The organism is Olsenella profusa F0195, assembly GCF_000468755.1.
GTDB classification, from domain to species: domain Bacteria; phylum Actinomycetota; class Coriobacteriia; order Coriobacteriales; family Atopobiaceae; genus Olsenella_F; species Olsenella_F profusa.
Map to the genome: position 1 here is coordinate 57,672 of NZ_AWEZ01000061.1, position 57,671 is coordinate 115,342.

49 protein-coding genes and 2 pseudogenes (2 of these 51 cut by a window edge) are annotated in these 57,671 nt (G+C 66.0%); 16 read left to right on the forward strand and 35 right to left on the reverse strand.

What is annotated here, in order from left to right:
• The 4 genes from HMPREF1316_RS09005 to HMPREF1316_RS09020 all read left to right on the forward strand — a co-directional run.
• Positions 1-517: the 3' portion of a UTRA domain-containing protein gene (locus HMPREF1316_RS09005; protein WP_021726675.1), read on the forward strand. Its footprint begins 203 nt before the window's first position; only the last 517 of its 720 coding nucleotides appear in the window; its start codon lies beyond the left edge, outside the window; its stop codon occupies positions 515-517.
• 252 nt (positions 518-769) lie between these two features.
• A complete protein-coding gene (locus tag HMPREF1316_RS09010; protein ID WP_021726754.1) occupies positions 770-1,639 on the forward strand; it encodes an Mrp/NBP35 family ATP-binding protein in 870 nt (289 codons plus the stop codon).
• Positions 1,640-1,642: 3 nt separating this feature from the next.
• Positions 1,643-2,893, forward strand: a complete 1,251-nt coding sequence (locus HMPREF1316_RS09015; protein WP_021726685.1) for an aminoacetone oxidase family FAD-binding enzyme — start codon at positions 1,643-1,645, stop codon at positions 2,891-2,893.
• Complete coding sequence (locus tag HMPREF1316_RS09020) at positions 2,886-4,562, forward strand: NAD(P)/FAD-dependent oxidoreductase (protein WP_021726699.1); 1,677 nt, start codon at positions 2,886-2,888, stop codon at positions 4,560-4,562. The genes HMPREF1316_RS09015 and HMPREF1316_RS09020 overlap by 8 nt, the downstream gene beginning before the upstream one ends.
• 223 nt (positions 4,563-4,785) lie before the next feature.
• Here the strand turns inward: HMPREF1316_RS09020 and HMPREF1316_RS09025 are convergent, their stop codons facing one another.
• The 18 genes from HMPREF1316_RS09025 to HMPREF1316_RS09110 form a co-directional block, all read right to left on the reverse strand.
• Positions 4,786-5,622 (reverse strand): biotin--[acetyl-CoA-carboxylase] ligase, encoded by an 837-nt coding sequence (locus HMPREF1316_RS09025; protein WP_040652018.1) that lies wholly within the window; start codon positions 5,620-5,622, stop codon positions 4,786-4,788.
• Positions 5,612-6,454, reverse strand: a complete 843-nt coding sequence (locus HMPREF1316_RS09030; protein ID WP_021726735.1) for a DegV family protein — start codon at positions 6,452-6,454, stop codon at positions 5,612-5,614. The genes HMPREF1316_RS09025 and HMPREF1316_RS09030 overlap by 11 nt, the downstream gene beginning before the upstream one ends.
• Complete coding sequence (locus tag HMPREF1316_RS09035) at positions 6,448-8,259, reverse strand: acetyl-CoA carboxylase carboxyl transferase subunit (protein WP_021726669.1); 1,812 nt, start codon at positions 8,257-8,259, stop codon at positions 6,448-6,450. Before HMPREF1316_RS09035 ends, HMPREF1316_RS09030 begins: the two co-directional genes overlap by 7 nt.
• Positions 8,252-9,586, reverse strand: a complete 1,335-nt coding sequence (locus HMPREF1316_RS09040) for an acetyl-CoA carboxylase biotin carboxylase subunit (RefSeq protein WP_021726725.1) — start codon at positions 9,584-9,586, stop codon at positions 8,252-8,254. The genes HMPREF1316_RS09035 and HMPREF1316_RS09040 overlap by 8 nt, the downstream gene beginning before the upstream one ends.
• Entirely contained in the window at positions 9,586-10,032 is a 447-nt protein-coding gene (locus HMPREF1316_RS09045; protein ID WP_021726651.1) for a 3-hydroxyacyl-ACP dehydratase FabZ family protein, read from the reverse strand. Before HMPREF1316_RS09045 ends, HMPREF1316_RS09040 begins: the two co-directional genes overlap by 1 nt.
• Positions 10,033-10,041: 9 nt before the next feature.
• Positions 10,042-10,524: an acetyl-CoA carboxylase biotin carboxyl carrier protein gene (accB, locus tag HMPREF1316_RS09050; RefSeq protein WP_021726721.1), complete on the reverse strand. Its 483-nt coding sequence runs from the start codon at positions 10,522-10,524 to the stop codon at positions 10,042-10,044.
• Positions 10,525-10,533: 9 nt separating this feature from the next.
• Entirely contained in the window at positions 10,534-11,778 is a 1,245-nt protein-coding gene (gene fabF, locus HMPREF1316_RS09055) for a beta-ketoacyl-ACP synthase II (protein WP_021726690.1), read from the reverse strand.
• A gap of 31 nt (positions 11,779-11,809) precedes the next feature.
• Positions 11,810-12,577, reverse strand: coding sequence for a 3-oxoacyl-[acyl-carrier-protein] reductase (fabG, locus tag HMPREF1316_RS09060; RefSeq protein ID WP_021726766.1), 768 nt, complete (start codon positions 12,575-12,577; stop codon positions 11,810-11,812).
• A 5-nt stretch (positions 12,578-12,582) separates the two neighbouring features.
• Entirely contained in the window at positions 12,583-13,506 is a 924-nt protein-coding gene (locus HMPREF1316_RS09065) for an ACP S-malonyltransferase (RefSeq protein ID WP_021726639.1), read from the reverse strand.
• Entirely contained in the window at positions 13,494-14,438 is a 945-nt protein-coding gene (locus HMPREF1316_RS09070; protein ID WP_021726757.1) for a nitronate monooxygenase, read from the reverse strand. Before HMPREF1316_RS09070 ends, HMPREF1316_RS09065 begins: the two co-directional genes overlap by 13 nt.
• A gap of 8 nt (positions 14,439-14,446) precedes the next feature.
• Positions 14,447-14,683: an acyl carrier protein gene (locus HMPREF1316_RS09075; RefSeq protein WP_021726716.1), complete on the reverse strand. Its 237-nt coding sequence runs from the start codon at positions 14,681-14,683 to the stop codon at positions 14,447-14,449.
• Positions 14,684-14,807: 124 nt separating this feature from the next.
• Positions 14,808-15,782, reverse strand: a complete 975-nt coding sequence (locus tag HMPREF1316_RS09080) for a beta-ketoacyl-ACP synthase III (protein WP_021726767.1) — start codon at positions 15,780-15,782, stop codon at positions 14,808-14,810.
• Complete coding sequence (locus tag HMPREF1316_RS09085; protein WP_021726638.1) at positions 15,779-16,294, reverse strand: MarR family winged helix-turn-helix transcriptional regulator; 516 nt, start codon at positions 16,292-16,294, stop codon at positions 15,779-15,781. Before HMPREF1316_RS09085 ends, HMPREF1316_RS09080 begins: the two co-directional genes overlap by 4 nt.
• 210 nt (positions 16,295-16,504) lie before the next feature.
• Entirely contained in the window at positions 16,505-17,254 is a 750-nt protein-coding gene (locus HMPREF1316_RS09090; protein WP_021726701.1) for an amino acid ABC transporter ATP-binding protein, read from the reverse strand.
• The gene (locus tag HMPREF1316_RS09095; protein WP_021726655.1) at positions 17,251-17,964 is read right to left on the reverse strand and encodes an amino acid ABC transporter permease; all 714 of its coding nucleotides are present in this window, start codon (positions 17,962-17,964) and stop codon (positions 17,251-17,253) included. The genes HMPREF1316_RS09090 and HMPREF1316_RS09095 overlap by 4 nt, the downstream gene beginning before the upstream one ends.
• Before the next feature lie 87 nt (positions 17,965-18,051).
• On the reverse strand, positions 18,052-18,942 hold the full coding sequence (locus HMPREF1316_RS09100; protein WP_021726704.1) for a transporter substrate-binding domain-containing protein: 891 nt from the start codon (positions 18,940-18,942) through the stop codon (positions 18,052-18,054).
• 414 nt (positions 18,943-19,356) lie between these two features.
• Entirely contained in the window at positions 19,357-19,683 is a 327-nt protein-coding gene (locus HMPREF1316_RS09105) for a hypothetical protein (protein ID WP_021726665.1), read from the reverse strand.
• Positions 19,684-20,449: 766 nt separating this feature from the next.
• Positions 20,450-21,538 carry a LacI family DNA-binding transcriptional regulator gene (locus HMPREF1316_RS09110; RefSeq protein ID WP_021726662.1) on the reverse strand — a complete coding sequence of 363 codons (1,089 nt, stop codon included), beginning with the start codon at positions 21,536-21,538 and terminating at the stop codon, positions 20,450-20,452.
• A 414-nt stretch (positions 21,539-21,952) separates the two neighbouring features.
• Between HMPREF1316_RS09110 and HMPREF1316_RS09115 the strand changes: the two genes are divergently transcribed.
• From HMPREF1316_RS09115 to eda (HMPREF1316_RS09145), 7 genes are all read left to right on the forward strand, one after another.
• Positions 21,953-22,381 (forward strand): HIT family protein, encoded by a 429-nt coding sequence (locus HMPREF1316_RS09115; RefSeq protein WP_021726637.1) that lies wholly within the window; start codon positions 21,953-21,955, stop codon positions 22,379-22,381.
• Positions 22,382-22,457: 76 nt separating this feature from the next.
• Positions 22,458-23,876 carry a glucuronate isomerase gene (gene uxaC / locus HMPREF1316_RS09120; RefSeq protein WP_021726732.1) on the forward strand — a complete coding sequence of 473 codons (1,419 nt, stop codon included), beginning with the start codon at positions 22,458-22,460 and terminating at the stop codon, positions 23,874-23,876.
• Positions 23,877-23,919: 43 nt separating this feature from the next.
• Positions 23,920-25,383: a glycoside-pentoside-hexuronide (GPH):cation symporter gene (locus tag HMPREF1316_RS09125; protein ID WP_021726751.1), complete on the forward strand. Its 1,464-nt coding sequence runs from the start codon at positions 23,920-23,922 to the stop codon at positions 25,381-25,383.
• A 107-nt stretch (positions 25,384-25,490) separates the two neighbouring features.
• Positions 25,491-27,002: a tagaturonate reductase gene (locus HMPREF1316_RS09130; RefSeq protein WP_021726700.1), complete on the forward strand. Its 1,512-nt coding sequence runs from the start codon at positions 25,491-25,493 to the stop codon at positions 27,000-27,002.
• Positions 27,003-27,036: 34 nt separating this feature from the next.
• The gene (locus HMPREF1316_RS09135; protein ID WP_021726648.1) at positions 27,037-28,536 is read left to right on the forward strand and encodes a UxaA family hydrolase; all 1,500 of its coding nucleotides are present in this window, start codon (positions 27,037-27,039) and stop codon (positions 28,534-28,536) included.
• A gap of 48 nt (positions 28,537-28,584) precedes the next feature.
• Positions 28,585-29,616 carry a sugar kinase gene (locus tag HMPREF1316_RS09140; protein WP_021726760.1) on the forward strand — a complete coding sequence of 344 codons (1,032 nt, stop codon included), beginning with the start codon at positions 28,585-28,587 and terminating at the stop codon, positions 29,614-29,616.
• Between the two features lie 58 nt (positions 29,617-29,674).
• Positions 29,675-30,328, forward strand: a complete 654-nt coding sequence (eda, locus tag HMPREF1316_RS09145; protein ID WP_021726731.1) for a bifunctional 4-hydroxy-2-oxoglutarate aldolase/2-dehydro-3-deoxy-phosphogluconate aldolase — start codon at positions 29,675-29,677, stop codon at positions 30,326-30,328.
• A gap of 533 nt (positions 30,329-30,861) precedes the next feature.
• Here eda (HMPREF1316_RS09145) and map read toward each other — a convergent pair.
• Together map and HMPREF1316_RS09155 are read right to left on the reverse strand one after the other, a co-directional pair.
• Positions 30,862-31,761 (reverse strand): type I methionyl aminopeptidase, encoded by a 900-nt coding sequence (gene map, locus HMPREF1316_RS09150; RefSeq protein WP_232204507.1) that lies wholly within the window; start codon positions 31,759-31,761, stop codon positions 30,862-30,864.
• A gap of 374 nt (positions 31,762-32,135) precedes the next feature.
• A complete protein-coding gene (locus HMPREF1316_RS09155; RefSeq protein ID WP_084620936.1) occupies positions 32,136-34,865 on the reverse strand; it encodes a phosphoenolpyruvate carboxylase in 2,730 nt (909 codons plus the stop codon).
• 261 nt (positions 34,866-35,126) lie between these two features.
• On the opposite strand from HMPREF1316_RS09155, the gene HMPREF1316_RS09160 reads away from it, so the two are divergent.
• Positions 35,127-36,518, forward strand: coding sequence for a lipopolysaccharide biosynthesis protein (locus HMPREF1316_RS09160; RefSeq protein WP_040652025.1), 1,392 nt, complete (start codon positions 35,127-35,129; stop codon positions 36,516-36,518).
• Positions 36,519-36,602: 84 nt separating this feature from the next.
• Here HMPREF1316_RS09160 and HMPREF1316_RS09165 read toward each other — a convergent pair whose 3' ends face one another.
• The 6 genes from HMPREF1316_RS09165 to HMPREF1316_RS09190 all read right to left on the reverse strand — a co-directional run bounded on the left by HMPREF1316_RS09165 (position 36,603) and on the right by HMPREF1316_RS09190 (position 45,273).
• Positions 36,603-36,917, reverse strand: a complete 315-nt coding sequence (locus HMPREF1316_RS09165; protein ID WP_040652027.1) for a glutaredoxin family protein — start codon at positions 36,915-36,917, stop codon at positions 36,603-36,605.
• A gap of 250 nt (positions 36,918-37,167) precedes the next feature.
• Entirely contained in the window at positions 37,168-38,922 is a 1,755-nt protein-coding gene (aspS, locus tag HMPREF1316_RS09170; RefSeq protein ID WP_232204509.1) for an aspartate--tRNA ligase, read from the reverse strand.
• Positions 38,923-39,407: 485 nt separating this feature from the next.
• Positions 39,408-40,724 carry a histidine--tRNA ligase gene (gene hisS / locus HMPREF1316_RS09175; protein WP_021726671.1) on the reverse strand — a complete coding sequence of 439 codons (1,317 nt, stop codon included), beginning with the start codon at positions 40,722-40,724 and terminating at the stop codon, positions 39,408-39,410.
• Positions 40,725-41,032: 308 nt separating this feature from the next.
• A complete protein-coding gene (locus tag HMPREF1316_RS09180) occupies positions 41,033-41,710 on the reverse strand; it encodes a hypothetical protein (protein ID WP_040652028.1) in 678 nt (225 codons plus the stop codon).
• Positions 41,703-43,829, reverse strand: coding sequence for a hydantoinase/oxoprolinase family protein (locus tag HMPREF1316_RS09185; RefSeq protein ID WP_021726686.1), 2,127 nt, complete (start codon positions 43,827-43,829; stop codon positions 41,703-41,705). The genes HMPREF1316_RS09180 and HMPREF1316_RS09185 overlap by 8 nt, the downstream gene beginning before the upstream one ends.
• 82 nt (positions 43,830-43,911) lie before the next feature.
• Positions 43,912-45,273 carry a hypothetical protein gene (locus HMPREF1316_RS09190; protein ID WP_021726687.1) on the reverse strand — a complete coding sequence of 454 codons (1,362 nt, stop codon included), beginning with the start codon at positions 45,271-45,273 and terminating at the stop codon, positions 43,912-43,914.
• 413 nt (positions 45,274-45,686) lie between these two features.
• Here HMPREF1316_RS09190 and HMPREF1316_RS09195 point away from each other — a divergent pair, with 413 nt between their 5' ends.
• From HMPREF1316_RS09195 to eda (HMPREF1316_RS09205), 3 genes and pseudogenes are all read left to right on the forward strand, one after another.
• Positions 45,687-46,757: a LacI family DNA-binding transcriptional regulator gene (locus tag HMPREF1316_RS09195; protein WP_021726768.1), complete on the forward strand. Its 1,071-nt coding sequence runs from the start codon at positions 45,687-45,689 to the stop codon at positions 46,755-46,757.
• A 41-nt stretch (positions 46,758-46,798) separates the two neighbouring features.
• Positions 46,799-47,755: a sugar kinase gene (locus HMPREF1316_RS09200; RefSeq protein ID WP_021726645.1), complete on the forward strand. Its 957-nt coding sequence runs from the start codon at positions 46,799-46,801 to the stop codon at positions 47,753-47,755.
• Between the two features lie 175 nt (positions 47,756-47,930).
• A pseudogene (gene eda, locus HMPREF1316_RS09205) lies at positions 47,931-48,766 on the forward strand (bifunctional 4-hydroxy-2-oxoglutarate aldolase/2-dehydro-3-deoxy-phosphogluconate aldolase).
• Positions 48,767-48,826: 60 nt separating this feature from the next.
• On the opposite strand, the gene uxuA reads toward eda (HMPREF1316_RS09205), so the two are convergent.
• Both uxuA and yiaK read right to left on the reverse strand, forming a co-directional pair.
• A complete protein-coding gene (gene uxuA, locus HMPREF1316_RS09210; RefSeq protein ID WP_021726733.1) occupies positions 48,827-49,906 on the reverse strand; it encodes a mannonate dehydratase in 1,080 nt (359 codons plus the stop codon).
• A gap of 17 nt (positions 49,907-49,923) precedes the next feature.
• Positions 49,924-50,976: a 3-dehydro-L-gulonate 2-dehydrogenase gene (yiaK, locus tag HMPREF1316_RS09215; RefSeq protein WP_040652071.1), complete on the reverse strand. Its 1,053-nt coding sequence runs from the start codon at positions 50,974-50,976 to the stop codon at positions 49,924-49,926.
• A 421-nt stretch (positions 50,977-51,397) separates the two neighbouring features.
• Here yiaK and HMPREF1316_RS15105 point away from each other — a divergent pair.
• Positions 51,398-51,709 (forward strand): annotated as a pseudogene (locus HMPREF1316_RS15105) (DUF234 domain-containing protein); the annotation flags it as partial.
• Positions 51,710-52,035: 326 nt separating this feature from the next.
• On the opposite strand, the gene ilvD reads toward HMPREF1316_RS15105, so the two are convergent.
• The 7 genes in view from ilvD to HMPREF1316_RS09250 are tightly spaced (at most 56 nt apart) and all read right to left on the reverse strand, a layout consistent with a single transcriptional unit that may run on beyond the window.
• Positions 52,036-53,679: a dihydroxy-acid dehydratase gene (gene ilvD / locus HMPREF1316_RS09220; RefSeq protein ID WP_021726697.1), complete on the reverse strand. Its 1,644-nt coding sequence runs from the start codon at positions 53,677-53,679 to the stop codon at positions 52,036-52,038.
• Between the two features lie 42 nt (positions 53,680-53,721).
• Positions 53,722-54,798 (reverse strand): iron-containing alcohol dehydrogenase family protein, encoded by a 1,077-nt coding sequence (locus tag HMPREF1316_RS09225; protein WP_232204510.1) that lies wholly within the window; start codon positions 54,796-54,798, stop codon positions 53,722-53,724.
• 56 nt (positions 54,799-54,854) lie between these two features.
• Positions 54,855-55,514, reverse strand: coding sequence for a bifunctional 4-hydroxy-2-oxoglutarate aldolase/2-dehydro-3-deoxy-phosphogluconate aldolase (eda, locus tag HMPREF1316_RS09230; RefSeq protein ID WP_021726676.1), 660 nt, complete (start codon positions 55,512-55,514; stop codon positions 54,855-54,857).
• A gap of 26 nt (positions 55,515-55,540) precedes the next feature.
• Complete coding sequence (locus tag HMPREF1316_RS09235; protein ID WP_021726727.1) at positions 55,541-56,494, reverse strand: hypothetical protein; 954 nt, start codon at positions 56,492-56,494, stop codon at positions 55,541-55,543.
• A gap of 3 nt (positions 56,495-56,497) precedes the next feature.
• Complete coding sequence (locus HMPREF1316_RS09240; protein WP_021726684.1) at positions 56,498-57,160, reverse strand: HAD family hydrolase; 663 nt, start codon at positions 57,158-57,160, stop codon at positions 56,498-56,500.
• Between the two features lie 54 nt (positions 57,161-57,214).
• Complete coding sequence (locus tag HMPREF1316_RS09245; RefSeq protein WP_021726681.1) at positions 57,215-57,646, reverse strand: PTS sugar transporter subunit IIA; 432 nt, start codon at positions 57,644-57,646, stop codon at positions 57,215-57,217.
• Positions 57,646-57,671, reverse strand: the final stretch of a protein-coding gene (locus HMPREF1316_RS09250) for a PTS sugar transporter subunit IIB (RefSeq protein ID WP_021726765.1). The gene runs 481 nt beyond the window's last position; the window shows 26 of its 507 coding nt (coding positions 482-507); the start codon falls outside the window, past its right edge — the gene reads right to left on this strand; its stop codon occupies positions 57,646-57,648. Before HMPREF1316_RS09250 ends, HMPREF1316_RS09245 begins: the two co-directional genes overlap by 1 nt.

Sequence of the window (57,671 nt, forward strand, 5' to 3'; positions counted from 1 at the left end):
CTACCAGCCACGCGAGAGGACCCGCTTCGAGGCGGGCGGCATCGAAACGTTTGCGGAGGCTGCGCGGCGTAACCACCTCTCGTCCCAGACGGAGGTGACGACCTTCGAGCGGATCGCCTGCAACCGGCAGCTCGCCGCCCGCAGCGGCTTTGAGGCGGGCACCCTCCTGGTCCACATCGATCGGGTGCGCGTGCTGGACGGCACTCCCACCATCCTCGATCACAACTACTTTCGGGAGGACCTGGTGCCGGGGCTCACCCCTGCCGTCGCCGCGATGTCGATCTTCGACTACATCGAGCACACCCTGGGCATGCGCATCGCGACGAGCAAGCGCACCATCACGGCCGAGAGGGCCATGCGCGCCGACCGCGCCTGCCTCGACCTCGACGGCTTCGACTTCGTCACCGTCATGTGCAGCCAGACCTTCAACGGGGACGGCATCATGTTCGAGTACACGCAGTCGCGCCATAGACCCGACAGCTTCTCGTTCAGCGCGGTGGCGCTGCGCAAGACGTAGTGCGGCGGCTCACGCGTGTGGGCGTAACGCTCCCGCGTGTGGGTGTCAATCGCATCCTGTCGATTCAGCCGACCTGGGATTCTGTCGGCTGCAATGTGGCGATAGGCACCCACACGAAGGGATTGGCGCCCACACGGAAGCGTGTCGCACCCACATGACTCCCGTAACGGGACAGGCACCCAGACGCAGGGCAATCGCATCATCCCATCCGGGTAGAATCGAGGATGCCTGCATCCCGAGGAAAGGAATCCCATGGCACAGACGCCAGACATCGACACCGACGCCCTTCGCCGCGAGGTCGACGAGACGCTCGGACACGCCACACGTCAGCAGGACCAGGGGCCGCAGCGGTTCTCCCCCGCCGCAGGCAGCTCCATCAGGCACGTCATCGGCGTGGTCTCCGGCAAGGGCGGCGTCGGCAAGTCGCTCGTCACCGGCGCCATCGCCGTCAGCCTGCGCCACGAGGGCAAGAGGGTGGCCATCCTCGACGCGGACATCACCGGCCCCTCCATTCCCAGGATGTTCGGCATGAGCGGCAGGCACGCCACGGCACGCAACGAGCAGCTCGTCCCCGTGACGTCCAAAGGCGGCATCGAGGTCATGAGCACCAACCTTGTGCTGGAGCACGAGACCGATCCCGTGCTGTGGCGCGGCCCCATGCTCATGGGCGCGCTGCGCCAGTTCTTCGAGGAGACGGCCTGGGGCGACGTGGACTACCTGCTCGTGGACATGCCCCCCGGAACGGGTGACGTAGCCCTCACGGTGTTCCAGAGCCTCCCCATCGAGGGCGTCGTGATCGTGAGCTCGCCCCAGGACCTCGTGCAGATGGTCGTGGGCAAGGCGCTCAACATGGCCGCCATGATGGACGTGCCCGTGGTGGGCCTCGTTGAGAACATGAGCTGGATGTTATGCCCGCACTGCGGCGAGCGCGTGGAGCCCTTTGGCCCCAGCCGCCTGATCGAGACGGCCGCGCACGTTGGCATCGAGGCGCTGGACGAGCTGCCCATCGACCCCACGCTCGCAGCCGCCTGCGATGCGGGCACCTTCGAGGACGCGCTGCCCGAGGGCTTTGCGGCCAAGACGGTCGAGCAGATCCTGGCACACGAGACGTTGGCAGGGTAACCCATGACCCGGGGAAGGGCGGGCACCCGCAGCGCCCGACAGGCCGCCCTCATGCGGGCCGCCGCATCCGTGACGATGCCTCCCTCGATGGGCGTCTGCATCGTCGGTGGCGGGGCGGCAGGCCTCGCGGCCGCCATCTGCGCGGCGGAGGCGGGCGCCCACGTGGTGGTGCTGGAGTCCGCCCTCGAGTGCGGGCGCACCATCCTGGCAACGGGCAACGGCCGCTGCAACTTTGCCAACGAGCGGCTCGATCCCGCGCGCTACAACGACCCCGCCTTCGTGGGTGCCACCATGGGCGCATGCCCCCTCGATGACATCCTGTCCTTCCTCCGCGACAGCAGGTTGCGATGGTGTGTGGAGGAGGGCCGGCTCTATCCCCTCTCGCGACGGGCGGCAAGCGTGCGCAACGTGCTGCTCGCACGAGCGGTCCACGCTGGGGCGACGCTGGCGCCCGCGCGCACGGTGCGAGGGATGGGACGCACGGATACAGGTTTTGAGCTGGACATATGCCAGGGCTTTGCATCTGGCGAGGTCACGCGCCTCAATACGGGACGCGTCGTGCTCGCACTGGGGGGCGGCGCCGAGGCAACCGCCACGATCGCCGCGCGCCTGGGGCTTGCCCTCGTGCCGGGCCATCCCGTGCTCTGCCCCGTGGCCACAGGGCCCTCCCCACTCTTGGCCTGTGACGGAAGGCGCGTCTTGGCGCGCGTCTCGCTCGTGCCGCAGGGTGCCGATGCCCCCCTGTGGCACGAGCAGGGCGAGGTGCTGATCAGGGGCTATGGCCTCTCGGGCATCGTGGTATTCGACCTCTCGCGCCGGTGTCGGCCCGGTGACGTCGTGAGGCTCGACCTCGCACCCGAGGTCTCGCACCAGGAGCTCGCCAGGCTGGCGGACCCCACGGGCAGGGGCACGTTCGTGCCCGGGTGCCTGGACGGCGTGCTCGACCCCGACATCGCCACCGTGCTCGAGCGGGAGGCACGGGGCAGCTCCCGCAGCCTGGTCGGCCTCGTCAAGGGCCAGCGGCTCGTCGTGCGCGGGCGCGCGGACGAGTCGCATGCGCAGGTGATGGCAGGGGGGCTCGCCACCACGCAGTTCTCCCCCACCACGCTCGAGGCGCGGGAGGTCCCGGGACTCTTTGCCTGCGGCGAGGTGCTTGACGTGGACGGTGACTGCGGTGGCTTCAACCTCGCCTGGGCGTGGAGGAGCGGCATGGTGGCCGGTATGGCGGCAGCGAGGGGAATCTCCCATGCTTGACATCTCTGACCTGCGCATACCACTCGACGCCCTCGACGGAACCGAGCGCACCGAGGGGCGCGCCCTGCGCGCCGCCGTCCTGAGGCGCCTGCACCTCCCGCCCGATGACCTCGTCGCGCTGGAGCCCCGCAGGCGCTCCATCGACGCGCGCCGGAAGGACGATGTGCACTATACCTACAGCGTGCGCATCCAACTGCGCGGCGCGGCCAATGCGGAGCGCGCGCTCCTGCGGCGGCTGGCCAGGAGGCATCGGGCCAGGAACGTGCGCGTCGCCCAGGAGGAGGACCCCCAGCCGCCCATCCATGTGGGCACGCGTCCCGTTGGCCGACCGGTGGTCATCGGCGCCGGATGCGCCGGGCTCTTCTGCGCGCTCGCCCTGGCGGAGACGGGCCTGGAGCCCCTGCTCGTGGAGCGCGGGCGCGACGCAGCGCGCCGCACGGTGGACATCGAGCGCTTCAACGCCACGGGCGAGTTGAATCCCGAGGACAACATCCAGTTTGGCCTGGGTGGGGCTGGCACCTTCTCCGACGGCAAGCTGGGGACGGGCACCAGGGGCGCGGCCCATCGCCGCATCCTGGAGACCTTCGTGGAGGCGGGTGCCCCACGGCAGATCCTGTGGGATGCCAGGCCCCATGTGGGAAGTGACATCCTGCCCACCGTGGTGACCAACGTGCTGGCACGCATCCGCCAGGCTGGCGGCGAGGTGCGCCTGGACACCAGGCTCACGGGACTGGGCGTCGCAGGCGGGCGCATGACGAGCGTGACCCTCTCGCACGCGGATGGAAGCGGCGGGGCCGTCGAGGAGCGCATACCGGCCCGCGCCGTGGTCCTTGCCTGCGGGCATTCGGCGCGTGACGTGTTTGGGCTGCTGCACCGCGAGGGCATCGCCCTCGAGCGCAAGACGTTCGCCATGGGCGTGCGCATCGAGCACCTGCAGGCCATGATAGACCGCGCGCAGTACGGCCCCTTCGCGGGACATCCCGCCCTGGGAGCCGCCCCCTACAAGCTGGTGGCTCACCTCGACGAGGGTGCGGGCACCGCCTCGGGCCGCAGTGCGTTCTCGTTCTGCATGTGTCCCGGCGGCTCTGTGGTGGCGGCGGCGAGCGAGCCAGGTGGTGTGGTCACCAACGGTATGAGCCTCTCGGCGCGCGCGGGCACGAACGCCAACGCCGGACTGCTGGCCAACGTGTTTCCTTCGGACCTGCCAGGTGACGATCCGCTCGCGGGCGTGGCGCTGCAGCGCTCGTGCGAGCAGGCGGCGTTTGCGGCGGGTGGTGGGGCGTTCGTGGCACCCGCGCAGCTTGTGGGCGACTTCCTGCAGGGCACCCCCTCCACTGCGGGTGGCGCCATCGAGCCCACGTACCCGCGCGGCGTTACCTGGGGCAGCGTCGAGAGGTGCCTGCCGCCCTATGTGACGGAGACGCTCCGCGCCGCCATCCCGTTGATGGGACATCGGCTGCACGGCTTTGCCGCGGCGGACGCCGTGCTCACGGGCGTGGAGACCCGCTCCAGCTCTCCCGTGCGCATCACGCGCGACGAGGGACTGCAGTCCGTCTCCACACGTGGCCTATGGCCCTGCGGCGAGGGCGCCGGCTATGCGGGCGGCATCATGAGCGCGGCGACGGATGGGCTGCGCGTGGCCGCGGCGCTGGCGGAGAGCCTCGGGTAGTCCACCGCGGCGGGCACGACCTGACCGTGTGGGTGCCAATCGCATGCATGTGGGTGCCTATTGCTGCGTGTGGGTGTCAATCGCATCTTGCTGCTTCTACTGACCTGGGGTTTTATCGACCGCGGCAGGGAGAATCGCACCCACATGGACCATATGGCACCCACACGGGGATGGGCGAGGGGAACGAGGGGTCAGAACGCGGAGGGAGACGCACGGCACACGCCTATCGCGAGAGGACGCCCACGTCACCGGCCGTCACGACGACACGCGATCCATCGTCCAGCTTGACGACAAGGGCCATGTCACGCCGGATGTCCACCGCGCGCCCCACCACGCTCGTGCCGTCCGCGCGCCGCACCTCCACGCGATGCCCCAGCGTGCAGCTTGCCGCCTTCGTCCGCACGAGGAGGTCGTCACGCGCCGCGTCGCGCCGCGTCGCCAGCCGCCAGAGCATCTCGCCGATCCTCCCTGCGATGCCATCCACCAGCGCATCGCGCAGCACGGCATAGGTCGGCAGCCCCTCCACGTGCACCGCCAGCGACGTGGCCGCCTCCAGCGGCAGCCGCTCGGCAGGCGTCAGCAGGTTGATGCCGATGCCCACCACCACGCAGACGCACCCCTCATCCATGCCCGCCGTCTCGCAGAGGATGCCGCCCAGCTTCCTGCCGCCCCAGAGGAGGTCGTTGGGCCACTTGAGGGAAAGGCCCCCCAGCCGGTCGTCACAGGCGGCGCGCAGCGCATCCACGGCGGCGAGGCCGGCGCAGGCGGTGACCCAGCCCCCATCCCCCCGCTCGAGCACCACGCGCGGCAGCGGCACCACGAAGGACGCGCACAGTGCCTCGTCGACGCCGCTCTGCCAGATGCGCCCCAAGCGGCCGCGCCCCTGCGTCTGTTCGTCGGTCACGACGACGTCCACCGGCAGCGCGCCCTCGGTGGTCGCGGCATCGTGCAGCTCACGAAAGGCAGACCCACCCGAGCGGTAGGCCTGCCTGGCATAGCTATTGGTGGAGCCCACCTGGGCAAGGTGCACGATCGCGCGGGCGGACGGCCTACTCCCCATCGACCCACACCAGCGAGACGCTGCCAATGCCCACGTTCACGGTGAGCACGGGGCCGGCGTCCTTGACCACCAGCTCGGCTGCGGGCAGCTGACGCTTGATGGCGGACACCAGGCGGTAGAGCGCCTTGGTGGGCTCACCGTAGTGGGCGACGTACAGCCTGCCCACGTCCTCGGGCACGCCCGCAAGCATGGCCTTGGTCATGCCCGCCGTGCCGCGGGCGATGGTCTCCACCTCGATGGTGCCGTGGCGCAGGCCGAAGACCGGGAAGCGGTCGAGCGTGGAACTCACGGAGCGACGCGTGTTGGAGAGGCGCCCACTGCGGCGCAGCATGTGCATGTCGGCCACGGCAAAGCGCGAGTAGACGTGGCCACGAAGCTCCTTGACGGCCGCCACCACCTCGGCAAGGCCCCTGCCCTCGTCCGCCGCCTCGCGGGCGCGGCGTGCGAGGATCTCCAGGCCGGCGCCCGCCATGTGGGAGTCCACGACCTCGATGCGTCCCGCGTTCTCGGCGGTGCCCAGCAGCATGCTCCTGGCCACCTCGGCGCTGCGATGCCCCGCCGAGAGGCGCGAGGAGAGCGTGATGCAGAGCACGTCGTCGCCCTTGACGAGCGCCTCGGAGAAGGCATCGAGGTACGCATCGGGGAAGGCGGGCTCGGTGTGCAACATGGCATCGGAGCCGAGCTGGGGCTCATAGCCCGCGCACTCGTCTGCAAACCGCTCCTCGTTGGCGTGGCCATCCACGCTGTAGTACGTGGGGACGACGGTCACGCCCAGCTCCTTGGCTTCGCTGCGGGTCAGCCCAGAGGTCGAATCGATAACGATGGCTAGCATAGGGCACTCTCCCCCATCCGGCGGAATCGGTCATAGCGGTCCTGCTCCAGCTCGGCGGCGGAGGCGTCCTGGTAGCGTGCGAGCTCGGCCGAGAGCGCATCGGCAAGGCGCCGGGCGAACGCGTCCGTGCCCAGGTCGTGATCGTCGATGATGTCGTCGATGATGCCCAGCTCCTTGAGGTCGGTCGCACGGATCCTGAGCGCATCGGCCGCCTCGGGGGCGCGCTCGGCCGTCTTCCAGAGGATGGAGGCGCAGCCCTCGGGGCTCACGACGGAGTACACGGCACCGGAGAGCATGAGCACGCGGTTGGCAAGCGCCAGGCCCAGCGCACCGCCCGAGCCACCCTCGCCCATGATGACGGAGACGATGGGCACCCTGAGGCCACTCATCACGAGAAGGCTCCGGGCGATGGCCTCGCCCTGGCCGCGCTCCTCGGCACCCATGCCACAGAACGCGCCGGACGTGTCCACGAGGCACACGACGGGACGGCCGAACTTTTCGGCCTGCCTCATGAGGCGTTGTGCCTTGCGGTACCCCTCGGGACTGGCGGAGCCAAAGTTGCGCCGCACGCGCTCCTTGGTGTCACGACCACGCTCGGTACCGATGACGGTGACCGCCTGGCCCTTCAGGCGGGCGATGCCGCCCACCACGGCCCCGTCATCACCAAAGTAGCGATCGCCATGCAGCTCGACGAAGGGGTCGAACACCCGCTCCATGGCGGAGAGGACCCCCGGGCGCTCGCCCGAGCGCACCACGCCCAAGAGCTCATAGGCGCTGCGCCGGGCCTCCTCTGCCTCCGTGAGCGGAGCCTGCTGCTCGGGTGGCCTCTTGCCGGCACGCTGGACGGCGTCCACCGCGGCAGCGGCGAGGTTGCCCAGCAGCTTGGCCGCAGGATTCTCGTCCTTGGGCCTCACCAGGCCGATGATGGGCTCGAAGGGGCCGTCGCCCTCCACCCTGGGCACGCCATGCAGCCCCATCAGCCGCGCGAGCTCCTCGGGGAGGGCGGCACGCGGCGCGATACGGTCGACGAAGCCATGCTCCAGCTGGAACTCCGAGCGCTGGAAGCCGACGGGCAGACGCTTGTGCAGCGTCTGCTCGATGACGCGCGGCCCGGCAAAGGCCACGAGCGCGCCAGGCTCCGCCAGGCAGATGTCTGCCTCCATGGCAAAGCTCGCCGTGACGCCACCCGTGGTGGGATCGGTGAGCACGGCGATGTAGAGGAGCCCCGCATCGGAGTGCCTGCGCACGGCGCCGGAGGTCTTGGCCATCTGCATGAGGGACGTGGTGCCCTCCTGCATGCGGGCCCCGCCCGAGACGGTGAAGCCCACGACGGGCAGGCCCTCCTCGCAGGCGTACTCGAACAGGCGGGTGATCTTCTCCCCCACGACGGAGCCCATGGACCCCATCATGTACTGGCTGTTCATGACGAACAGGGCGCAGCGGTACCCGCCGACGGTGGCGGTGCCGCAGATGACGGCCTCGTTCTCCTGCGAGGCGGCGCGGGCCTTGGCGATCTTCTCCCTGTAGCCCGGAAAGCCCAGGAAGTCCTTGGCCACCAGGTCGGCATCCATCTCCTGGAAGCTCTCGGCATCCACGGTCATGGAGATGCGCTTGCGCGCGCCTATCCGGAAGTGGTGGCCACAGCGGGGGCAGACCTCGAGGTTACCCGCGATGTCCTCCTGCGCGGCCGCATGGCGGCAGCCCGGACAGCGCACGAGGATCTGGCGCTCGGGCTGCTCCACGTTGACCTCGGTGATGGGACCTTCGAGGGTGTTGGCGCTCTTGACCTTCTTGCTGCTACTCATAGAGGTGCTCCATCAGGTTGGTGTGGTACATGCCCGAGACGAACTCGTCGTTGGAGAGGATGTCCAGCTGGAGCTCGGAGTTGTCCGAGACGCCCTCGACCACGAACTCGCCCAGGGCTGAACGTGCCTTGCGCACGCATTCCTCGCGCGTGGGAGCGTAGACGATGAGCTTGCCCAGCATGGAGTCGTAGTACGGCGGAATGGTGACGCCCTGGTAGAGGGCCGTGTCAAAGCGCACCCACGGACCACCCGGAATGTGCAGGGTCTCCACGGTGCCGCACGATGGCAGGAAGTCCGGCGTTTCGGCGTTGAGCCGGCATTCGATGGCATGGCCCTGGACGTGGATGTCATCCTGCGCGAAGGCCAGCTCGTTGCCAGCGGCCACGCGCATCTGCCACTTCACGAGGTCGACGCCCGTGACGTACTCCGTGATGGGATGCTCCACCTGCAGGCGGGTGTTCATCTCCATGAAGGCGAACGTCTCGTTGGCGTCGGAGTAGAGGTACTCGATGGTGCCCAGCCCCACGTAGCCCACAGAGCGCGCGAGGTCGCGGGCGGCCTTGGCCATGTGGTCGCGCACGGCGGGCGTGATGGACGGGCTGGGACTCTCCTCCAGCAGCTTCTGGTTGCGGCGCTGGACGGAACACTCGCGCTCACCCAGCGAGACCACGTTGCCATGGGCGTCACCCAGCACCTGCACCTCCACGTGGTGGGCAGGCGAGATGAAGCGCTCCATGTAGCAGCCGCCATCGCCAAAGGCCGAGGCCGCCTCGCTGGAGGCCTCCTGAAAGGCGCCACGCACCTTGTCCCGGGCCTCCACCTTGCGGATGCCACGGCCACCGCCGCCGGCGCGCGCCTTGATGAGCAGGGGGAAGCCGATGCGCTTAGCCTCGCGCTCGGCCTCGTCGGCATCCCCGAGGAGGCCGGTGCCCTCCACGATGGGGACGCCTGCGGCCTTGGCCGTGCGGCGCGCCTCGTCCTTGTCGCCCATGCGGTCGATGACCTCGGGCGAGGGGCCGATGAACACGAGGCCGCACTCGCGGCACTTCCGCGCGAACTCGGATGACTCGGAGAGGAAGCCATAGCCCGGATGCACCGCGGTGGCACCGGACTCGACGGCCACCGTCACGATGGCGTCCATGTTGAGATAGCTGTCTGCGGGACGTGGGCCACCGATGCACCACGCCTCATCCGCGATCTGAACATGATAGGAGCCGGCATCGGCCGTGGAGTACACCACCACGGTCTGCACGCCCATCTCCTTGCACGCGCGGATGACGCGCACCGCGATCTCGCCGCGGTTGGCGATGAGGATCTTCTCGAACACTAGGCGTCGCCACCCTTGGCGGCATCGCTCGCGACGAGCGCGAACGACATGTTCGCCGTGCAGCACAGCCTGCCGTCGACGGAGGCCTCGCCCTCGGCGAAGTAGAACGGCGCATGGGAGCGCGTGAGGCGACAGACCAGATCGACGGTGTCACCCGGACGTATGCTGCTCTTGAAGCGCACCTTGTCGAGCCCGGTGTAGAGCGGGGTCTTGCCCTGGGTGTCAGTCATCTGGTCGGCGATGAGCACGCAGCAGTTCTGTGCGAGCATCTCGCACTGGATCACGCCGGGCACGATGGGGTTGTTCGGGAAGTGCCCCTGCAGGAAGAACTCGTCACCCCTGATGGCGATCCTGCCGTGGGCCTCGCCGCCCACCACCTCCGACTCGTCCAAGAGCAGCATGGGGGGACGGTGCGGCAGGATCCTCTCGAGCTCGTCTCTGTTCATGGTTGCCTCCTAGTGGATCTTCATGAGGGTGCCGCCGAATTCCACGAGGTCGCCGTCCTCGACGCAGATGTCGACGACCTCGCCATCGCACTCGGCCGTGACCTCGTTCATGAGCTTCATGGCCTCCATGACGCAGAGGGTGTCGCCCTTCTTGACCTTGGAGCCCACATGCACGAAGGGCTCCGCGCCAGGCGAGGGCGCAGCGTAGAACACGCCCACCATGGGAGCCTTCACGAGCGTGAGCTTGCTCATGTCGAAGGCCGCATCCGCGTCCTCCTCCGCCTGCGGAGCGGCGGGGGCCGGCGTGGCGGAGGGCTCCTGCTCCGGGGCCGGCGTGGCGGGCGTGGCGGCCACGGGTGCCACGCTCACGACCTGCTGCTGAGGGGGCTCGGCCTCCAGCTCCAGCACGGTGCCGTCCTCCTCCACGCGCAGACGCGTGAGCGAGCTGGCCTTAAGGATCTGCGCAAGCTCCCTGATCTTGTCGAAGTCCATGTCTGCCGCCTATCCCTCGTATCGCTTGAATGCCAGGGCGGCGTTGTGGCCGCCAAAGCCCAGGTTGGTGGAGAGCGCCCAGCGTCCGTCGAACGGAGCGGCCTCGTTGGGCGTGTAGTCGAGGTCGCACTCCGGGTCGGGGTCGTGGTAGTTGATGGTGGGTGCGACCACGCCATCGCGCAGCGTGAGAGCGCAGACCATGGCCTCCACGGCACCGGCGGCACCGAGCATGTGGCCCGTCATGGACTTTGTGGACGAGATCCTTGCCGCATGGGCCACCCCCTCGCCCAGCGCCCGCTTGAAGCCGAGCGTCTCGGCCTGGTCGTTGAGCTTGGTCGAGGTGCCATGGGCGTTGATGTAGAGTCCCTCGGCGGGATCGAGGCCCGCTTCGGCCACGGCCTCCCTGATGGCACGCGTGATGCCGCCCGCCTCGGGGTCGGGACTCGTGATGTGGTAGGCGTCAGCCGTGTTGCCGTAGCCCATCACCTCGGCATAGACCTGCGCACCGCGCGCCATGGCATGCTCCAGGTCCTCCAGGATGAGCATGGCCGCACCCTCGCCCATCACGAAGCCGTCGCGGTTGGCGTCAAAGGGGCGACAGGCCGTCTGGGGATCGGGGTTCTTGGTAAGCGCCTTCATGTTGTTGAAGCCCGCGAGCGCCAGGGGCACGATGCCCGCCTCGGTGCCGCCGGCGATGATGGCGTCGGCGTAGCCGTGCCTGATGGCACGAAAGCCCTCGCCGATGGTATTGCTCGAGGTGGCACAGGCCGTGACCACGGGAAGCGTGGGGCCAAGGGCCTTGCTGCGGATGGACACCTGGCCGGCTGCCATGTTGGCGATCATCGAGGGAATGAGGAAGGGCGAGACCTTGCGCGGGCCGCCACTGATGAGCTTGGCGGTGTTCTCGATGGTGGTGCCGATGCCGCCGATACCGGAGCCCACGTACACGCCCAGGCGGTCGCGGTCGACGCTGCCCTCAACGTCCAGTCCGGAGTCCGCGAGGGCCTCGTGGGCCGCCACGATGGCAAACTGCACGAAGAGGTCGTTGCGGCGCATCTCGGGCACGCTCAGGAGCCCCGACGGGTCGAAGTCCTTGACCTCGGCCGCCACGCTCACCTTGTAGTCCGTGTCGTCAAAGTGCGTGAGAGGGCCAATGCCGCACGTGCCCGCCTTGAGGGCGGCCCAGCTGTCGGGTGCGTTGTTGCCCACGGGCGTCACGGCACCCAGGCCGGTGATTGCTACTCTGCGCTCCATGCTTCTCCTTCCCAGCCCACAGGGCTGCTTGCTACATGCTCATGCCACCGTCGACGGGTAGGACGACGCCCGTGACGAGCGACGCCGCGTCACTGGCAAGATAGGAGACGGCCGCGGCGACGTCCTCGGGGTCGCAGAGGCGCCCCAGCGGAATCTGCCGCTCGTAGCCGGCACGCGTCTCGTCGGAGAGCACGGCCGTCATGTCGGTGTTCACGAACCCCGGCGCCACCGCGTTGCAGGTGACGTTGCGCGGCGCCAGCTCGCGCGCGACCGACTTGGTGAGGCCGATGAGCCCCGCCTTGGAGGCGGCATAGTTGGCCTGCCCGGCATTGCCCATGATGCCCACCACGGAGCTGAGGTTGACGATGCGCCCGCCCTTCTGGCGCATGAAGGAGCGCGAGAGCGCGCGGATGGTGTTGAAGGCACCCTTGAGGTTGACCCCCAGGACGCGGTCGAAGTCCTCGTCCCTCATGCGCATGAGGAGGCCATCGCGCGTGATGCCCGCATTGTTGACGAGCGCCCACACGCTCCCGAAGTCGGCGATGACCTCCTTGACGCAGGCATCGACCTCACCGGGCACGGCAACGTCGCAACGATAGGCCTTGGAGGTGGCACCAAGGTCCCCGAGCTCGGAGACGACCACCTCGGCGCGGTCTGCGCCCCCGGCATACACGATGGCCACGTCGTAGCCGTCCTCGGCCAGCCGATGGGCGATGGCGCGACCGATGCCGCGCGAGCCGCCCGTCACGAGGGCCACCTTGCGCGACTCGTCGCGCGTGAGGATGGGGTTCTGGGACATGTTGGCTATTCCTTTCCCACGATCTCGAGCACTGCGGAGAGCTGCCCGGGCGTCTCGCATGCGAGGGCACAGACGCCCTCGAGCGTGCGCTGTACGAGCTTGGTGAGCGTGGAGCCAGGCCCCACCTCGACGAAGGTGTCAAAGCCCTGCGCCCTGAGGCCCTGAAGCGTGCGCGTCCAGCGGACGGGGTGGGAGGCCTGCCCTGCCAGGAGGCCCGCCATCGCGGCGGGATCTGCGGGATATGGCTCACCCGTGGTGTTGGCCCACACGGGAGGAGCGCAGGGTTTGGGGGCACATGCCTTCAGCCAGCTGGCAAGGCCTGTGGAGGCGTCGGCCATGAGCGGGCTGTGGAAGGCGCCGGCGACGGCCATCTTGAGGGCGCGGCCCCTGGCCCCCTTGACGAGGGCCTCGAGCCGCTCGAGGGCATCGGGTGTGCCCGCCACCACGGTCTGCTGGGGACTGTTGTAGTTGACGGGCCAGGCACCGGCCTGCTCGGCGAGGGCCTCCACCGTAGGGGCATCGAGCTTGACCACGGCACGCATGCCGCTCGGGTGCGCGGCACAGCATGCGGCCATAAGGTCGCCACGATGGCGCACGAGGGCAAAGCCGTCCTCATCGCCGAAGGCGCCGGCAAACGTGAGGGCGGCCACCTCGCCCAGCGAGAAGCCCGCCACGGCATCGGGGGTGACGCCGTGGGCGACCAGTGCGCGGGCCGCGGCAAGGTCGACGGCAAACACGCTGGGCTGGGTGTTCTCGGTACGGGTGAGCTCCTCCTCGGTGCCCTCGAAGCAGAGGGCGGAAAGACCCGGCATGGCGGCCTCGAGCGTGTCGAACGTGGCCTTGGCCGCCGCCTCGGCACAGGCGAGCTCTTTGCCCATGCCGGGATGCTGCGCGCCCTGGCCCGCGAAGAGGAAGGCTACCTTACCCATCTGGCCGCTCCCACCAGTGCCCGCTCGGCACCGTCCACGAGGTCGTCCACGATCTCACGGGCCGTCTGGCGCTCGCGCACCATGCCGGCGATCTGGCCCGACATGAAGCTGCCCTCCTCGTAGTTGCCGTCAACGGCGGCCTTGCGCAGCGAGCCGGCACCCATGGCGTCGAGCTCGTCCTGCGTGGCGCCCTCGCGCTCCGCCTTGGCGAAGCGCTGCGAGAACGGCGACTTGAGGCAGCGCACCGCGCCACCGTACTTGCGGCCTGTCACGATGGTGGCGATGTCGTTGGCCTTGAGGATGCGCCTCTTGTACTCCTCGCTGACCGTGCACTCCTCGGCGACGAGGAAGCGTGTGCCCACCTGGACGCCTACGGCACCCAGCATGAAGGCTGCGGCCATGCCGCGCCCGTCGGCAATGCCACCGGCGGCGACCACGGGAATCCTGACGGCATCGACGACCTGGGGAACCAGTGCCATCGTCGTGGTCTCGCCCACGTGACCGCCCGACTCGCCACCCTCGGCGACGACGGCGGCGGCACCGGCGCGCTCCACGAGGCGCGCGAGGGCGACCTGCGCGACGACGGGGATGACCTTGATGTCCGCGGCGTTCCACCGCCTCATGTACTTGCGGGGATCACCGGCACCCGTCACGACGACGGGAACCCTCTCGTCCACCACAAGGTCGGCCACCTCGTCTGCGAAGGGGCTCTGCAGCATGATGTTCACGCCGAAGGGCCTGTCGGTCCTCTCGCGCAGCTCGTGGATCTGGCCGCGCAGCCACTCGGCGTTGGCGTTCATGGCGGAGATGATGCCCAGGCCGCCGGCCTCGGACACGGCCGAGGCGAGGCTTGCGTCGGCGATCCAGGCCATGCCGCCCTGGAAGACGGGCTTCTGGATACCCAGAAGCTCGCAAATGGGAGATTCGATCATGGAGGGTGCTACTCCTTCTCTGCGATCAGCTTGTCGACCATGTCGGCGAACTCGCCGATGGTCGCGGGGTTGGACTCGGTATCGATCTCGATGCCAAACTCGTCCTCGCAGGCCATGACGACCTCGACGGTCGCCAGGGAGTCGATGCCGGCCTCCTCGAAGGTGGTCTCACGGGTGAGGTCCTCGGTGACGCCGTCCTGCTCCTTGAGAATCTCGACGATCTTGTCAAAGGTGCTGCTAGCCATGGTTGGTTCCTCCTCCTGTGTCGCGTCTGCGACGCCTCGTGCCGCAAGCGCGGCATCCTCTATAGACAGCCGCGTGCGCGGCGATGTCCCCGTGCGATGCGGCCGCAGGGCCGCGGCCGTGGCGCTAGGCCACGGAACCCATGTCCCACCTGAACAGGCAGGAGTTGACGGCAAGGCCCGCGCCATACCCCACCAGTGCGATGAGGTCCCCCCGCCTGAGGTCCCCCCTGCGGTTGGCGAGGTCGAGGGCGAGGGGAATGCAGGCACTGGAGATGTTGCCCGTCTCCGCGATGTTGTGCGCCACCTTGGCGTCATCCAGGCCGAGGTGCTGCACTACCGAGGCGATGATGCGGTCGTTGGCCTGATGGAGAACGAAGTGGTCGACGTCATCGATGGCGACGCCCGCCGCCTCGCAGAGCCTCTGGATGTCCTCGGTCACGGACTTCACGGCAAAGCGGAAGACGGCGCGCCCGTCCATGACGAGACTGCTCACGCCAGCGTCGCGGTGCTCGTCGTAGGGGCTGCGCGAGGGGATGCCGGGCATGACGAGCGCCATGCTCGGCTGGTTGGTGGCCCGGAAGGGCAGATCCTCGCCCTCGACATGCTCCACCACCGCCGCGCCGGCGCCATCGCCAAAGAGCACGCAGGTGGAGCGATCCGTCCAGTCCACCAGGCGCGTGACCTTCTCGGCCGCCACGATGAGGGCGTGCCTGGCACGCCCGCGGGCAAAGTAGCCGTCGGCCACATCCAGTGCCGCGACAAAGCCCGAACAGCCCACATAGACATCGAAGCTCATGCAGTCTGCCCCAAGGGCGCCCTGTACGATGGACGCCATGGCGGGAACCATGTGGTCGGCCGAGGACGTCGAGCCCACGATGAGGTCGATGTCGCCCACCGTGAGGCCGCTCATCTCGAGGGCCCGCTCGGCCGCCAGGGATGCAAGGTCGTCGAGGGTCTCGGTCGTGCACACATGACGGCGCCTGATGCCCGTGCGCGTATGGATCCACTCGTCGGACGTGTCGAGAAACTCAGCGAGGTCATCGTTGGTGACGACCTTCCTGGGAAGGGCGCTGCCGGTGCCGATGATGCGATAGCTCATGCGTGTCCCACCTCAATGCCATGATAGTAGCCTGCCATGCGACGTACGCCCGTGAGCAACGCGGCACGCTCGACGGAGTTCATGTCTTGAACGATGCGCCTCACCATGTTCATACGGAAAGGCACATGAACACGATAAACCCTTTCGCCCCTGCGTGTGAGGTGGAGATTGACGCGCCGTGCGTCAAGGACATCCTGCTCGCGTACGAGCAGGCCCTTGTCAACGAGGCGACGTGCCATGCACGTAGCGGACGGTGCGCTCACCTCGCATGCCTCGGCAAGCTCGGAGATTCCCAGGGTACGATGCTCTCGGATGGTCGCCCCGCCCACGATGGCGATGGCGCGTGCGTCCCTCGTGGAGAGGGAGAGGTCGCTCCTCTCGCTGAGCAGGGAGCCCTCAAGCGACCCGACCGCATGGCAGAGCTCCATGAGCAGGTCGCCCAGCTCATGTGCCAGCATGGCGGTATCAGCACCGTTCTTGTGGCATGCCGTGCGCTTTGGGCCCTGTGCCATGTCTACTCTTCCACGGGACGTGACGCAAAGGCGTCGGGAACGTGTCACAACTACTTAGTTAGCCTAACTAAGCGAGTGGGCCATGGGAATCTCGTTGTTTTCACACCATTGAGTCTACAAGACTCTGCAACATCTTACACGCCTGACGGGCGCAGGGCCACAGGGAGGAGAGCGGACACCCCCAGGGCCTGGGCGGATGCGTGCCGCCCCCTATGTCAGGTGCGCCTGGCCAAGGAAGCGCCGCGCCTCCTTGGTCCTGGGATGGTTGAAGACCTGATCGGGCGTACCGTCCTCCAAGACCTTGCCCTCATCGAGATAGACCACGCGCGTGGCGATGGAGCGCACGAAGCGCATCTCGTGAGAGACCACCATCATCGTCATGCCATCCTCGGCGATGGAGTGCATCACCTGCAGCACCTCGCCCACCCACTCGGGGTCGAGCGCGCTCGTGGGCTCGTCGAACAGGATGACCGAGGGGCGCACGGCCAGTGCCCGCGCAATGCCCACGCGCTGCTGCTGGCCGCCGGAGAGCATCGCCGGATACTCCCCGGCCTTGTCCGCCAGCCCCACGCGATCCAGCAGCTCCCTGCCCCGACGCTCCGCCTCGGCCCTGTCGACATGCTGCACGTAGCGCAGCGCGGCCGTGACGTTGTCGAGCGCACTCTTGTTCCTGAAGAGGTTGTAATGTTGAAACACCATGGCGGTCTTCGACCTGAGCGCCGCTATGTCACGCTTCGAGGCGGATCGCGCGTCCGCCCGGACGCCGTCTATCTCGATCGTGCCCGCATCGGGCCTGTCAAGCCAGTTGAGCGTGCGCAGGAACGTGGTCTTGCCCGTACCGGAGGGGCCGATGATGGTCACCACCTCCCCCTGGCACACATCGAGGTCGATGTCACGCAGCACGTGGTTGTCCTTGAAGGACTTCTCGATGCCCCGCGCCGAGAGGATGGGCCCGCTCATGAGAAGCTCACCTCCCGCTCATGCCGCCGTGCCCGCCTCTCCGCGACCACGATGAGGCGCTCCAGCACGAAGCAGCAGACCCAGTAGATGGCCGAGACCACCACGTAGGTCTCGAAGAAGCGGAAGGCGCTCGCGCCCACGATCCGCGCCTGCGCCATCATCTCGACGACGGAGATGTTGAACACGAGGCTCGTGTCCTTGAGCATGCTGATGGCCGTGTTGCCGAGCGGGGCCAGCGCCGTCGAGAAGGCCTGGGGCAGCACCACATGCCACACGGCCTGCCACTTTGTCATGTTGACGCTGAGGCAGGCCTCGACCTGGCCCTCATCCACCGACAGCATGGCCGATCGGATGGTCTCGCTCATGAAGCCGGCACCGTTGAGCCCCAGGGCAATGATGGCGAAGGTGACGGGCGAGATGGAGGTGACCGTGAATCTGGCGTCGCCTGCCCTCAGCAGAAGCGGGACGCCATAGTAGACCAGCAGCAGCTGGCACATGGCAGGCGTCCCGCGCACGATGGAGACGAAGACCTGGCACACCTGTGAGAGCACGCGCACGTCAAAGTAGCGCGCCAGGGCGATGAGGAATCCCAGGGCGAGGCCAAGGACGATCGCCCAGAACGCAAGCCGCAGGGTCACGGGCAGGTAGGCCATGATCTTTGGCACCGACTCCAGCATGAACTCAAGGCTGAACGAGCTTCCACCGTTCATGGTATCCCCCATCACATCGACCGACCTGAGGCAGCCATAGGCCTAGCCACCCCTGCTGGACAGTCCCACATCGGCACCGCCAACGTCTCAGCCCTGCTGCTTCTCGGCAAGCGCCACGATGGAGTCCTCGGTGGTGTAGTCGGCCCCGAGGTACTGCTCGGAGATGCGCGCCAGCGTCCCATCGGCGATGAGCTCCTCTATGATGGGGTCGATGGCGGATTTGAGCGCCTGGCCCAGGTCGTCCTTGCGGAAGGGGAAGTAGATGGGGACGTTGCCGGCATCGGTGAAGATGACCATGTCGAGGGCGAGTCCCTGCTCCTCTATGATGCTCTTGCCAGTGATGTAGCTGTCGATGGCGGCGTCGGCGCGATCGTCGAGGACGTCCTGGAACATCTTGTTCACGTCACCGTCGGTGTGGTTGACCGTGATGGGGTTGCCGTTCTCCTCGTTGTACTCGTCGAGCCAGACGGTGTAGGAGGCGGCGATGCCGCTGTCGACGGTCTTGCCCCAGAGATCCCTGATGCCTCGGATGTCGGTGCGCCCCTTCTTGAAGACGAGGGCGTTGGCAGACCAGCTGTAGGGTGTCTCCGTGAAGAGGTACTTCTCCGCCCGCTCGTCGGTCTCGGTGACCTCGTTTGCGATGGTGTCGATCTGACCGGCGTCGAGCGCCGCGAAGATGCCGTCCCACTGGGTCTGGACGAAGTCGAACGTATAGCCGTCGAGCCTCTCGTCCACGGCCTTGGCGACGGCGACGTCGAAGCCATCGAGCTCCCCATCGTCGTTCTGATAGCTGTAGGGCGGGAAGATGCCCTCGGTGCCCACGTTGATGGCGGTCGTGGGGGCCGCCGACCCACCGGTGCCGCCGGAGGAGCCACACCCCGCGAGGGCGGCCAGTGCGGCCACGGAGAGGGTGCCTGCGACAAAGGAGCGACGACTGACGCCCCCATGACGTTCCTCATGATGTGTTGTGGTGGCCATGTCAAATCCTTTCTCCCCGTGTCCCGACGGCGTGTCCCAGCGCCGCGGTGCCCTCAGGCGCCGGCGCGCTGGCCCTGGACGACGCCCGGGTGCTCCCGGCTGGCCTCGGCAGGCCCGGCTCCCGGGCAGGCGGGGTCATCGAAAACGAAAGGCCCGGGAGCGCTCCAGCCCCCGAAGGCCAAGGAGCGACCGGGCGACCTGTCGGCACGAGCGTGCTCGAACACCGTTTTCTCCCTTTACGTACCCCCTCTCCCGTCCTCGTTTCCGCTAAATATGTCCAAAGGTATCGATTTCGCTGCCAAACGTCCCGCGCCCGGCCCCCGGGGCGGGCCTAGGTCCCGGGAAGGGCACGTCCTCTGGCCCACCCGTGAGCCTGCGCTCCGGCGCACCCGCGCCCTCGGACGTGGCCTTGGGTCACGGCACGTGGTTGACGATGATGATGCCGAGCGAGACGAGCGCGAGCGCAGACAGCGCCCTGGGTGGATCGATGACGGAGCCCTCGGAGAGAAGGGCCACCGAGAGGATGAAGCCGAAGACCGGGTTCATGAACCCGAAGACCGAGACCCTGGAGACTGGGTTGCAGGAGAGCACGAACGGCCAGAGCGAGTAGGTCGCGGCCGATATGAGGCCCATGTAGACGAGCAGGACGACGGCACCCGGGCCGACGGGCCGGAGCGTGCCGCCGACGACGAGGCCCATGTAGAAGGGGCAGTACCGCAGGATGGTCTGGAAGAGCGACAACCCGAGGACCGCGCCCCAGCCGCGCCTGGCAGACCCAGGCAGTGGACCGTCCGGACACGCGAGAGGGCCGGTGGAGGCCCGGACGAAGGCTTTGAAAGCGCTTGGCACGCTGGCGGAGGGCCCGGCGTGCCCCCCAGACGACACGGAAGTCGGAGAGGTCCGGGCCGGTCTTCCGGCCCAGGGGAGGCGACCCGGCCCCTAACGTGGGCGCGGGCCCCGAGGCCATCTCCACCAACATCGCCTGCCCGCCATGCGGGGACGGGGCCTCACCTACCCTTCCGGCATCATCGGCCGCGAGGCCGACGCTCCCCTCGCCCGCGAACGCTCGACCCCCATGGAGGGGAAGCTCGCGCCCGACACCTACGGCCGGCCCGAGGGGCCAGCCCCCCTGAGGACATCCGGGCATGCTCGGACCGGGGCGTCCGCCACACGGCACGGGCCTACGGGGACAAGCTCAGGGAGCTCGGGGTCCAGCTCTGCCTGCACATCCATCGGCGGCCTCCCCGTCCGTGGTCGTCTGCTGGGGAAATCCTACCGTTCGGAGACGAGGTGCTCAGCGCGGAATCGGCGCGCTATCCGCATGCTACCCACTAGAAGCATTGAAGAGCCGATTTTGTCCCCGTCTTGCCATCACAGACTGCGTGAGCGCTGAGGGCCACCCTCGCCCCGACCCCAGGCGACGACACCTCGCCTTGGTCCCAGGCGAGGTTCCCCACCTCGGTCCGTAGGTCTCGATCCGCAGACCCCGGCCCCTTGCCCTGCGGCCTCAGCCCCCCTCGGCAAGGGACGCGCGCTCGCCTCGGTCCTTCAACATCGTCGACGCGCGAACCACCAGGTGCGTGGGGATGGTGCGAGTCTCCTTCCTGCGCGCGGGCTCCGCGATCCTCCTCACCATGAGGTCGGCGGCGGCAAAGCCCATCGCGTACGGGTCGGTCGCGAAGGTCGTGACGCCCCCACCCAGGTCGGACGTCCAATCCCAGCCCATGCGGTGCGCCCAGCCCCAGTCATCCGGCCCACATAGGCCCGCCTGGCCCGGGATCGAGACGCCAAGCCCATGGAGGGCGTTGTATGCCGCGATGAGCACGACGGTATTGGTCGCGAAGAACGCCGGCACCCCTCCGTCGCCGACTCGACCTAGGATCGCGGCGACCGTGTCCCTCATGCCCCCCGCCTCCCACGGGTCGATGACGTAGACGTCATCCTCCGCCCTCTTCCTGCCGAAGTAGGTGCGAGAGCCCTCAAGGAAGGCGTCGCGCCTTATGCTGCGCGCCGAGTTGTTCTCGAACGACTCGGTCAGCAGCACGGGGAAGGCGAACCCCTCGTCGTGAAGGTGTCCCATGAGCTCGAGCGTCGGCTCGCGGTACGAGGAGAGCGCGATGTCGAACGCATGGTCGTCCACGAAACGGTCCACCAGCACGACCGGGGTCCCTGAGGTGGAGAGGGATATGAGGCCGGGGTTGTTCGACGTGGTCGTGTTGACGATGAGGCCATCGATCTGGTGCGCGATGAGGGACTCCACCAGGTCGTCCTCCCAGTCCGGCGAGTCACACGCGTCGGTGAAGATGGGGATGTAGCCAGACTCCTGCAGGCGGGTGCTGATGCCGTTCAGGAGGGAGGTGGCGAACGGCGTGGTGATGTTGGCGACCACGACCCCCACCAGGAATGACTGCTGGGTCTTCAGGCTGCGCGCGATGGCGCTGGGGCGATAGTGGGCGATCTGGATGGCCTTCTCTATGCGCCGCCGTGCGTCCTCGCTGAGCATGTCGCCCTTGCCGTTGATGTAACGCGACACGGTGGTCTTTGACATCCCCGCCGCGGTCGCGATGTCCGTGATGGTCGTCCTGTGTGTCGACACCGGCGTCCCCCCCAATCAATGGACTCGGTTTCATATTATCATAACCTGCAGATGGCGCATTTGAATGGTGGGCACGAGATGGTAAGCGATACTGCCAGGAAAATGCGATTAAATGGATGCCTTTTTGTTTTATGGTAGAATACCGTTGAAATCGATTTCAACTACCATTCGCCAAAAGAGAGATGAACCGGAATCTGCATTTCATGATTCTCTTATCAAGAGTTTACCTGATAATATAATAAAATATGTCACAGTATCTCACAGAATCATCTTCTATTTTCACGCGGCAGATAGCAGTATGACGCAAACGGTTTCAAAAAGGGAACCGAATGACGAACCGGGCAGCAGGGCGGTCGGCAGATGTGACGCACACGAGCCTCATCCGAGACCCGTCCCATCCGAAGGAGACGCGCGATGGACACGAACTGTTCGTACTGCATGATCGGGACTGACAACTCGCTGGTGGACGCGTTCGGCATCCCCCTTCGCGAGCTGCCCGCGAGCAACCTCATCCTCTTTAGGGAGCAGAGCCACCGAGGCCGCTGCATCGTCGCCTCCAAGAGGCACGTCGATGACATCTCGGACCTCTCGGAGGATGATGCGGCCATGTTCATGTTGGACGTCCGCCATGTCGCGACCGCGGTGCACGAGGCGTTTTCCCCCACGAAGGTCAACTTTGGCGCCTATGGGGACACGATGCACCACCTCCACGTCCACATCGTCCCCAAATACGAGGACGACCCGTTCGAGTTCGGCGACGTATTCGCGATGAACCCGGGGCGCATCCTTCTTGATGAGGAGGGCTACGGGAAGGTGGCGGACGAGCTGCTCGCACGGCTCTAGGCACAACGGAGCGGGGGGCCGGGCCTCCCTGAACCGCACATAGGAAGGCACGCTTGGGAGAAGGGGATCGATCACGATGAAGCGCTTCATGGACGACAAGGACTTCCTCATCAGCACCAAGACGGGCGAGGAGCTCTTCCACACCTACGCGGAAGGGCTGCCCATCGTCGACTACCACTGCCACATCAGCCCCCAGGAGATCCTCGAGGACAGGCACTACGAGACCATCACCGACGTCTGGCTGGGTGGGGACCATTACAAGTGGCGCCTCATGCGCGCGAACGGCGTGGAGGAGCGCTACGTGACGGGTGACGCCGACCCTCGCGAGAAGTTCCAGAGGTGGGCCGAGACCCTCGAGAGGTGCATCGGCAACCCCGTTTACCAGTGGAGCCATCTCGAGCTCAAGCGCTTCTTCGGCTACGACGGCGTGCTGAGCGGCTCGACGGCGCAGGAGGTCTGGGACCTCGCGAACAGCAGGCTCGCGGAGGACGGCATGAGCTGCCGCGGTCTCATCGAGCGGTCCAACGTGCGCCTCATCTGCACGACCGACGACCCCGCCGACACCCTCGAGTGGCACAGGAGGATCGCCGCCGACCCCTCGTTCAACGTGAAGGTCGTCCCGGCCATGCGTCCGGACAAGGCCCTTGGCATCGAGAAGCCCGGCTTCGGCGAGTACGTCGAGAGGCTGTCCGAGGTCTCCGGCGTGCAGGTCGACTCCTTCGACGACTTCAAGTGCGCCCTCTCGAGGCGCCTCGACTTCTTCGCCGAGATGGGGTGCAAGGCCTCCGACCACGCCCTCGACTACGTCATGGACGTCCCCGCCACCGAGGGGGAGGTCGAGAGGATCTTCGAGGCACGCCGCGGCGGCGCGGAGGTGCCCGAGGAGGACGTCCTCAAGTACAAGACGGCCTTCATGAGGTTCGTCGCAAGCGAGTACGTCCGCCTCGGCTGGGCGATGCAGCTCCACTACGGCTGCAAGCGCGACAACAACACCGCCATGTTCGAGCGGCTCGGCCCCGACACCGGCTACGACTGCATCAACAACCACACGCCCGCCGACCAGCTCGCCGACTTCCTCGATGACCTGAAGGAGTCGTCGGGGCTCCCCAAGACGATTCTCTACAGTCTCAACCCCAACGACAACATCATCATCGACAGCATAGCAGGGTGCTTCCAGGAGGGACCGGCCGTCGGGAAGATTCAGCATGGCTCCGCGTGGTGGTTCAATGACTCCAACGACGGCATGCGCGCGCAGCTGTCCACCCTCGCCAACGAGGGTGTCCTGGGCAACTTCGTGGGGATGCTCACCGACTCCCGCAGCTTCCTGTCATACCCGCGTCACGAGTACTTCCGCCGCGTCCTGTGCGGACTGATGGGTGAGTGGGTCGAGACCGGCATGTACCCGGATGACCGCATGACCCTGGGCACGATGATCCGCGATATCAGCTACAACAACGCGGTCCGCTACTTCGGCTTCCCACTCGAGGAGGTCTAGGGGAGGCTTGGGAGAGGCAGGACAGAGGGCAGGAGGAGAAGAGATGGCCGAAGAGGGGAAAGGCGCCAACTCGGCTGCCGGGGTCGCAACCTCGGAACCGGATGAGGGCAGGAACATGAGGCTCAGCTGGCGCGAGAAGGTCTCCTACGGGTTCGGTGACTGTGGCAACGGCTTCATGTTCGACCTTGGTCAGGCGTACCTCACCAAGTTCTTCACCGATGTCGCGATGATCGCACCCGGCATGGTGGGCGTCATCTTCGCGGTGACGAAGGTCTTCGACGCGTTCATGGACCCGCTCGCCGGCGCCTTCATCGACAGCAGGAGGGGCGACGGGAGGCAGGGGAAGTTCCGCCCCGTCATGATGGTCTCGGCCTGCATCCTGGCCGTCCTCACCGTGGTGACCTTCACGTCGCCGGGCCTCTCGACCGAGGGCAAGGTCGCCTACGCCTTCATCACCTACATGGCCTGGGGTGTCGTGTACAGCTTCACCAACGTCCCCTACGGGTCGCTGGCCTCGGTGATGTCGCGTGACGTCAACGAGCGCGCCCAGCTGGCGACGACCAGGCAGGCGGGGTCGCTGTCGGCACAGCTCATCACCGGCGTCGCGTTCATCCCGCTCGTGCTGCTCTTCTCGGGGTCCATGGGCGTCGCGAACGCCCATGGCTACACCATGGCGGCGGCCGTCATGGGCGCCTGCGGCGTACTGGGCTTCCTCGTGTGCTTCCTGGGGACCCGCGAGCACATCAAGGTCAACCGCTCCACGGGCGGCAAGAGGGAGGGCATCGGGACCTATCTCAGGGTCGTGTTCACCAACAAGCCCCTCGGCGCGATCATCCTGCTGACCCTGTTCACCATCTCCGCGATGAACACCAACAACACCATGATGGTGTACTTTTGCCAGTACAATTTGGGTGACATCAACCTGCAGCCCATCGTGAACGGCGTGATGATGGGCTCCTCCGTGGTGGCAATCCTGCTGATCCCTATCTTCGTCAAGCACTTCGGCAAGAAGAGGACCTGCGTGGTGTGCTTCATCGTCGGCGCCGTCGCGAACTGCCTCAACTTCATCATCCCAACCAATGTCACGACCTTCATCGTCCTCGTCTCCGTCGGCTACGTCGCCCTCTCCATCCCCAACGGCATCACGTGGGCGTTCGTCTCCGACGTTATCGACTACGGCGAGTGGCACAGCGGCACCCGCAAGGAGGGCATCACCTACGCGGCGTTCAACTTCTCGCGCAAACTCGCACAGTCCCTCGCCGCGATCATCTCGTCGGGGATTCTTGCCGCGACCGGCTACGTCGCGAACCAGGCGCAGGGCGAGGGGACGCTCCTCGGCATCAAGGGTGCCATGACCCTCTACCCGGCCATAGCGCTCGTCATGGCGGCACTGATCCTGTTCTTCCTGTACGGGATCTCGGATGACAGGTACCGGACGATCGCGGACGACCTCTCCAACGGCAGGTGGGAAGGGGGGACCATCGGGCAGGGGCCCGACGAAAGGTAGCGTCGGCCCGGCCCCGACGACGGGGCCCGACCGGCATCTGGAAGCCATAGGGAAGCGGCCCTCGCTCACGGTGCTCGGGCGAGGGCCGCCCGAGCCGGGAGGTGCTCATGGAGACGCTCAGCTACAAGACGTTGAAGGACATTGGCTACGACGGGTTCCTGCTTAAGGAGGCCCCGGAGAGGGTGCTCCAGTTCGGGGACGGCAACTTCCTCCGCGCGTTCGCGGAGCGCTTCATCGACCTGGCCAACGAGCGGGCCGGCTACGACGGGAAGGTCGTGCTCGTCCAGCCGCACGCCACCTCGTTCGAGAGGGCCGACGCCCTCAACGCCCAGGATGGCCTGTACTCGCTCTACATGAGGGGCAGGGACGGCGGGTCCAAGGTGGACTCGATGCGGGTCATCTCGTGCGTGAGCAGGGTCCTCAATCCCAACCGCGCGGCCGATTACGACGACATGATGGGGGTGGCACGCTCCAGGGACCTCGAGCTGGTCATCTCCAACACCACGGAGGCGGGGATCGCCTACGACCCCGCCTGCCGGCCTGACGACCGGCCGCCCGCGAGCTTCCCCGCGAAGCTAGCCCAGGTGCTCCACGAGCGGTTCGTCGCGGGCCTGCCGGGCGTGATGATCCTGTCGTGCGAGCTCATCGACCACAATGGGGACGAGCTGCGCCGCTGCGTGGACGCCCACGTCAAGCAGTGGGGCTGGGAGCCTGCGTTCACGGCCTGGCTCGATGAGGAGTGCACCTTCTGCACGACCCTCGTTGACTCCATCGTGCCGGGCGGCATCCGCGACAGGGCTGAAGCCTGGGCGCTTGACGAGCGCGCGGGCTTCCATGACGCATTCGCGGACGTGCGCGAGGTCTTCGACATGTGGGGCATCGAGGGCGCCCCCGGGCTCGCCGACCGGCTGCCCTTCAAGGCCGCCGGCCTCGACACGGTCTTCGTCACCCCGGACGTCACCCCCTACAAGAGGCGCAAGGTCCGCATCCTGAACGGCGCGCACACAGGCTTTGTCCCGGGAGCGTTCCTCGCGGGCTTCGACATCGTCCGCGACTGCATGCACGACGACGTCATACGCACCTTCATGAACGAGATGCTCGACGAGGAGGTCATCCCCACGCTTGTCCCCGAGCTGGAAGAGCAGGGGTGCCGCGACTTCGCCGCCCGCGTGCAGGAACGCTTCGACAACCCCTTCATTGACCACCAGCTCCTGAGCATCTGCCTGAACTCCGTGTCCAAGTGGCGCACCCGCGACCTGCCGACCCTCCTCGACTTCCACAGGGCCTCGGGGAGACTCCCGAGACGCCTGTCGATGAGCCTCGCGATGCTCCTCGCCTTCTACACCTCGGGCAACCCCAGCCTAGAGGAGGACGGCCTTCACCTGACGAGAGAGAACGGCGACGGCTACGTGGCGCATGACGAGGAGCGGGTCCTCGACTTCTTCACCGCCCACGCCAGCGACGGGGACGCGCTGCTGGTCCATCACACGCTCACCGACAGCGACATGTGGGGCGAGGACCTCACCGCCATCCCCGGCCTCGAGGGACTGGTGGCGCAAGACCTCTCGCTCATCCGTGCCGACGGCGCCCTTGAGGCGTTCCGGTCCGTGATAGGCTAGCAGGGCACAGGACAGCGAAGGGAGGGGAGAACCCATGTACCGCGCCCTGAGGATCCAGAGGCAGGACAACGTCGCCGTGGCGCTCGAGGAGGTGCCCGCCGGTGGGGCGCTCGAGGTCGATCGCGACGGCGAGCACCCCACAGGTCTCGTCGCCCTCGAGACCATACAGAGGGGTCACAAGGTCGCGACACGGGCCATCGCCGCCGGCGAGGACATCGTGAAGTACGGCGTCGCGATCGGCCACGCGACCCGGGACATCCCGCCCGGGGCATGGGTGCACACCCACAACATGGCGACCAACCTCTCGGGTGAGGTGGCCTACGCGTACAGGCCGGAGCCGTGCGACCTCGAGCCCGTGGCCCCGGAGGGCTTCCGCGGGTTCCGCAGGGCGGACGGCCACGTGGCGGTCCGCAACGACATCTGGGTCGTACCGACGGTCGGGTGCGTGAACGGCGTGGCCAGGCGGCTCGCCGAGGAGAACCAGGACCTCGTCGGCGGGTCGGTCGGCACCATCCGCAGCCTCGAGCACCCCTTCGGCTGCAGCCAGGCGGGGGCGGACCTGGACCAGACGAGCAGGCTCCTGGCGGCGTTGGTCCGCCACCCGAACGCAGGTGGCGTGCTGGTCGTGTCCCTCGGCTGCGAGAACCTCACCCACGAGCGGTTCCTTGAGGAGCTGGGACCCTACGACGAGGGGCGGGTGAGGTTCCTCACCTGCCAGGACGTGGGGGACGAGCTTGAGGCCGGCCGCGACATCCTGCGCCGGCTCGTCGGGTGCGCCCGCGGCTTCGAGCGGGTGGAGATACCCGTGGACGAGCTGGTCATCGGCCTGAAGTGCGGCGGGTCGGACGGGTTGTCGGGCATCAGCGCCAACCCCGTCATCGGGCGCGTCTCCGACATGCTCGTGGCACGCGGGGGGACCTCGGTCCTCGGGGAGGTGCCCGAGATGTTCGGCGCCGAGAGCTTCCTCATGGGGCGTTGCGCGAGCAGGGGGGTCTTCGACAAGGCCTGCGCGATGCTGAACGGCTTCAAACAGTACTTCATCAGCCATCACGAGCCGGTCTATGACAACCCCAGCCCCGGGAACAGGACGGGAGGCATCACCACCCTCGAGGACAAGGCCTGCGGGTGCGTCCAGAAGGGCGGGACGGCCCCGATCGAGGACGTCATCGGATACGGTGAGTCCGTGACCAGGCGTGGCCTCAACCTCGTTACGACCCCCGGCAACGACCTGGTGTCCACGACCGCGCTCGCGGCGGCCGGTGCCCACCTCCTACTCTTCTCGACGGGGCGCGGGACACCCTTCGGTTCCGTGGTTCCGACGCTCAAGGTCTCGACGAACTCCGCCCTCGCCGCGAGGAAGCCCAGCTGGATCGACTATGATGCCGGCGTCGTGGTCAGCGGGGGCGCGTCCCTGGACGAGGTCGCGGCCGGGCTCTGGGGGCTCGTCCTCAAGGTCGCCTCCGGGGCGATGACGGCCTCCGAGACGAACGGATTCAGCGAGATCGCCATCTGGAAGGATGGGGTGACGCTGTAGCCTGGCCCCGTGAGCGCCCCTTACACATCGAGGAGAGAGGTCCTTGGCATGAACCTATCGGGAGACGTTCTGTGTTTCGGGGAACTGATGCTGCGACTGTCGCCGCCGAACAACCTCCGGATCGAGCAGGCGACGAGCTTCGACGCGCACTTCGGTGGCGCGGAGGCCAATGTGGCGTTCTCCCTCGCGTACCAGGGCGATGGGAGTTCCTATGTGTCCGTCGTCCCGAGGAACCGCATCGGCGACGCCGCGCTGCGCTCGCTGTCGGCCTACGGGGTCGACGTCTCCCGCGTCGTGCGCGACGGCGACCGGCTCGGCACCTACTTCTTCGAGGTGGGGGCGTCCGGGCGTCCGAACGGGTGCGTGTACGACCGGAAGTACTCGGCAATGGGCCTCGCTGCGCATGACGTCTTCGACTGGAGCGCAATCCTTGAGGGGGTGGGGACGTTCTACTTCTCCGGGGTCACCCCGGCCATCTCCCCGGAGCTGGCCCTCGCGTGCGGGCAGGCCCTGGCCGCCTGTCGCGAAAGGGGGGTCACGACCGTCTGCGACCTCAACTACCGGAAGCGGATGTGGGACCCCGAGGCGGCCCAACGCATCATGGCGGGGCTGCTCCCGCTCGTGGACGTCTGCATCGCCAACGACGAGGACGCGCCGTCCTGCCTCGGCATCTCCCATGGGTCCGGCTCCCTCGCGACGGGCATCGAGGAGTCGGGCGAGTACGTGAGGATCGCCGAGGACGTGTGCCGGAGGTTCGGGTGCAGGCTCGTCGCGTCCGTGATCAGGGACATCCGCTCCGTCGAGGACTCCGACTGGATGGGGATGGTCTACGAGGACGGTGAAGCGTGCCTCTCGAGCGTGCATCACGTGCACGTCCTAGAGGGCGTCGCGGCAGGCGACGCGTTCGCCGCCGGTCTCATGCACGCGCTGCTGGCCGGGAGGGGGCCGCAGGTGGCCGCCGACTACGCCATCGCCGCGAGCGTGCTCAAGCTCACCATCCGTGGCGACTCGAACCTTTCCAGCATCGAGGAGATCGAGGCGTCGATGGGGAGGGGGTCGGGGGTAAGGGTCTGCCGTTAAGCGACCGAGGGCACGCAACGCCCGTGGGGCGCGGGTCTAGGGAGAGGTGATGTGCACGATGGGAAGGTACATGGACGGGTTCTACGAGGGACTGGGGCAGATGGGCGTCGTTCCTGTCGTCGTGCTGGAGGATGCCAAGGACGCGGCGCCCCTGGCCGACGCGCTCGTGAGCGGCGGGTTGCCGTCCGCCGAGATCACGTTCCGCACCCCTGCGGCGGCGGAGTCGATTCGCCTCATGCATGAGGGACGCCCCGACATCCTCGTCGGGGCCGGCACCGTCCTGACCGTCGAACAGGCGACGGCCGCTGTCGCGGCGGGGGCGGGCTTCATCGTCAGCCCGGGGTTCAGCAGGGACGTCACGCTGTGGTGTCTTGCCCACGAGGTCCCCGTGCTCCCCGCAGCCGTCACGCCCACGGAGGTGATGGCCGTGAGGGAGCTTGGGATCGACGTCACCAAGTTCTTCCCCGCCAAGCACTACGGCGGCCTGGCCACCATCGAGACGCTCGCGGCGCCCTTCGTCGGACATCGCTTCATGCCCACCGGAGGGGTCGACGCACGCAACCTGTCGGAGTACCTGAGCTGCCCGTCGGTCATCGCGTGCGGCGGGACGTGGATGGTCAGGGCGGACCTGATCGCCGCGGGCAGATTCGACGAGGTCGAGAGGCTCTCACGGGAGGCCGCGGCCATCGTGGGGGAGTGCCGAGACAGATAGCACGACGCTACGCCCCGGGCCTGCGACCCAGGAGGGTCCAAGGCCCGTGGTCGGGCCGGTGACCCTGGCCCCTCGTGCCCGCGCGCCCTCGGGTCCGAGGTCTAGCCGGGAAGGATCTCGATCCTCCGACCGTCAGGGTCGATGATGAAGTAGAGCCCATCCTAGGGTTCTCCATCTGGATGCTTCCCTTCTCCCCTGCTCCCCGGCACGTCCGCCCCGCACGCCACATCGCGCACGAAGGCCGCCTCCGGCGGCGCACGATGGTAGACAGGTCCCCCGACAGCCGGCGAGGGTGACCCTGGACCACCTCTGACGAGCTCTACCTCCCCTGACACCAAAAAAGCCCGAACCATCCCGGCACTTTGCCCTACCCACCCCTCACGTATCGGGTATCGAGGCGCGTTGCCAGCTGCGGTCGAGCGTCAGACGGTTCCGCATCGCGGCGGATGTGAGGTGGGGCGTCGGTCCCTCGGGCCGAACCTGTCCGCTTGGGCCACACGACGGAATCGGTAGACGGAATCGGTAATGGCCGTCTACCAGCTGAGCAGCTCGTAGCCATCGTCGGTGACCACAAGCTGCACCTCCCATTGCGCAGAGGGCTTGCCATCCCTGGTGCGCACGACCCATCCGTTGGACCTATCCGTCTTGATGCTATGCGTACCCATGTTGACCATGGGCTCGATGGTGAAGCACAGTCCCGGTACCAGGATGGGGCCCGTGCCCGCCTTGGTGGTGAAGCCCACGAAGGGCTCCTCGTGGAACTCCTTGCCAATGCCGTGGCCCCCGTACTCCTCCACCACGGAGAAGCCCGCATCCGTCGCCACCTTGTTGACGGCGGCGCCCACGTCACCCAGGTGGCCCCAGGGCCTGATGGCGGCGAGACCCGCCTGCACCGACGCGTGACACACGTCCACCAGGCGCCTCCACTTGGGATCGACGCTGCCGATGCAGTACATGCGACTGGAATCGGAGAAGTAGCCGCCCTTGATGGTGGACATATCCACGTTGATGATGTCGCCGTCGCTGAGGACGTCCCCCTCGTCGGGAAAGCCGTGACAGACGACGTCGTTGATGGAGGTGCACACGCTGTAGGGGTAGCCCTCGAAGTTGAGGTCGGCCGAGACGGCATCGTGCGCGGCAAGGTAGTCGTTCACCCAGCCGTTGATGTCCATGGTGGAGACGCCAGCCTCGATATGCTCCCCCACGTAGTCCAGGATGCCCGTGTTGACCGCGGCGGACACCTTGATGCCCTCGATGTCGTCCGCGTTCTTATAGAGCCTGCGGGGCAGGACCTCCTCGCCCTGCCGCCAGAGCTGCTCGAGCCGATCGTCAAAGGCGCTGTGGCACCTCTTGTACTTCCTGCCGCTGCCGCACCAGCACTCCTCGTTGCGTCCCGGCGTCCTCATGCCGTCATAGCTCATTGCATACCTCACGTCTTCCACTTGCGCAGCCGCTGGCTGCAGTCGCTCGCCCATCGGCCATGGTACCCCAGATGGCGCAAGCGTCAGCCTACACGGTCGCCACAGTCGTGTCACGGCCGAGCGAGATCTGCAAGAGGCAGCCGCCCGACTTCCCCAACGGTCGTGCGAGGTTTTCTCGCCAAAAATGTCTCGCGTGCTGACTGGAGTCCGCACGCGAGACAGAATCGGCCGAAAAACCCAGCACGACCGGAGGAGAACCCAGCACGATCAAAGCGGGACCAGCCAAGCCCGAAATAGGCCCCAAGCGCCTCGTCCCAGCGCAGTGGGACTCACCCACAGGTTCGTCTTCTGCCCCATAGCTGCAGGTACCCGCGGTCGGCCGCACGTCACCCCGTGTTCTGCAGGCCGGCGGAGACGCCGGAGACGGTGCAGAGGATGAGGTAGATGAAGCGCTCGCGCTCCTCGGGCGTCAGCTTGTCACCCCGCTCGCGCAGCACCGAGAGCGCCAGCACCTGCGTGAGCGAGAGCACGTTCACGAACGGCAGGCGCAGGCGGATGACGGGCCCCAGGATGCGACGGTGCTGCAGCGGCCACTCGTTGCCCGTGATGGCGAGCACCCATCTGCGCGTGAGGTCCATCTCGCCCAGGACCTTCTGCGCGAGATCCTCGCGATCGCCCAGGTCGAGGTACATCCTGCCCAGGTTGCGATCGGTCTTGGACAGTGACATCTCGATGTTGTCAATGAACGTGGTGAAGAGCGGCCACTCGGCATAGGCCTCCTTGAGGCGGTCGAGGTCGCCGAACTCCTCGCAGGCAAAGCCCAGGCCGTACCAGGCGGCAAGGTTGATGCGCGCCTGCGACCACGAGAAGATCCACGGGATGGTGCGCAGGTCGTCCAGGGACGTGGCGCCCAGGCCCCGCTTGGCGGGACGGCTGCCGATGGGCATGAGGCCGATCTCGGAGAGTGGCGTGACCGTGGAGAACCACTCCACGAAGCCCTCCGTGTTGAGCAGGTCGAGGTAGCGCTCGCGCGAGGCCCTGTCCAAGGCGGACGCGAGGTCGGCGTACTTGGCCGTGGACTCGGTGTTCACATACTCGATGGAGGGGGCGCTCTGGAGCAGCGTGGCCCCGGCGACGGACTCCACGTGGCGCGAGGCCAGCACGGGATTGCCATAGCGTGCGAAGATGACCTCGCCCTGCTCCGTGAGCTTGAAGTGGCAGTTGACCGAGCCCTTGGGCTGCGAGAGGACCGCACGGTTGGCCGGCCCGCCACCTCGGCCCACGGCGCCGCCACGGCCGTGCATGAGCACGAGGTCGATGTTGTTGTCCTCAGCCCACTGGGCGATGCGCGCCTGCGTGGTGTGCAGCACGAGCGTGGCGGCCGTGGGGCCCTCGTCCTTGGAGGAGTCGGAGTAGCCCAGCATGACCTCGAGCCTGCGGCCCGTCTCCTGCAGGCGACGCTGCACCGGGTCGAGCTGGATGATCTGGTCGAGCGTGTCGACGGCACCCTCGAGATCCTCTATCTGCTCGAAGAGCGGGATGACGTCGAGGGTGGGCACGTCCCTCTCGTGCGCGAACGCCAGGCGCGCGAGCTCGTAGACGTCCGCCACGTTCTGGGCGCTCTGCGTGAACGAGATGATATAGCGACGCGCGGCGTTGACGCCGTTGCGCCGCTGGATGGAGCCGATGGCACGGAAGGTGTCGAGCACCTCGCGCGTCATGGGCGCGAGCTCGCCGCGCTCGCCCCAGCGGCCATGCTCGCGGATGTCGGCCAGCGCGCGGCTGTGCACGACGGAGTGCTGGCGGAACTCCATCTCCACCAGGTGGAAGCCGAAGGTCTGCGCCTGCCAGATGAGCTTCTGGAGCGGGCCGTAGGCCGTGCGCACGGCACCGGCGCGCACGAGCGAGCGTTGGACCACCATGAGGTCGTCGATGTAGGCCTCGGCGTCCTCGTACATGAGGTCGGCCGTGCGGTCGATGGTGGCGCGCAGGCGGGCGACGATGACGATCATGGTGGCACGGTGCAGCTCGGAGGCGGAGATGGCCTGGGCGCGCTGGGTGAGGGCCTCGCTCATCTCCACCTGGTGGCTCCACAGGTTGAGCAGCTCGTCCGAGCCCTTGGTGGACGCGGTGTCCAGCGTGAGGTTGCGACCGGTGGCCTGCGTCGCCTCCGCGAGCTTCTCCAGCACGTGGACACGGTACTTCTCGGCCACACGGCGCGAGACCTTGGCCGTCACGTTGGGGTTGCCGTCGCGATCGGTGCCGATCCAGCTGCCGGGGCGGAAGAACGCCGGGCAGATGGGGGCCACGGTGCCCGCCTTGTCGCCCAGCTCCCAGTCGTCGAAGCGGCGATAGACGTCCGGCACCATGTCGAACAGGGTGTTATCGAAGATGTCGATGACGGTGTCGGCCTCCTCCACGGGGGTCGGCTTCTGGATGGCGATGGGGGACGTGCGCAGCAGGGCGTCGATCTCCTGTAGCATCCGGCGCTCGTTCTCGAGCAGGGCCACGCCACCCAGGCTGCCCCGCTCCTCGAGCAGGCCCGCGATGCGGCGTATCTTGCCCTCGACGGCCTTGCGGCGCGCCTCGGTGGGATGCGCGGTGAAGACGGGGTGGAACTCCAGGCGGTTCAGGAGCGCGATGGCCTTGCCCCGCCCGCATTCGTCCACCAGCTGGCGATAGGCCACCGTGATGTCGTTGATGGGGTCGGACGCCTCCGTGATGGGCACGTCGCGCTCGCGGTTGCGCAGGGCATGGACGCGGTAGCTCTCCTCGCAGATGTTGGCCAGATGGAAGTACGCGGCAAACGCGCGCGTGAGCATGGTCGCCGCATCGAGGTCCATGGCCTTGATGACGTCGATGGCGTCGTGGAAGGCGACCTCGTCCTTGCTCTGGTCGACCTTTGATGCCGAGGCGATGGAGTCGGCCAGAAGCCGATCGAAGGTCTTGCGCACCCCGTCGTCATACTCCGAGAGCACGGTACGCACGAGACGCAGGAAGAGCGCCATGTTCTCGAGCAGCTCGCTGGGGATGTTGGCCAGGGAGAGCGTAGCCCGCGCCTGAGCCTGCTCGAGCTCCCGCCTGTCCCGCTCATTTCCCTTGGCAAGCGCTTCCATCTCATCTACCTGCTTCTGCACTTCTGACACTGGGTCCCCCTTCACTCCCCTGCCTTCGCACGGGAACCATGGACGGTCACATGGTCTTGGCGTTGCCACGCAGTGCCTAGCTTAGGGGCACGTGGCACGGCACACGTCGTTGCCACGGGCGCGAAACCATATCTTCACGTGTGCGCACGGTGCAGACGGAGAAGCGGCGGTAAGATACTCTGCCGTACGGCACAGGGACGATATGGCTCAAGTCGAAGGGGCAGCACGGACATGTTCAGATCCAGGGGGAGACGAGAGGGGCGCAACGCAGCCAGGACGCCCGGCTCGCACGTTCGCGAGCGGCAGGAAGCGCCGTTTGTGGTCAGCCTCGTCGAGCAGTGGTGGGATCGCCTCATCTCCGCCGTGTTCTCCGGCACCCTGGCCGACCAGACGGCCCGCTACGCCGCCCACCGCACGAAGCGCGACTATCTCTTCAACAGCATCGGACTGGGACTCTGGGGCGCGCTCTTCCCCCTACTCACGATGATTGCCTCGCAGCTCGTGGGCACCGAGCAGGCCGGCATGTTCTCCATGGCCTTCGTCTACGCCAACCTCATACAGTTCGTGGGCATGTACGGCGTGCGCACCTATCAGGTCTCCGACGTGGACGAGATGGACTCCTTTGGCGCCTATCAGCTGCAGCGCCTGCTCTCCTGCCTGCTCATGATGGGTGTTGGGTACCTCTTCTGCCGGGTGCGTGGCTATTCGGGTGAGATGCTGAGCATCTGCACCGGCACGTTCGCCTTCCGCACGTTCGACGCCTTTGCCGACGTCTACGAGGGGCGCCTGCAGCAGATGGACAAGCTCTGGCTCGCGGGCATCTCGCAGGGCCTGCGCTGCACCCTGGGCGTCGCAAGCTTCACGCTTGCGCTGGTCATCACGCGTGACGTGGCCATCGCAAGCATCGTCATGGCCGTGGTGGCGCTGGCGTCGCTCCTGATGGTGAGCATCCCGCTCACCTACTTCGAGACGCCCCGCTCGCGCAGCTGGGAGTTTCTGGAGATCAGGGAGATCTTTGCGGAATGCTTCCCCACCTTCCTGGCGACGTTCCTCTTCTCGCTCATCGAGACGGTCCCCAAGTTTGCCATGGAGGGCACGCTCCCCTACGACGACCAGCTGTTCTTCAACGCCATCTACTTTCCTGCCCAGGCCATCGCCATGGCGCTGGGGCTGGTGTACAAGCCCCAGCTGGTGAGACTGGCCAACATCTGGGCCGACCCCAACCATCGCAGGCGCTTCGACCTGGTGGTCATCGCCATAGTCGGCGTGGGTGTGGGCATCTGCGCCATCGTGTTCGCCTTCAACTCGCTCTTTGGGGTGCCCATCCTCAGCGTGCTCTATGGCACCGACTTTGCCTCCTACAAGACGGACCTGCTGATGATGGTGGTTGCCGGAGGGATGACCGCCGTCGTGGACTTCCTGTACCAGATCATCACGGTGCTCCGCCGCCAGGAGGTGGCGACGCGCATCTACCTGCTCACGTTTGGCATAGCCACCGTCTTGGCCCTCGTGCTTGTGAACACCATCGGGTTCGCCGGGGCCGTGTGGACGTACCTGCTCTCCATGGCAACCCTGTTCGTCCTGCTCATCGCCCAGTACGTGGTCCTGCGTGTCAAGGGATAGGGCAGCGCGGTCGCGCCACCGCACGCGAGGGGCCCCACCAGCGTGGGGCCCCTCGCGTGCCGTGCCGGTTGTCCGTCGTACGACCTAGAAGCTGCAGCCCGTGCCATCGAGGCGGCAGGCACCTCCGGTGGATGCGGACCCGTCAGCCTGCTCGGTGGCATGGAACTCCTTCGCGAGGAAGTCGACGATGTCATCGGACTCATAGAGCGCCGTGCCGTCCACGAACAGGCACGGTACCTGACGCTTGCCGCCCCTCTCCACGAGGAAGGAGCGGTCATCCTCGCTCTCGTCGATGTTATGCAGGGGGAGGTCGATGCCATTCTTGCTCATGAAGCCCTCCACCTTCGCGCAGAAGGGACAGTTGTTCTTGACATAGAGTTGCAGGTCCTTGGTGGCCATGTCAGCCTCGCTTTCCCAATGTGGTCGCTTGTCACTGAGGGTCGTATACCCCAAATGTGCCACGGCTTGCATCGCGGCTCGCGTGGTGATCCACCCCATATGAGGGGTGTGTGGGTGCGATTCTCCTCCTCTGACTCCGTGCGACCTGGGGTTTTGTCGCCCCTCTTCGGGAGAAAAGCACCTGCACGCGATAAAAGGAGGCGCACCACCCGGGTGCGCCCATCACTCACGAAACCGACGCTCCTTCCACCTACAGCAGCCTCAGCGAGACCTCCTTGAGCTGCCTGCCCGAGACCTCGCTCGGCGCATCGCTCATGAGGTCGGAACCGGAGCTCGTCTTGGGGAATGCCATGACCTCGCGAATGGAGTCCGAGCCCGTGAGCAGCATGCACACGCGGTCGAGGCCCAGGGCGAAGCCGCCCATCGGGGGCGCACCAAACTTGAGCGCCTCCATCAGGAAGCCGAACTGCTCCTTGGCGCGCTCCTCGGTGAATCCCAGGAGCTTGAGGATGCGCATCTGCAGCTCGGCATCGTGGATGCGCATGCCGCCACCGCCGGCCTCGAAGCCGTCCATGACGAGGTCGTAGGTGTGCGAGCCCACGGAGAGCGGGTCGGATTCCAGCCGCGCGATGTCCTCCTCGACCGGCTGGGTGAAGGGCTGATGCTCGGCCGCATAGGCCTTGCGGTCCTCGTCCCAGTGGACGAGGGGGAAGTCCACGACCCACAGGAAGTCGTGACCCTCGCGCGGGAGCTCCAGCGCATCGGCCATGTGGTTGCGCATGCCACCTAGGATCTCGTCGGCCTCGAGACGCGGGGCGGCGGCAAACATCACGAGGTCGCCCGGCTGCACATCGGCAGCCTGCTTGAGACCCTCAAGCTCCCCCTCGGAGAAGAACTTGGTGATGGGCGAGTTCATGGAGCCGTCCTCGCGGAAGGCGATCCAGGCGAGGCCCTTGGCGCCCAGCTCGCGCGCAACCGGCTCGAGCTTGTCGATGCGCGAGCGTGCCCACACACCCGCACCCTTGGCATTGATGCACTTGACGACGGAGCCCTCGGCGTTGGCCGCGGAGGAGAACACCTTGAACCTGGATTCCCTGAAGAGGTCGGTGACGTCCACGAGGTGCATGCCGAAGCGCGTGTCGGGCTTGTCGGTGCCGTAGGTGTCCATGGCCTCCCAGTACGGGATCTGCCGGAGCGGCAGGGGCATGTCCACGCCCACCTCGGCGAAGGCGTCATGGAGCGCCTCCTCGAGCTCGGCTATGACGTCCGCCTGCTCGACGAAGCTCATCTCGACGTCCACCTGCGTGAACTCGGGCTGGCGGTCGGCGCGCAGGTCCTCGTCGCGGAAGCACTTGGCCACCTGGTAGTAGCGCTCGATGCCGCCCACCATGAGCAGCTCCTTGAGCAGCTGCGGGGACTGTGGGAGCGCATAGAAGTGGCCGGGCTGGGTGCGGCTGGGCACCAGGAAGTCACGGGCGCCCTCGGGCGTGGACTTGAAGAGCGCGGGCGTCTCGACCTCCATGAAGGAACGCTTGTGGAACGCCTCGCGTATGGCGAAGGTGAGATCGGAGCGCAGCCGCATGTGCTCCATCATCTGGGGGCGGCGCAGGTCGAGATAGCGGTAGCGCAGGCGCACGTCCTCGGCGGTATCGAGGTTGTCCTCGATCTGAAAGGCCGGCGTCTCGGAGGTGTTGAGCACCGTGAGCGCGTCGATCAGGACCTCGATCTCGCCGGTGGAGCGCTTGGCGTTCTCCATGCCCTCGGGACGGCGGCGCACCGTGCCATGGACCTTGAGGGGCCACTCTAAGCGCACGCCCTCGGCCGCGTGGAACGCGGTGCCACCGGAGTGCTCGGGGTCGAAGGAGACCTGCGTCATGCCGCTGCGATCACGCAGATCGATGAAGATGAGGCCGCCATGGTCACGGCGGTGCCAGACCCAGCCGGTGAGCGTGACCTCCTCGCCGATGTTCTCGACGCGCAGCTCGCCGCAGGTGTGGGTATGCATGGTATGGAAATCCATAGCTGCCTTTCGTCTCTTGCGCCCCGTGCCGTACGGGCGCCTACCAGCAGACCGGCGTGTCTGCGTAAACGGCGCAGCCACACGCGATCACTCATGATAGCAGCGCCGTAGGGCGCGGCCATACTCGCGGGCGGGCTCCATGACGAAACGAAACGCAGTTGTCATGTTGGAAGGAAAACCCGCCGGTCGCCTCGGGAAGGCGCAGCGAAGCACGCCAGACAAGGCCCACGAGCGGCGCCGCTCGGCTCAGGCGGGCACGTTTGGGCCCCAAGTGCGTGATGGAATCCGGCTGTCACCGTGCCAAGCGAAGTGATGGTCCTGGAAATCCTGCGGTTTTATGCGTATTGGACGTCCCCGAACCGCCCGCAAGCCGTCCAGGCGCACGCGAACCCACGCTAAGGCGCCCAGTGAGCACGCACTTGGGGCCCTAACGCACCCTCGCGCTCACGAGAGCGCCAATGGGGAGGCGACTATGCCCCCAGGCGCTCTCGCACCTGGGTGACGAGCTCCGCCCGCGGTACCTGAACCTGCTCGTGGGTCCGCATGTCGCGCAGGGTCACCGTACCGGCCGCCACCTCGTCGGCACCCAGGACCGCACAGATGCGCGCGCCGAGCCTGTCGGCCTGCTTGAACTGGCTCTTGAGCGAGCGACCCTGGTAGTCTGCCTCGGTGCGGATGCCTGCCTGGCGCAGTGCCAGCGTGGCAGGGAACACGGCCTGACGCTGTTCGGACGCCGCACAGGCCACATAGACGCAGCTCGGGGCGGCCGTCTCGAGCGAGCCACCCTGTGCCGCGAGGGCCAGCGCGATGCGCTCGAAGCCCACGGCAAAGCCGATGCCCGGTGTGGGCTTGCCGCCCTCGAGCTCCGCGAGGCCGTCGTAGCGGCCCCCGCCACCGATGGCCCCGACGTCCGTGCCCAGGGCATCCACCTCGAAGACCGTGCGGACGTAGTAGTCAAGGCCCCGCACGAGCGTGGGGTCCTCCTCATAGGCGACTCCGGCCTCCTCGAGGTAGCGCTTGACCTGCCCGTAGTGGGCACGACAGTCGTCACAGAGGTTGTCCGTCACGAGGGGCGCTGCAGCCATGACCTCACGGTCATGGTCCACCTTGCAGTCGAAGGCGCGCAGCGGGTTGACGTCCGCACGCTCGAGACAGTCCTCGCACATCTCGTCCTTGTGGTCCAGGATGAAGGCGCGGACCTTCTCGCGGTAGGCGGGGCGGCAGGCTGCATCGCCCATGGAGTTGATGCGCAGCTTGAGGCGGGCGACATCAAAGCCCAGACGCGTGAAGTACTCCATGAGCATGATGATGCATTCGGCGTCGGCCACGGCATCGGAAGCGCCAAGCCACTCGACACCCACCTGGTGGAACTGGCGGAGGCGTCCCCTCTGCGGGCGCTCGCCACGGAACATGGCCTCGGCATACCAGAGCTTGGTCGGTGCCCCGCCCTGCGGCACGAGGTTGTTCTGCACGGCGGCGCGCACGATGCCCGCCGTGCCCTCGGGGCGCAGGGCCATGCGTTGCCTGGCCTTGAGGCCGCCCTCGCTGCCAGCGTCCAGGAGCCGCTCCATGAGGGCGCCGGAGAACACGCGGAACATCTCCTTGCGCACGACGTCCGTGGACTCGCCGATGCCATGGACGAAGGTGTCCACCTGCTCGATGGCCGGGGTCTCCATGAGGTCGAAGCCGTACGCGCCAAAGAGCTCGCGCGCGACGTCCTGCATGCACTGCCAGGCGCGCATGTAGCCGCCGAACAGATCCTCGGTCCCCTGGATTCTCTGTGCCATGGGTGGTGCCCCTCTCGCCGCATGTCCAACGGTCTGAGTATAGGGCACTTGGGTTGGGGTCCCGCTCCCTCTCGACGACACCGAGACGGATGCGGCAACGTCGGGGCAGGTCTCATGTACGGTGAGCACGTAACGAGAAGAGAACGGAAGATGCTATGCCCGTCGAATGGCCTGTGGCGCCACACACACGGGGCATATGGGATCCGCCTCTCTCCCAAGCACACACACTCGACGAGAATGGCGTCCGGGGCGTCCGCGCCATCGCGCACTCGCCAGAGAGAGCCCCCACCTCTCCAGCCTGGCAGCGCCTACCAGACGCCCACCCCCTGCGCGATGTCCCCGATGCGTGCGTAGTAAGCCCGTGCCACCTGGGGCCGCGATGGCAGGAGCATCACGTAGTCGAGCACGTAGGGCTGGCAGCCGAGCCCACAGAGCTCGCGGGCGAAGGCCATGGCCGTGACCTCCTCGAGCGTCGGGAGCCTACTCAGGCGCCGGAGGGGTCCGAGCGAGACGAGGGGCACCACCCGCTCCTGGCAGGGCAGGTCCTCGATGTTGCGGCACACCACGTGGAAGAGTTCGTGGGCCAAGAGGACGTCGCGCACCGTCGCCGTGCCCATGAGCTCGCCCAGACCAGCTCGCTCGGCGAGGGACTGGGCCAGATGAGCGTTCTTCTCGTCCACCTCGATGCGGTCGGGCTCCGTGTACAGAGCAAAGACCCTCACCGGCCCCTGTACGCCCGAGGCAGCCGCCCGCACCGTCACGCCCAGATGGGCGGCCAGCTCATCAAGGTCCCCAAAGCGACGTTCCACGCGCGCACGCTGGGCCTCGGTGCGCCCACTCTCCCCGCACCTATCAAAGAGGGCCCGATAGAAGACTGTGTCGATCCTACCGGAGAGCGGGTCGCGGGTTCGCATATACTCGGACCACACCGATTCCGGCAGCCCCGACAGGAACCGACACGCCTGGGCGATGTCCTCGCTAGGCAATTTCCACCCTCGAGGCCACGAGGATGATCTCCTCGTCCTCGTCCGCCTCGAGGAACTCGGAGGCCATCAGCGTCTTCAGCTGCTCGACAGAGAGCGTGTTGGAGAAGTCGAGCACCTTGGCCCCGATGCACAGGTAGAAGTCGGGGCAGTGCTCCATCTCCGCCTGGTAGTACAGCATCTGCTGCCAGAGCCGCTCGACGTTCGCCTCCCAGTCCCTGGCCAGGCACTTCGCGACCACGGCATCGCCCACCTGCACCTTGATGAAGCCACGGTGGTCGATGATGCGCAGGGCGCGCCTGTCCCTGTTGGGAGCGGTCAGCACGTAGAAGTTCCTCGAGCTGATCTCGGCCGTCACCTCCGACTCATCGACACGCATGGACTCGGCCGCCAGTTCCACGGCCTCGGCCTCGTCGCACTCGAGGCTGCCCGTCGAGGTCTGCACCTCGTTGGACCCCAGGGCGATGGCCGTGACCTTGGAGGTCTGGGAGTCGACCTCCACCTGCACCTCGACAGTGTCGGGAACGGCACCGTTCTTGATGGCGAGCTCCTTGGCCTCCCGCTTGATGGAGGTGATGTCCTGCACCGTCGGGTTGGGGATGACGCGCTCGACCACGTCGCGGATCATGGCCAAGGCGACACCGATGGAGGAGATGACCTCGGCATCCTTGGGAATGGAGTAGTTGAGGCCCATCTGGCGCGCGGTGTAGGGCAGAAGCGACGAGGCACCACCGCCACAGCCCACGAGCGTCATCTGGTCGGGCTCGAGCTTGTACTTCGCCGCCAGCCCCGAGACGACCGGTTCGATCTTCTCGAAGGCCTTCCTCAGAATCTGCTCGGCGCACTCCTCGACGCTCACGCCGAAGTAGTCCGCCAGGGGCTGCATGGCCTTGCGCGCCGATGCGACGCTGCCGAACGAGTAGTCCTCCGGCCTCACCAGCCCGAGGACGTTCGCGGCACAGGAGTTGGTGATGGTTATCCTGTCGCCGTCCGCAAGCCTAATGCGCACGTAGTCCGCCGGGTCTCCCTCCTTGGGGGAGAAGAACTCCACCTGGGGGTCGACGATGTCCTCCTCGGGCGTGTACACGGCATAGCCCAGGCCACCGATGTGCGCCGAGCGGGGCCCCACGTCCACGAGCCTGTGCTCGACCGCGCGTACCATCGAGCCGCCGGCAACGCCCAGCACGATGACGTCGAGGGAGTTGACGTAGGTGCTGTGCCCGCCCACGACCGCGTACTCGACGGCGGGGCGGCCATTCTTGATGACGCCGATGTTGGTCGAGGTGCCGCCCACCTCGAAATAGATGCCGTTGGAGGCACGCAGGTACATGAGGGCGCCCATGACCGAGGCGGCGGGTCCGGACAGCATCGTGAGGACGGGGCGCTTGCGCATCTCGTCGATCTCCATGACGCCGCCGTCGCCGCGCATGATCATCAGCGGCACGTCGATGCCGGTAGAGTGGACGGCGCTCTCGGTGGAGTTTGCGGTGTCCATCATCTTGGGCAGGATGGAGCCGTTGATGGCCGCCGTGCGCGTGCGCCGGGTGAGGCCATAGAGCTTGGAGATCTCGGACGCGACGGAGACGAGCAGGCCCTTATCCTGGGCGACCTCCTTGACGAGGCTCTCCTCCTCGAGGGAGTCGACGCCAAAGGCCTTCGAGGCGACGATGACCTGTGCGTCCTCGGAGGTGAGCGTGTCGATCGCCTGGGCGACGCTCTCCCGATTCACGTTCTTGTTCTTGAGGTAGGTGTGCGAGACCTCGATCCTGCGGCCCGTGCCGAGGTCGATGTCGCCCACGTTGCTCTGGCGCTTGGAGAGGAAGCCTTCCAGGCCGCCCCCGCCCATGCCCAGCACGCCGACCTTGGCCACATCGCCCTCGAGCAGGGCGTTGGTCGCCTGGGTGGTCGAGTGCGCGATGAAGACCACGTCATCGGGGCTGATGCCATTGTCCCTGAGGCACTGCTGGAAGCACTCGATGACGCCGCGGGCGACGCCCATCTCGTCATCGTGGGTGGTCATGACCACGGACTCCCCCACGATCCGGTGCGTCTCGTTGTCCAGCGCGACGGCCTTGGTGTGAGTGCCACCGACATCGATGCCCACGCGTACTGTTCTGCCCATTGCTCAGCTCCCTCGTTCCAAGGAGGGGACAGGAGCTTGCAATTCCCTGTCCCTGCCGTACCTTACGAAACCACGCACCGCACTAGGCAGCGAACACGGCGAACGCGACCATCTCGAGGATGAAGGCGCAGGCCAGCGCATAGGGCAGGCACGTCTTCATATAGTCCTTGATGGACACCTTGGTGTAGCCGATGGCCCACAGGTTCCAGGACTGCGTGGGGCACACGTTGGTGTTGACCGTGCAGCAGGGGATGTAGAACAGGGGATACAGCACCGCGATGGGCAGGCTCGTGGAGGCCGCCACAATGGCGAAGGTGGCGACGCCGGCACCCCAGATGGTCAGGGGACCACGATAGAGGGCCAGGAAGCCGAGGATACCGAAGACCAGGAAGAGCATGAAGGTGTTGGTCGGCAGGAGGGGGGCGACGATCGGGGACAGGAGGTTCTTGCAGAGCCCGGCTGCCTTCACGAACATCTGGACGGCCATCAGGAAGGCCAGGACCAGACCCACGTCGGCGACACCGTCATGGAAGGTCTTCTGCACAAGCTCGCAGATGCCACTCCAACCCTTCCTGAACGAGCCCGTGGTGACGATGGCGAAGACGACCGCGATGACGATGGCGGGAATCTGGCTGATCTTGAACGCGATGGCGAGGGCCACGGGAATGATCGGGGCGATGCACGCAAGCAGGCTGACGTTCTGGGAGGACAGGTCGACGCCCTGGGCGGGTGCGGCCCATGCGTGGACGGGGCCCTTCTTGGAGAACCTCAGCGTGAGGACGATCATGAGGATGATCGACACGAAGTGCACGGCAAACGCGATGAACGCGAAGGAGTACCACTGGCTCCACTGGTCGGGAGAGGAGAGGTACTGGGAGCCGTCGGCCATGACCATCGTCGTGGCGGCCTGCGTGAGGAGCGACTGGTTGAAGTAGAGACCACAGCCCACGGACATAACATAGGCGCAGGTCGCGAGGGCGACAGGGATGCCCAGGGACAGCATGATCGGGAAGACGATGACGCCGATGGCGACCACGGCACCGGGGCCATACGAGGTCGTGAAGATCAGGGCGACGACGATACAGAGCAAGCTTGCCGTAAGGCCCGGCTTGTCGCCACCCAGCTCGACGGCCTTGCGGATGATGGTGCCCGCAATGCCGGTGCCGAGCAGGATGCGGCCGAACCAGCTGCCGAAGATGATGTAGATGGCCGTGGCACCGAAGCCCGTGGGGCCATCGTTGAACACGGTGGTGAGCACCGAGTTGATGGCGGTCCAGTCCCAGGTGGTCTGACCCTCAGGCAGGCCAGCACCACCGATCATGCCGAGGGCACCCCACAGGGCGGCCATGATGAAGAGGCCCAGCATGAGGTTGCCCCCACGTGCCGCGTACACGATGAAGGCTATGTACGTTACGAGCAGGATGATGCCAATGACGGTACCCATGTCTCCCTTTCCTTTCCCGGTCGACTGCATTCACGTCATCTGATGGCAGGGGTGACGATTTGAGAGAAACCGATTTTATCTCTCGTCCTCGAAGTACATTGTTCGTTGCTCGGGACGACCTGCCTCATGCTACGTCCATGTCATTCATAAGGTGTTCACCTCACCCTCATTTGTATGCGCTCCTCTGAACAAAGACAAGACTGTCGGTGGATGAGCGCAAAATGTAATCGGTTCCAATCCTCTGAACGGTATCTTCGGAACGACAGACGTTGCAAGAGTCTTACACTCTCCCCAGGTATGCCTCGGCTCTCCCACAAATGAGTATGGTTGAGGGGATAAGGCGCACCAAGATGAGGTGGAATGCGGGATGAATGGATCCTGCCATCGCGCGTGGGACACAAGGAGGGTGGATCATGTCCAGAAGGACCGGCAAGGTGACCATCGAGGACATCGCTATCGCCGCGGGCGTATCTAAGACAACGGTTTCACGCTACATCAACGGCAAGTACAACCTGATGCGCGAGGACACCCGCAGACGCATTGAGACGGCCATCCGGCTCTCCGACTACCAGCCCTCCGCCATCGCACGAAGCCTCAAGACCCAACGCTCCCTCTTTGTCGGCGTCGTCGTGGCCGACATCACCAGCCCCTTCAGTTCGATGCTCATCTCCGGCATCGGCAACTACCTCGATGCCCACGGCTACATCCCCGTGTTCGTCAACTCGAGCGACTCCCCTGAGAAGGAGGCCAACTACATCCGCACCCTGCTCACGCACCAGGTGGACGGCCTTATCGTGAACACGACCTCCCACGATAACCCCTACCTCATCCAGCTCGCCAACTCGGGACTGCCGGTCGTCCTGCTCGACCGGCGTATCGACAACTTCAACTTCGACCTCGTGACCGGCAACTACCACGCCCCCATGGAGGAGCTGGTACACCACCTGCACGACCAGGGATTTGACAGGGCTGTGCTCTTCACCGAGGACTACACCAACAACAGCGTCCGCAAGGACCGGCTCGACGGGTTCTGCTCTGCAGACAGGGCCTGCTTCGGGCGCGCCAACCCCATGGACGACGTGATAACGCTCAGAATCGGTGACGCTCGACACGTGCGTGACGAGGTGCGACGCGTGGTCGAGGAGACCCCTGAAGGCCAGGTCACCGGCCTTGTCAGCAGTAACTCCGTCACGCTCGTCAACCTCGTCTACGCCACCTCCACGCTGGGACTCTCCATCCCCAAGCAGGTGGGCATCTGCGGCCCCGACGACTGGGACTGGTCGCGCAGCATGGCCTGGGACTGGTCCGAGATCATCGGCATGGGCATCACCACCTACAAGGTCCACCCATACCGCATGGGTGTCGAGGCCTCGGAACTCCTCATGAAGCGCATCGGCGACCCCGGTGGCGCCAGGAGGACCATCGAGGTGCCCTGCGAGCTCACCGTGAGGAGGTCAACGCTCTTGGACGGTGGGCGCACATAGCATTCGAACGTATGGCAGCGCAACGAGGCGGTAGGAGTCACATGCAGGAACAAAAGGGGATTCTCTTGGTGGGCGAGCCCATGGGGCTCTACATGTCACAGCAGGAGGGCGGGCTCGACCGGGCCCGCACCTTCGCCCTGGCCGTTGCCGGGGCAGAGCTGAACGTTGCCATCGGCGTGAGCCGCCTGGGACACCGGGTGGGCTACCTCACCAAACTCGGTGACGACTTCCATGGCAGGCTCATCGTCAGGCTCATGAACCAGTGTGGCATCTCCACCGAGTTTACGACCCGCACCAGCGAGCGGCCGACGGGCATCATGTTCAAGAGCCTCACGCCTAACGGCGATCCGGAAATCTACTACCTGCGCCGGGGGTCAGCCGCCTCGACCCTCTCTCCCGCCGACGTGGCCGACCTCGACATGTCCGTCTACGGCATCCTGCACCTCACGGGCATCATGCCCGCGCTCTCCGAGTCGACGCGCGCGGCCACGAGGCTCCTGGTGCGGCGCGCACGCGAGGCGGGCCTCACGATCTCCTTCGACCCCAACCTCCGTCCCCAGCTCTGGCCCGACCGCCAGACGATGGCCGCGTTCATGAACGAGATGGCCTCCCAGGTTGACCTCTTCCTCCCCGGCATCGCCGAGACGCGTGAGCTCTTGGGTGACGAGGAGCTCGCGCCCGAGGAGGCGGCCCGACGCTACCGTGAGCTGGGAACGCGCACGGTCATCGTGAAGTGCGGCTCTCGCGGTGCCTACTTTGACACGGACGGCGCGCGGGGATGGGGAGGCACCTTCCCCGTCGAGCACACCGTCGACACGGTGGGTGCCGGGGACGGCTTTGCGGCAGGCGTACTCACCGCCCTTCTGGAGGGGCTGGACATCCGCGCCGCCGTCACACGTGGCAACGCCATTGGCAGCCTCCAGGTACAGGCGCGCGGGGACAACGAGGGCATGCCCGACCGCGAGGGGCTTGCTGCTTATCTCTCCCGCAACCACTAGCCCACCATGACCCACTCTCCCGCGACGAGCCATCGATTGGAAGGAGCGGACATGTTCGAGAGCCTCCTGCGCGACGTACACGCCATCGGCACGTCCCCGTCATCGCACTCGGCGCGGCCCAGGACGCCGCGCCGCTCGGCCAGGCCCTGGTGGAGGGGGCATCCCCACGGCCGAGGTGACCTTCCGCACCGCCGCGAGCGAGGCCTCCATACGCGAGATGGCCTCCAAGGTGCCCGGTATCCTCGTCGGGGCCGGCACCGTCACTTCGGTCGAGGTAGCCCGGCGGGCAGTGGACGCCGGCGCCCGCTACATCGTCACGCCCGGGTATGACCCGCGGTCGTCGAGTGATGCATCGACCACGAGGTTCCCATCCTCCCCGGCACCGCCACCCCCGGCGAGATCAAGGACGCCCAGAACCATGGACTCGCGGCCGTGAAGTTTTTCCCGGCCGAGGTGAACGGCGGTGTCCCCGCGCTCAAGGCCCTTGCCGGACCCTATGGGTCCATGCGCTTCGTGCCCACAGGCGGCATCGGGCCGCCCAACCTCACCAGCTACCTCTCCCAGCCCAACGTCCTTGCCTGCGGCGGCTCGTGGCTGGCCCCGAAGGATCTCGTCGCCCAGGGACGCTTCGATGAGATCCGTGAGATCTGCCGTCGGTCGAGCTATGCGATGCATGGCTTCGAGCTTGCACATGTGGGCATCAACTGCGACGATGCGGCGGAGGCCAAGGAGGTCGCCACCTCCTTCGCGACCCTGTTCGGCTTGCCCGTCTATGACAAGGGAGGAGGCTGCTTCGCCAGCGACATGGTGGACGTCGTGAAGGGGCGGCTCCTGGGCGAGCGGGGACACATCGGCGTGAGCTGCGTGGATGTTGACCGTGCCAAAGCCTGGTTCGAGCGGCGGGGGTACCGCTTCGTGGAGAAGGGCGTCAACCGCGACGAGCGTGGCTACACCTCCGTGTTCCTCGAGGGCGAGGTGGGCGGCTTCGCCGTGCGGCTGCGCCGGAGGTAGCGGCGCCCCCTCGTGTCGGTCCATCCTGGTGGCGCCTACGAGACTCGAGGCGCCCGGCCTCTACGCACCCCGCTTCTCCAGGGCCTCCCAGAGGCCATTGAGGTAGGCGATGCCGAGCGCGCGGTCGTAGAGGCCGTAGCCCGCACGACCCGTCTCACCCCAGATCATGCGCCCATGATCGGGACGGATGAACCCGTCGAAGCCGTTGTCGTGCAGGGCGGCCATGATCTTGAACATGTCGAGGGAGCCATCCCGGGAGAGGTGGCCAGCCTCGTAGAAGTCCCTGCTCTTCCCAGGCTCGAGGTACTTGATGTTGCGCGCATGGACGAAGTGGATGCGGCCACGCCGGGTGAACTCGGCAAGGATCGCGTACACGTCGTTGGAGGGATCCTCCGCGATGGAGCCCGTACAGAGCGTGATGCCGTTCGCCGGGGAGTCCACGGCACGGCAGAGCCAGTCGAGATCCTCGCGACCCTTGATGATACGTGGCAGGCCAAAGAGACTGTAGGGTGGGTCATCGGGATGGATGGCCATCCTCACGCCACACTCCTCGCAGGTGGGGATGATACTCTCAAGGAAGTGCACCAGGTTCGCGCGCAGCTGTTCCTCCCCCACGCCCCGGTAGATCTCGAAGAGGTGCTTTATCTGCGCAAGACGCTCGGGCTCCCAGCCGGGGAGGACGTAGTTCCCCGTGCCCTGGGCATAGCGCTCGAGCAGCACGTTGGGGTCATCGGGAATCTCCCGCCCCCTGAAGGCCAGGGTGTTCGAACCATCTGGCAGCTGGAAGCTGAGGTCGCTCTTCACCCAGTCGAAGACCGGCATGAAGTTGTAACAGATGACCTGGATGCCCTGGTGGGCGAGGTTGCGGATGGTCTGGCAGTAGTTGGCTATGTACCTGTCGCGCGTGGAAAGGCCGGCCTTGATGTCATCGTGCACGTTGACCGACTCGATCACCTTGAGCGTGAGGCCGACGCCCTCGATCTCGCGCCTGAGGGCGGCGATGCGCTCCTCGGGCCACACCTCGCCCACGGGGATGTCCATGAGGCAGCCCACCACGCCATCGACGCCCGGAATCTCCCGTATCTGCCGGAGGGTGATCCTCTCCTCGCTCGAGCCGTACCACCTGAAGGTCATTTCCATGCCGCTTGCTCCCCTGCCTACACCGCGGAGAGATCCTCGATGGAACCCTCCGTCCCCTCTGCCAGGCCGCACACCTGCTGCCAGATCATCTCGTCCACCACGACGCCCTCCCTGAGGTTGCGCTCACGGGTCTGGAGCGTACGCTCCCCGGGATAGGTGACCGGGTAGTCGGGGTCGAGGGGCGTGGCGGCATCCGCGCGGGCGATGCGCTCGTTGACCATCCCCTGGACTTCCTCCTCGCTGCCGAAGAGATAGGGATCCAGGGCCACGAAGACCTGGCAGGCACCCGTGCACGAGCCCCTTCCCTCGTCATCCATCTGCGAGCCCGACTTGCCGTTTGCCAGCGCTGCCGCCACGAGATCGAGCGCCAGGGCCATGCCCGAACCCTTCCAGTAGCCTGTGGGGAGGATGCGGCGCGTCTCCTCGATGGTCACGGGGTCGGACGTGAGGTTTCCCTGGGCGTCGAAGCCTCCCGGGTAGGGCAGCTGGACTCCCTGAAGGCGGCAGGAGCCGATCTTGCCCCACGAGTACTGGCTCAGGGCCATGTCGAGCACGACGGGCCCTTCCGACCGGGGGACCGCGATGCAAATGGGGTTGTTGCCCACACTTGGCTCCGCGGAGCCCCACAGGGGCATGGAGCTCTCCGTGTTGGTCCAGCAGAGGGCCATCATCCCCGCCTCCGCCGCCTGCCAGGCATAGGTGCCACCTCGCATCCAGTGGGTCGTGTTCCTGAGGGCGATGCAACCGATACCATGCTCCCTTGCGAGGGCGATGGCACGGCCCATGGCGAAGCGAGCGTTAGTGATGCCCGGGCCCAGGTGCCCATCATAGTTCTCGACCGCACCGTGCGCGCCCACCAGCTCGGGGGTGGCGGAGGGATCGACCCACCCCTTGCGCACGTAGTCGATGAAGCGCGGAACCCGGTTGAGGCCATGCGACTCGATGCCGTCCAGGGACGTCGATGCGTGCGTCCGGGCGCACTCGGAGGCTACCTCATCGCTGAGGCCCGCCCTGAGGAGGGCTCGTCTGATGGTCGCCTCCACCTCATCATAGGAAACGCGGATGCTCATCCTCTCATCTCCTGCCTCGTCTGCCGTCCTCACAGGCATACATATGCTCCGCTCATTCTCCCTCGCAGCGGGACATGCCGAGACGGCAGTGCCCCGAGTCAGCGCATTGGCTAGGTGAGCGTAGGAAAAGCTTTCAGAAACCGGTTTTGTCAGCTGATTGCCTTGGGCATCCGTATAACGCCCAGTCCTAGCCGAGGTCCCAGACGTTATCTCCGCTGAGTGCGAATGCGGGCGCTGCCGCGAATGCCATATTCGCCGACCGCCCACCTCCCATGTCACGCATCGTCGACGTAAACAATGTCATGGCCAACAACAACTAGCGGCACATGACTTACTGACGGACGAGGAGATGCCCACGTATGTGGGTCATTGGTCCAAGGACATCTGCCTCCAGTGAACAGTCTCCCAGGCCAAGGCAGGAGCCCTACCCTTCCCTGCGACCAAGTTCGGAAGATGGTGGGGTGCCGACCAGGAGGATCGGGAGCAAGCCGACATCGACCTCGTTATTTCGAATAACCGCCGGGATGGGCTTCTTGTTGGTGAGTGCAAGTGGCGCACCTCGTTTGATGGGACCGAAGCCGCACGAAAGCTCATGCACCGAACGGGCCTCATCGGAAGCTATACGTCCACAAACCACGCCCTGTTCTCCAAGCGAGCCATCGGCCAGGCAACGAGAGAGAAACTGGGCGAGGATGGGATGTTCGTCGATGCCGCGCAGCTGTATGAAGGGTGATCGTATACCCTCTCGATCCCGACTGTCACTTCTGCTGAGTGCGCAGTGGCATCAATGCGACGGGCATCATCCTCATCGGGCATGCGTTTTGAGGCGAGACGGGCGTCGCATGCGTTGAGTAAACGCCAGACCAGGTCACTCAGCAGAGATGGCATCCTCCGCCACACTGCCTGTGGGCCTTGGCTGTGCGCCCCGGCGCGGCGGGAGCATGGATTGTCTGAGCATAGGCATCTGAATCGGACATGCGCAGAGGGAGTGACGAAGCAAGGGCATGCCCGATCTGTGACAGCAGCGCCAGGCAAAAGCGTATCGCAAGCTACGGCTGCCTACCGATTGCAGAGCGCACCGTCCTTCGCGGGGCCAACGAGCCTCACATAGCGATGCAGGAGTCCACGGGGAACCTCGTGGACAACGGGCTCCCACTCGACGCGGCGGCGCTCAAGATCTTCGTCAGAGACCTCGACGTTAATCGAGTTCGCACCCAGGTCGATGTCGACGATATCGCCGTCCTTCACCAGGGCGATATTGCCACCCTCTGCGGCCTCGGGACAGAGATACCCAACGGAAAGGCCGCCCGAGGCACCGGAGAAGCGCCCGTCGGTGATGACGGCAGAGCCTGGGATGCCCTTCATGATCTCCGTAACGCGGTGGAGCTCCTTCATGCCGGGTCCACCCACTGGACCCTCGTAGCGGATGATGACCGCCGTGCCAGCGGCAATCCTCTTCGCGTTGTATGCGGCAAAGCACTCCTCCTCGCTGTCGAAGCACATGGCGGGTCCGTGGAAGACGTGCTGGCCTGCCGGAACGGCGCTCGTTTTGACGAGCGTGCCCTCGGTCGCAATGTTGCCATAGAGCACCTGAATGCCATTCACCACGGACGCAGGGTCATCCTGGGTACGGATGACCGAGCGGTCGATGTCTCTGACCCCAGCAAGGTTCTCGCCGAGGGTCTTGCCATTGATGGTCATCACGGAGGTGTCGAGAGATGCCTCGATGGTCTTCATGACCGCAGGAACCCCGCCTGCCTTGTACAGGCTCACACAGGAGATGTCGCCGTTCGGGACAATGTCGCAGACGACCGGGGTCTTGCTCGTGGCCTCCGCAACCTGCGCCCAAGTGACCGAGCAGCCAAGCTCGTCCGCAATGGCGGGGAGGTGCAACAGGGCGTTGAGCGATCCGCCGATGGAGGCAAGAAGGGCCACGGCGTTGTCGAAGGCTGCCTGCGTCATGATGTCGGACGCCTTGACGCCCTTGCGCACCATCTCGACGACTGCCACGCCCGTGCGGCGGGCGATGAAACGGCGCTGCGCCGTGGGAGACGGCTGCAGGGCGCCCCCTGGCACCATCATGCCAAGGCCCTCCGCCAGGCAGCACATGGTATTCGCGGTTCCCAGGAACGGGCAGATGCCCGGACCCGTGTAGTACTTGAGCGTGCCCTCGATGACCTCTTGCTCGGTGGCCTCCCCCCTCAGGAAGCGGGCGCGCAGCTCCTTCGACTGGCTCGGCCTGATCTCGTCATAGCAGGGGCCTGCCGAGACAATCGCACCAGGAAGGTCAATACGGCCGGCGGCCATGAGCATGCCTGGAACGATCTTGTCGCAGCTCGCCATATAGATAACGCCATCGAAGCAGTTGGTGCCCCTCACCATGGCCTCGACAGAATCGGCAACGATCTCGCGGTGGGGAAGGCTGTAGTGCATGCCCTGGTGCCCCTGTGCAATGCCATCACAGATGGCGATGGTGTTGAATTCGATCGGCTCGCCACCTGCCTCGAGGATGCCCTTCTTTACCTCCTCGGCGAGCTTGCGCAGGGGTTCGTGTCCCGGACAGATCTCGTCCCAGCTGTTCGCGATTGCGATGAGTGGCCTGTCCGTGTTGTTCAGGGAGTCAACCGAAACGCCTGCCGAGGCGAAGTGTGCCTTGGTGATTGCCCTCTGGAAGGGCTCGAGCCTGTCGATCGCACGCTCCATGGTAAACGCCTTTCTCTTCTTAAAGCGAAATGATGAACGTCCTCATGCCATTTCAAGGACTGCCTCGTGCAAGCGTTGGCGATCGGCGGGATCATCAGAGTCGTAGTGGCGCGAGTTGACTATGTACTCCTCAATGGTGTTGAGGTTCCCCTCGGTCGGCTCGATGCCGACCTCGCCAAGCGTGAGGGGGAGGTCCATCTTGCGCATGAACTCGCGAAGCTCCTCCTCCTTGTCCCTGAGGCCATTGAAGTACAGCTGACAGAACAGCCCGATGGCAACGATCTCGCCATGGATGGCATTGGCGGCCTCGTGCGTAAAGTGCGTGCGAACACCGTCATATATGACATGCGCAAGCTCCGACTGACGGAAGCTCTTTGTGGCGTTCGCGATGACGCCCGTGACGATGACGTTCAGGAAGGCGACGTCGGTAAGCTTCTTCGTGACCTTCCCGGCACGGTTGTCCTCGATGGCCTGGATGCCCTCCTGAGCCAGGACGTCGTAGGCATAGTCCGCCATGTTGTACGCAGTGTAGACGTCAATCGGCGTGTCCTCGAGGAGCATCTGAGGCCGCCCGTTGAGCATCTCGACCTTCTTTGCCATTGCGTCAAGGATGCCGGCGGCATTGTAGCGGATGGGGCATGCGGCAATGACGTCCATGTCCATGTAGACGCCATCGATCTCGTGGTCGAAGCGCCAGCTCTTGAGCTTGCCGCCCTCGGCGGTGTACATGACGCTCATGCAGGTGAAGGGGGCGCAGCAGGAGGCGCTCGTGGGTACGTTGATGGCCCCGAGGCCCGCAAGTTCACCGACGGCCTTTGAGAGGTCCGTGATCTTGCCGCCACCGACACCAACGATCTCGTCGCAGCCCTCGGCCCCTGCCTTGTCCGCAAGCGCCTGCGCACCTTCGAAGCTGCACCAGCCGGTGTAGATCTCGAGCTGATGGTCGACACCAGCCGCCTCCATGCTGGGAACAAGCTCGTCCTTAACGGCATCCCATGAACGGGGACCCGCCACGATGAGCATCTTCCTGCCAAAGCGCGCGAGCTCCTCGCCAAGTTGGGACAGCAGTCCCTGCTCGCAGCGAACTCGTCCGGCACCAAATTTGATTGCGCTATCCAACTTGGGTTGATGAGCCATTCTCCCTCCCAAGACCCCAGAATCATTCAGCAGTGGCATTAGGCACAGTGGGTGCAGACGGCTGCCGACACCTCGGAGGCAATGGTCTCTACCTGGGAGAAGTCGCCATCGGCAAAGAGCTCTGGCTTGACCATCCAGGTACCGCCCACGGCGATGATCGAGGGGTTCGCCAGGTAGTCCGTGAGGTTCTCGGAGTTGACGCCACCGGTCGGCATGAAGCGATGGCCCACAAACACGCTGGCCAGAGCGTTGATGGCCGGAATCCCGCCATAGATGTTCGCGGGGAAGAACTTGGTCACGTGCACGTCCCTGTTGATGAGGGCCATCAACTCGCTCGGCGTGACAGCCGCAGGGATCACATTGACCTCGTTCGCAATGCACCACTCGACGGTCTCGATGTCATAGCCGGGCCCCACGATGAACCGTGCACCAGCATCGACCGCGCGCTTCGCCTGCTCGACGTTGATGACGGTTCCTGCGCCAACGAGGATATCCGGGCACTTCTCGGACACCTTGCGGATGCAGTCGGCCGCAGCAGCGGTGCGAAACGTCACCTCGGCAGCCGGCAGACCGCCCTTGACGAGGGCGTTGGCCAGCGGCACGGCATCCTCAGCCCTCTCAAGCACGACAACGGGAATGACGCCCGTCTTCGAGAGAGCCTCGTAGAATCCGTTCTTGTTCATATACTCGGTCAGCATAGTTCCTCCCAGATGATTTCGTTGGGCTATTGGGCCAGTGCCATGAGAAGAGAGCTTCGATCGATCACCCTTTGGGTGCCGACCTCGCTCGAGGTGTCGATGACAATCTCCCCGGTGCCGTCTTCTTTGCCAGCGCACACGAGGTAGTCCCCGTACTGCTTGCGCTTCTCGGTACCCAGTCGCCTAACGGCGACCCGGTCCTCCCACTCAGGGGGGCAACGCAGATTGGTGAGGCAGATCGGATCTCCATCCGAGCCAAGGGAGTCCACGTAGATGCGCCTCGGCCTGCGTCTTCCCAGGCGCCTACGCAACATCTCGAGCCCGCGCCCAGACCGGCACCCCTCATCCACGAAAGCGAAGGCGACCTTCTTGCCGGAAGCCTCGTCTCGCACCTGCCTGGCCAGGTCAAAGAGAACTGCCAGGCTCGATGAGTTCCTCACCCTGTTGTTCCATCTTGGAAGGCCCTCCCTAAAGCCTGTGACGAAAGCGAGCAGGGGCACGCAGAGGGCAACGAAGAGCAGACCTCCCAGACTCAGGATGCCAGCGGAGAAGACCAGCGGAAGTGCGAAACGATAGATGAGAAGGGCGCCCGCGAGGGCAGTCACGCCCAGCAACAGCGAGGACACCAAGACGTCTTGGGGGCGGAAGCCCGTTTGGAATGCCTTGGAACCTCGATCCGGAAGCGTAAGCCCAGGCGTGTCGTAGTACGTGATAAAGAGCACGTCGGCATGATCAACATCACCGGCGTAGAGATTGACGAAACGCTTCGAGCCAGCACCCCTGACCACGTGACTGTCCTCGTCAAGTGAGGGTCCGTATCCGCACAGCTCAAACTGACGGGCCGCCGCAGCCAGGAAGCGCTTCTTCTGGCCTCGCGTGCAACGCCTTCCGAGGATCACGCCGTAGCGAAGGATCAGGTCGCCCACGCGCGTGTCGCGATCCTCGGGCTCAACGTATGCCTGCCTCTCGGGAATTCCCAAGATTCACACCCCACTTTCCATATCCAACAGACGAAGCGCAATCCGTAGGTCACTGGCGCACGCGATGCCATCCGGTATCTCAAACGCGGGTGAGCTCGTGTCCGGCACAAGCCAGACGTCGATGCCAGCCGCAAACGCTGCGTGTCGCCCCGTCAGCGAGTCCTCGAAGGCGACTGCCGTCGAGGGGCTGCACTCAAACTTCTCAAGCGCCTTCTGGTAGGGCTCGGGGTTCGGCTTCCTCTGCCCTACGTCCTCCGAGGCCACGATATGATCAACGAGCCCCAGGAAACCGAGCCTCTCCGCAATCGCCACGACGCGACGGCGCAACGACGAGGAGACGACACACACGTGGCGGTTGGCATCATGAACGACACGAAGGGCATGGAGGGCGAACGGCTTCGGCTTGATTCCGCCCGCCGCTATCGCGCCGTACACATACTCCTCACGCAACGCATACAGCCTTGGGTAGAGGTCCGGGTCGTGAAAGCGCCTCTCTACCGCAGCGCTCGTATAGTCGATGCTCCTTCCGACCCAGGACTCAAGCTCGGAGTCGGGCATGTCGAGCCCTGCCCTGTCAAAGGCCGTGCGCCAGCCTTCCCGATAGACGCGCTCGGTGTCAACGAGAAGCCCGTCGAAGTCGAAGATGTAAAGCCCCTTCTTCGCCACGCCAACCTCTCCCCTTAGAGGGGGTCACGCCACATTCGACGCGGCCCCACCTGACTAGTAGTCGCCGTCGTTCTCGTCGTCTACGACCTGGACGGGTTCGCCAATGCCCCTATGACCCGCTTCCATGGCCACGCTGACAAGCCCTTCGAGCGTGGAACCCTCTCTCATGGAGACTGCCTCTGCAAGCATCCCCAGGTTCATGCCAGATACGATGCGAATCCGCACGCCCTCCCCCTCAAGCGCATGGGCCACCTTCTGCGTCACGTTGAACGGAGACGCACCAAAGAGGTCGACAAGCGCAAGAACCCCATCGCCATCGTTGAGGTCACGCGTCTTCTGGGCGATCTGGGACTCGAAGACCTCGTAGTCCTCCCCCATCACGAGCGAGACGTGGTCGAGCTGCTCGACCTCACCCATGACCATGCCCAAGGTATCGAGCATGCCCTCGGCCATCCTCCCGTGGCTGACGAGCAGAATCCCTACCATCACTCGCTAACCCCTTCCATGATCT

Excerpts from the sequence above, each read along its gene's own strand:
- hisS (WP_021726671.1), bottom strand. The coding sequence starts at position 40,724 with ATGGCACAGAGAATCCAGGGGACCGAGGATCTGTTCGGCGGCTACATG.
- HMPREF1316_RS09140 (WP_021726760.1), top strand. The coding sequence starts at position 28,585 with ATGAACCTATCGGGAGACGTTCTGTGTTTCGGGGAACTGATGCTGCGA.
- HMPREF1316_RS09185 (WP_021726686.1), bottom strand. The coding sequence starts at position 43,829 with ATGGGCAGAACAGTACGCGTGGGCATCGATGTCGGTGGCACTCACACC.
- HMPREF1316_RS09015 (WP_021726685.1), top strand. The coding sequence starts at position 1,643 with ATGACCCGGGGAAGGGCGGGCACCCGCAGCGCCCGACAGGCCGCCCTC.
- HMPREF1316_RS09195 (WP_021726768.1), top strand. The coding sequence starts at position 45,687 with ATGTCCAGAAGGACCGGCAAGGTGACCATCGAGGACATCGCTATCGCC.
- HMPREF1316_RS09030 (WP_021726735.1), bottom strand. The coding sequence starts at position 6,454 with ATGCTAGCCATCGTTATCGATTCGACCTCTGGGCTGACCCGCAGCGAA.
- eda (WP_021726731.1), top strand. The coding sequence starts at position 29,675 with ATGGGAAGGTACATGGACGGGTTCTACGAGGGACTGGGGCAGATGGGC.
- HMPREF1316_RS09080 (WP_021726767.1), bottom strand. The coding sequence starts at position 15,782 with ATGAGCTATCGCATCATCGGCACCGGCAGCGCCCTTCCCAGGAAGGTC.
- HMPREF1316_RS09090 (WP_021726701.1), bottom strand. The coding sequence starts at position 17,254 with ATGAGCGGGCCCATCCTCTCGGCGCGGGGCATCGAGAAGTCCTTCAAG.
- aspS (WP_232204509.1), bottom strand. The coding sequence starts at position 38,922 with ATGCATACCCACACCTGCGGCGAGCTGCGCGTCGAGAACATCGGCGAG.
- eda (WP_021726676.1), bottom strand. The coding sequence starts at position 55,514 with ATGCTGACCGAGTATATGAACAAGAACGGATTCTACGAGGCTCTCTCG.
- HMPREF1316_RS09160 (WP_040652025.1), top strand. The coding sequence starts at position 35,127 with ATGTTCAGATCCAGGGGGAGACGAGAGGGGCGCAACGCAGCCAGGACG.
- yiaK (WP_040652071.1), bottom strand. The coding sequence starts at position 50,976 with ATGAGCATCCGCGTTTCCTATGATGAGGTGGAGGCGACCATCAGACGA.
- HMPREF1316_RS09025 (WP_040652018.1), bottom strand. The coding sequence starts at position 5,622 with ATGGGGAGTAGGCCGTCCGCCCGCGCGATCGTGCACCTTGCCCAGGTG.
- HMPREF1316_RS09100 (WP_021726704.1), bottom strand. The coding sequence starts at position 18,942 with ATGGCCACCACAACACATCATGAGGAACGTCATGGGGGCGTCAGTCGT.
- HMPREF1316_RS09135 (WP_021726648.1), top strand. The coding sequence starts at position 27,037 with ATGTACCGCGCCCTGAGGATCCAGAGGCAGGACAACGTCGCCGTGGCG.
- HMPREF1316_RS09075 (WP_021726716.1), bottom strand. The coding sequence starts at position 14,683 with ATGGCTAGCAGCACCTTTGACAAGATCGTCGAGATTCTCAAGGAGCAG.
- uxaC (WP_021726732.1), top strand. The coding sequence starts at position 22,458 with ATGAAGCGCTTCATGGACGACAAGGACTTCCTCATCAGCACCAAGACG.
- HMPREF1316_RS09045 (WP_021726651.1), bottom strand. The coding sequence starts at position 10,032 with ATGAACAGAGACGAGCTCGAGAGGATCCTGCCGCACCGTCCCCCCATG.
- HMPREF1316_RS09085 (WP_021726638.1), bottom strand. The coding sequence starts at position 16,294 with ATGGCACAGGGCCCAAAGCGCACGGCATGCCACAAGAACGGTGCTGAT.
- HMPREF1316_RS09130 (WP_021726700.1), top strand. The coding sequence starts at position 25,491 with ATGGAGACGCTCAGCTACAAGACGTTGAAGGACATTGGCTACGACGGG.
- HMPREF1316_RS09095 (WP_021726655.1), bottom strand. The coding sequence starts at position 17,964 with ATGAACGGTGGAAGCTCGTTCAGCCTTGAGTTCATGCTGGAGTCGGTG.
- fabF (WP_021726690.1), bottom strand. The coding sequence starts at position 11,778 with ATGGAGCGCAGAGTAGCAATCACCGGCCTGGGTGCCGTGACGCCCGTG.
- ilvD (WP_021726697.1), bottom strand. The coding sequence starts at position 53,679 with ATGGAGCGTGCGATCGACAGGCTCGAGCCCTTCCAGAGGGCAATCACC.
- HMPREF1316_RS09065 (WP_021726639.1), bottom strand. The coding sequence starts at position 13,506 with ATGGGTAAGGTAGCCTTCCTCTTCGCGGGCCAGGGCGCGCAGCATCCC.
- HMPREF1316_RS09115 (WP_021726637.1), top strand. The coding sequence starts at position 21,953 with ATGGACACGAACTGTTCGTACTGCATGATCGGGACTGACAACTCGCTG.
- HMPREF1316_RS09070 (WP_021726757.1), bottom strand. The coding sequence starts at position 14,438 with ATGATCGAATCTCCCATTTGCGAGCTTCTGGGTATCCAGAAGCCCGTC.
- HMPREF1316_RS09200 (WP_021726645.1), top strand. The coding sequence starts at position 46,799 with ATGCAGGAACAAAAGGGGATTCTCTTGGTGGGCGAGCCCATGGGGCTC.
- HMPREF1316_RS09010 (WP_021726754.1), top strand. The coding sequence starts at position 770 with ATGGCACAGACGCCAGACATCGACACCGACGCCCTTCGCCGCGAGGTC.
- HMPREF1316_RS09245 (WP_021726681.1), bottom strand. The coding sequence starts at position 57,646 with ATGGTAGGGATTCTGCTCGTCAGCCACGGGAGGATGGCCGAGGGCATG.
- HMPREF1316_RS09035 (WP_021726669.1), bottom strand. The coding sequence starts at position 8,259 with ATGAGTAGCAGCAAGAAGGTCAAGAGCGCCAACACCCTCGAAGGTCCC.
- HMPREF1316_RS09020 (WP_021726699.1), top strand. The coding sequence starts at position 2,886 with ATGCTTGACATCTCTGACCTGCGCATACCACTCGACGCCCTCGACGGA.
- HMPREF1316_RS09190 (WP_021726687.1), bottom strand. The coding sequence starts at position 45,273 with ATGGGTACCGTCATTGGCATCATCCTGCTCGTAACGTACATAGCCTTC.
- uxuA (WP_021726733.1), bottom strand. The coding sequence starts at position 49,906 with ATGGAAATGACCTTCAGGTGGTACGGCTCGAGCGAGGAGAGGATCACC.
- HMPREF1316_RS09155 (WP_084620936.1), bottom strand. The coding sequence starts at position 34,865 with ATGGAAGCGCTTGCCAAGGGAAATGAGCGGGACAGGCGGGAGCTCGAG.
- HMPREF1316_RS09165 (WP_040652027.1), bottom strand. The coding sequence starts at position 36,917 with ATGGCCACCAAGGACCTGCAACTCTATGTCAAGAACAACTGTCCCTTC.
- HMPREF1316_RS09125 (WP_021726751.1), top strand. The coding sequence starts at position 23,920 with ATGGCCGAAGAGGGGAAAGGCGCCAACTCGGCTGCCGGGGTCGCAACC.
- accB (WP_021726721.1), bottom strand. The coding sequence starts at position 10,524 with ATGGACTTCGACAAGATCAGGGAGCTTGCGCAGATCCTTAAGGCCAGC.
- fabG (WP_021726766.1), bottom strand. The coding sequence starts at position 12,577 with ATGTCCCAGAACCCCATCCTCACGCGCGACGAGTCGCGCAAGGTGGCC.